We start from the raw sequence: 57,671 nt of genomic DNA, 5'->3' as shown, positions 1-57,671 counted from the left end.
CAGTCTCTTTACCAAAACTGGGAAGAGAAAGGTTACTTCAAGCCACATGGCGACGAGTCTCAAGGCAACTATTGCATCATGATCCCACCGCCAAATGTGACGGGTAGTTTGCACATGGGTCATGCTTTCCAAGATACCATCATGGATACGTTAACGCGTTACCAACGCATGAAGGGCAAAAACACTCTTTGGCAGGTCGGTACTGACCACGCGGGTATTGCCACGCAAATGTTGGTTGAGCGTAAAGTCTTTGCTGAAGAAGGTTTAAACCGTCACGACCTAGGCCGCGAAAACTTTATCGATCGCATCTGGGACTGGAAAAAAGAATCTGGTGGCACCATTACTAAACAGCTACGTCGCCTTGGCGCGTCAGTTGATTGGGAACGTGAGCGTTTCACCATGGACGAAGGCATGTCAGAAGCTGTACAAGAAGTGTTTGTACGCCTATACGAAGATGAGATGATTTATCGCGGTAAGCGTTTAGTTAACTGGGATCCAGAACTTCACACAGCAATTTCTGATTTAGAAGTTGAGAACAAAGAAAAGCAAGGCAGCATGTGGCATTTCCGCTATCCGCTTGCTGAAGGTGCATTAACCAGTGATGGTAAAGATTACTTAGAGATTGCCACCACGCGTCCAGAGACCATGCTAGGTGATAGCGCTGTAGCCGTTCATCCAGACGATGAGCGTTACGCTTCACTTATCGGTAAGTTTATTCATTTGCCAATTGTTAACCGTCTTATCCCAATCGTTGCTGACGATTATGTAGATATGGATTTTGGAACTGGTTGTGTGAAAATCACCCCAGCTCATGACTTTAACGATTATGAAGTCGGTAAACGTCACGAATTGCCTATGTACAACATTTTGACTTTTGATGCGGCTATCCGCTCAATCGCTGAAGTGGTGAATACTGACGGAACAGCAAACAACGAATTAGACGGTACACTGCCAGAGCGTTACGCAGGTCTTGACCGTTTTGAAGCGCGTAAAGCGGTTGTTGCTGAACTTGAAACTCTAGGTCTACTTGGCAAAGTCGATCCTCACGGATTAAAAGTGCCTTATGGCGACCGCTCTGGCGTTGTTATTGAGCCATTACTTACTGACCAATGGTATGTATCTGTTGCACCAATGGCTAAAACAGCCATGGAAGCAGTAGATAACGGCGACATTAAATTTGTGCCACAGCAATACGAGAACATGTACAACTCGTGGATGCGTGATATCAACGACTGGTGTATCTCACGCCAACTTTGGTGGGGACACCGAATCCCAGCTTGGTATGATGAGTCAGGTAAAGTTTATGTAGGTCGTGATGAAGTTGAAGTTCGTGCTAAGCACAAGCTTGCTGATTCAGTGGTACTACGCCAAGACAACGATGTACTCGATACTTGGTTTAGCTCTGCATTATGGACTTTCTCTACTTTGGGCTGGCCAAAAGATACTGCTGAGCTTAAAGCTTTCCATCCTACAGATGTGCTGGTTACTGGTTTTGACATCATCTTCTTCTGGGTTGCCCGCATGATCATGATGACCATGCATTTCATCAAAGATGAAAACGGTAAGCCACAGGTGCCATTTAAGACCGTTTATGTCACAGGCCTTATTCGTGATGAAGTCGGTAACAAGATGTCAAAATCTAAAGGTAACGTATTAGATCCTTTAGACATGATTGACGGTATCGATCTTGAAGCATTAGTTCAAAAACGTACTGGTAACATGATGCAGCCTAAAATGGCCGCTAAAATTGAAAAGAGCACCCGTAAAGAATTCAGTGAAGGTATCGAAGCACATGGTACTGATGCACTGCGCTTTACCTTAGCGTCTATGGCATCAACCGGTCGTGATATTAACTGGGATATGAAGCGTCTTGATGGTTACCGCAGTTTCTGTAACAAAATCTGGAACGCATCACGCTACGTACTGATGAACACAGAAATGCAAACTGAAGATGCGGCTGATGATGCTATCGGTGAAGCATTAGATTGTGGCCAAATCTTGATTGATGGCAAGCCTGGCGCAATGGAGCTATCACTAGCTGATCGCTGGATTATCGGTCTGTTCAATGAAACCGTTAAAACCTTCCACGAGCACATGGATAACTACCGTTTCGACTTAGCGGCTAACACTATTTACGAATTCACCTGGAATCAATTCTGTGATTGGTACTTAGAGCTCACTAAGCCAGTAATGCAAAGTGGCACTGACGCGCAACTGCGTGGCACCCGTCATACTCTAGTGAATGTACTTGAGCAGATGCAGCGCCTAATGCACCCAATGATGCCTTACCTAACAGAGACTATCTGGCAGCGCGTTAAGCCACTAGCCGGTGTTGAAGGTGAGACCTTGATGCTAGCTCAATTCCCTGAATATCAAGCTGATAAAGTTGATGCTCAAGCAATGGAAGACTTAGAGTGGGTTAAGCAAGTGATTACCGCTGTGCGTAACATTCGCGCCGAGCTAAACATTGCCCCATCTAAGCCACTTAATGCCCTACTTCGCGGCGTGAGTGAGCAAGATAAAGCCCGTCTTGAAGCTAACCAAACTTTCTTCAAGACCCTAGCGAAGCTTGAATCAATGACGATTCTAGCTGATGGAGAAACTGCGCCAATGTCGACCACGCAACTTGTGGGTGACATGGAGCTACTTATCCCAATGGCGGGTCTTATCGATGTTGCTAAAGAAGTGGCGCGTATCGACAAGCTACTTGAAAAAGCGGCTGGTGAGTTCAAGCGCATTGAAGGCAAGTTATCTAACCAAGGTTTTGTAGCTAAAGCCCCTGCTGCCGTGATTGAAAAAGAGCGCGCTAAGCAAGCTGAATATCAACGTGATATAGATAAGCTCACTGAACAAAAAGCAGAATTGGCTAAATTAGAAAGCTAATAACCAGTCTTTAAATACTATAAAAAAGGCTATTAACCTCGGTTGATAGCCTTTTTTATTCGAATCTTTTATGAAATAAAGCATATTTATCGTACTACTGCTCTTGAACACTTAATGAGTATTGAAGGGCTTTAAAACCTTGGCTCGACTTCTTATTCGCCACAACTTTTGCACCAATATCGATATACTCCCCCCCAGTTCCTGGGTTATCTAAACCAAGAATCGGAAAGGTTTTATAGGTTTTATTTTTATAGCGAACCTTAAAGTTTTTTAGCTGGATAAGTGGTTCATTACCTAAGCTAGTAAAGTCAATATCAATTGGAGCAGATGTATCAGAAGTTATATAGTAACGTCCTTGAGAATAATCACTATCAAGTAATGTTGAGTTAGTTGAATTACCAATAGCCCCTTTCCAGTTAATCACAACAGTAGTACTTAAACCGCTATTTTGTAAGACTTTCGGAAATTTTATTGGCTGCACTTCCATGATGACTATTTGCGCACCAACAGAAACGCAATAAAGACTCAATACCGTTGTTAAAACTGTGCGATAGCAAAACGACTTAAATAATAAAAGCATAAAATTAAACCATAATATTCAGACACTTAAAACCTATAAAGTCATTTTAATACCTATTACTAATTTAAGGCGCCAAACATCTAAAACCGTAACAATATAAAAATAACCCTATAGACAAAAACACTTAAAAAGCTGCCAATCAGTTACATTAAACAAATTAAACCATACAGCATACAATTGATCACTTCTAGTGAAGTTAATTGATCAAAAAGTTTTAATACACTAAAAAGTAGAAATAAAAATTACCACTTTTTAATAAATAAATCACCTGTAAAATAGCAATAAAAGTTACAAAGAAAAGCGCTACCACGCTAGCTTTTCGCTATCTACGAAAAATTATAGCTTCAGCCGTTCTATAAAAATAATAATGAATAAAATCATAAATTCAATAGTTTACCCACACAAACCACTCCTAATACTTTATAGCTACAATAGCCTTCCTTCTCTAGTAGGAATAACTTATTCCTTTAAGCTACATGAAATCACAAGGAAACAAGTGTGACGATTTTGTTGCAAAATATTTAAATACTGTTATTTTTAGCTCACCCATCGAGTAAGTCATTGTTTAGTACAAACAATTACTCACATAAAAAGTATGGGATTATTAATAATAATAATTAACTACCTTGGAATACAAAATGACTAACAAACTTCTATTATCAACACTTTTAGCTTCTACCTTCCTACTTTCTACTCAAGCAGGTGCTGAAGATGCTACAGGTACAGCAAACTTTGAACTTGTTTACCCAATTTCAGTAAGTGAAACGACAGCAATGCAATTTGGTGATGTTTCTATCGCTGCTGACGGTAACTGTACTGTTGATTATGCAGACACAGTAAGTGGCACTGCATGTGTTGCTGGCGGCGCAACTGCAGCATCTGGTTTATTTACAATTGCTGCAGCTGATGGACCTGTAACCCTCTCCGTTTCACTTCCAGACAGTTCCGTTGCAGGTGTCATTTTTACTCCAACAGTACAAACTAATGGCACAATCGCAAGTAACACGCTAGCTGTACCAGTATCGGGCTCTTTAGATATCACTGCGGCAACTGCGGCAACAGGAACACAATCAATTAACTACACTCTTTCAGTTACTTACTAAAGGGTAACCTTGTTATAAGTAATGCTAAAATCCCGTAATATTTACGGGATTTTATTTCTTCTTTACCTTGATATAATAAATACTGACAAGCTCGAAGTAAGCTAACAATTAAAACAATAATAAAAGCAATTTAATTGCAAAACTGTAGCTGGGCAATACCATGAAAAATATAATAATAATCCTTGTATTGATGCTTATGGGGCATTCAATAGCACAAGCAAACCTACTCGTAACACCAACAAGAGTTGAGCTCGATAACAAGCGCAACAAAAGCGCCGTATTTTCATTAGTCAACAAAAGCACTACGCCTTCTAGGTATGAAATTTATTTAGAAGATAAAGCGCTGCTACCTAATGGTGAATATGAACTACTTGAGTCTTCACCAAATTCAATCACTTCATTCACCCGCTATTCACCGCGAAGACTCAGTTTGAAGCCTGAACAAGGCACTAGGGTGCGGGTCGCTGTTAGACCACCCAAAAATTTAGCCCAAGGCGAATATCGCAGCTACATTGTATTTCACCAAATTCCTCTAGCCCCTAAAATCGATGCTAACCACACTCAGCAACAAGCAGAGTCTTTACAGCTATCAGTAACGGCGTACTTGCGAATAGCGATTCCGGTGATCATGCGTATAGGTGAACTTGAAGCCGAACTCAGTTTGAGTAGCCAACAAGCATCTATGACGGATGGGCAACAACAATTAATCGTGACAATAGAGCGCAAAGGTAAGAGAAGCAGCTTAGGTGATATAGAGATTTTAAATGCTGACAATAATGAACTTGTTGGTAGCCTCAAAAACGCAGCGATATATCCTGAGAACAATAGCCGTACATTCAATATCACCTTAAACAAGCCTGTTAGTTCAGGTACAAAACTCACCATTCGTTACACCGAGAATGACAATTTATACTTGCCAAAGACAATCAATAAAACGATAAATTTATAAAAGTAAATATAGATTAAGTTAACGTCGTTCATCGATGTTTTTAAAATATTTCAATCGATTAGCAAAGTATCTTTTAGCAATATCATTACTGCTGTTGTATATCGAATTGGTCACACCAGGGCTTGAGTCAATCAAACCTTGGGGTAATCCTATGCTTAATAAAGCGCATTCAACTGATGATAAAGCTTCATTTACAGTAAAAGTACCAGCAAAAAAACAGACCTCATATAAAGAGTTTCAACCCGTTCAAACAATGCCAGAAACAAACTCTCCCCATAAAAGAGTTGAGCTAAAAAATACCGCTAAAACACACAATAAAATACAGGTTAAGCGGCAAGGTAAGCCACAAAAAAAGCCTTCAGCTTCTAGCTCGATAAGAGTAGCTATCAAAGATGAGACATCACCAAAGAAGTTGTTACCCGCTAAGTTTATCAATACGGAACAACAAAAAATAAAGGCCGAACAGACCAAGGATAACACCTCAATTACCCTTAAAAATAATGCCACTGAACATCAAATAGCCTCAACAGCGATATCAATAACTGGTAGCAATAAAACAAAATCATTCATAACAGCACTGCCAATTGATAATTCATCAATTTCTGAATTACCAACAGTTGATTTACCAATAGTAGAGCGACCAAAACTTGATCTAGCAGCTACTTGCTCGGCGTCTATAAGCCGTCCATATAAACTAGCATCATCAAATGAAGAACAATTTTTGATTACTTTATTGAATTATGGAAATCAGCGTTTAAGTGATGAAATGTTTGTTTATCAAAACGACGGCCAACTGTATCTTCCTATTCAGTATTTATCCGATAATTTGATGCTACCAATACAAACTGAAATAGATCCTGAAAGTATCTCTGGATGGTTTTTGGATACAGAAAATCTTATTCAAGTAAGCCATGGATTAATGGCGTTTAATAGGCAAAATGACAATTGCAGTAATGATGAAAGCAGAATATTTAGAGATAATTGGGACTTATATTTATCTGAAGAAGTGATATATCAACTCCTTGGTATAGAAATTCATTACGACACTGCGCGCCAGCAAATTAATATTAAAGAGCAACCCCATATCCCATTAAGCCAGCTACTAGAAAGACAACAACGTTACCAGCAATTTACAGCTCAAAAAGATGCAAATGCCGTAACTAATCAACGTCATATTAATACTGATTATGCCAATCTGGGCGATCTTGCTTTACATGCTGATTTAGGCATAACAGAACAAGATAAAAATGGCCAACATAGCCGCTCATTCGATGGTTACCTTCAGGCAAGATCCGACATTCTTGGCCATAGCGCTTACGCAGGCTATTCCTGGTCTGAGTATGGTGAAACTCTAAACGCTTATGTCGAAAGAGAAATGGCTGATACTTGGGTAAATTACTATCGTTTAGGCAGCATTGATTCACATAACCTTGCATTAGTATCAAGTTCAAATTCAGGTACTGGCGTCACAGTAAATGCTGGGGACGCGTTTATTGATGACTTGCGCTATTTAGTCATTGACGGTGAAATTGAACCTAACTGGGATGTTGAGTTGTATAGAAACGGTGCGTTAGTTTCAGTGCAACGTGTCAGTGAAACTGGCCTATATCGTTTCGAGCAAGTTCCTTATTATATTGGCCTAAACCAATACCAATTACGTTTCTTTGGGCCCAATGGAGAATCGAGAACTGAATCCTTTAGTAAGTTACTTGATCCATCTCAAATGCAAGCCAACAGTTTTGGTATGAACTTTGGCCTAATGCAGCGCGAACAAGATGATTTAAAACAAATATATGCCGCAGCTAATTGGGCCGTAACTGATAATTTTACTGCTGGCATTACTATTGTTGAGCAACAAATTAGTGATGATAAATGGTTATTCACTCCGACTGTCACCTTAAATATATTAACAGACAGCAGCGTTTGGCAGATGAATCTAAGTGGTAATAATGAAGGTAGCGCAGCCAATATCATTGCCCAAGGCAGCAGTGATTTAGTGGATTGGCAAGCTGAATGGGCTAAGTATGACAATTTTGAATCTTGGGATAACCAACAAAAACGTCTTAATGAAATTGCCAATGTCAATATAAGCGGTAATTTTGCTGAACCTCACTTAAGTTGGAAGTTTAGTGGTCGCTGGCAAGATCAACATGAAGCCAGTGATAGCCTTTTCATTTCGAATACTATTGCAGGTCAATTCCAACAACTCTCCCTTAGCAATGAGCTAAGCTGGCAAAAAATAGCCAGTAATGATCGCTGGTCAAATAGAGTTGCAGTGTCAGGCCGGCTCTCTGATTGGTATTTAAGAAGTTATGCAGACTTTTCAATCATGCCAAATACTGAGCTGACTCAATTAGTTTCCAATGTCAGCAAATCAGTCAATGAACACAGTAATTATCAATTTGAAATTCGTTATCAACCACTTGCTGAAGCTGAAGTCACTTTTAGAAATTCGCTGTCTTATTTCTTAGATACCAGCACATTAAGGCTCACGGTTGAAAATGATACCGAAGGTGATTGGTTTGCCCAATTCAAATGGAGCAGTTCAGCGCTATTAATTGCACCTGATAATACCTGGTTGTTAGACAGAGTGAGTCATTTGAATACTGGTAGTATAAAGTTAATCGCTTTTCAGGATGATAACGATAACGGTATATTTGACGAAAATGAACTTCCTATGAGCGGGTTAACTTTTTCAGGACATAGCAACTCAGCAAATGAAACTAATGAAGATGGCGAGTTGCTCATTACTCATATTCAAACTTCACGGCCTCATAAACTCACCCTAAATGAACGCTCTTTACCAGACCCTTTCTTATTACCACAAAATAGCGTGCTATTAATTCAAGCCCACTCCGGCAATGTTGCTGAGATTTTCTTTCCAGTACTCTTTACTGCTGAGCTCGATGGTGAAATTTTTTATAATGATGACGTTGCAGCCAAGGGCGTACCCGTTACATTAATTCACCGCCAGAACAACACCCAATATCATGCAAGGGTTGAATATGATGGGGTATTTGTATTCGAACAATTGGTACCGGGTGAGTACCAAGTAGAAATAAATAAAGTCATGATGCCCAGCAATATTGTATTGGCCCCTGGTGAATATGTGACTTTACCCACACAAATTATCACTCGATAACCCTTATTCATCATTTAGGCTGCACAAATATTAACCCACTCCTATAATAACAAGTATTCCATATTGTCCCATGTACACCTGCCATGGTTTTATAACTAACAAGGAGTTATTACTTGTCATTAATTCTCCTTGTTGCTGCTATTGCCCAAGCTAATTTTACTCTAATATCTCCGATGTCTATTCAGCAAACACAAGAGCTCAACCTAGGATTTATCACTAATCAAGTCAGTAATGTATGTCAATTAGATAGCCTGCAGCGTCAAGGTAGTGGCTGTATCGAATCTGATAATCAACTGGGTAAATTTTCGTTATCAGGGGATGAACAAGCGAGTGTCGACGTGATTGTTTATACCAATACAACAACCAATGTTCAATTCACCCCAATCCTCCCAAATGGCAGTCAACAGCAAACATTTACACTAACTTCGACTCCTCTTATTATTGAGGTTGGCGGTAAAGTCGATGTGCTGAGTAATCAGTCTCATGGTGAGCAACAATTAACTTATACCATCGAAGTAAACTATCAATAATCAGAAATCAACAATATTGAATAGCCAATGATAAATGGGTTGTGGCAACTGAAAAATCAAACCAAGCCTACATTAATCGATAAAAAAATAGTCAAAATGGCTCATTTACTGTATAAGCTTCGCCTCTAGATAATTTTAATCAATTTTATGAGGAATCGCGCTCCTGTTTATAATCATTTATAAACCTAGTACGAGCTAAGAGGTATTTACTTTTATACCCTAACGATATCACTCAATATTTAAACGATAGGCAGACACAATTCATGTCAGATAAATTCTTTTTTAAAGGCCGTCAAACGCCAAAACCTGCCTACGGCGAAAGTGGATACAACACTAAACGCCAAGCTAAAGCTGGCACCGAAGCACGACCATTACAATTATCAGTTCAAACTGAAGAGCGTAAGCTTGAAGTTGTAGCTTTAGTGGAAGACAACAAACTCTTTGCAACGATTACAGTTAACAATGAAGTCGCTGAGGATATTTTTGAGCTTAGTGGTATTTTAAACAAACCAACAGCAGTGACTGCAGAAGTCAAAATCAACCGTAATGATCCTTGTACTTGTGGCAGCGGTAAGAAATTTAAAAAGTGCTGCGGCTAACGATTAGCGGCTCTTTATCAAAAGAGCTCTATCAGCAATAGCGTCAGCAACACTTTGTTTACAAGCGAGCTTCTAGCTCGCTTTTTTGTGCAAAAAAACACCCTCCAATCGCAATTTTTATTATTCCCTCTCAGTTACTTTGGTAAATCTCGTTAAATTAGGTAAAGTGTCTGCCGATCTATTGTTAATAATCATAATAATAAAGGGTGATATATGAGTGAAAATTCACACTCAGGCAACGACCTAAGAGAAGTTAAACAGCTGGGCATGTGGGCCTCGATTGCCAGCTTAAGTTATATATTTTGGATAGTCGGAGGCATGGAGCTGGTCGAGCGTATTGCTTACTATGGCGTAAAAGCCAGTGCGGGTTTATATGCTAAAACACCGGTGTCTGAAGGTGGACTTGGCATTAGCCTCAGTGATTACGGTGTAATCATTGCGATATGGGCATTTATGCAAACCTTCATTCCGGTGTTTACTGGAGGCATATCTGACCGTGTAGGTTACAAAGAAACCATTTTTGCCTCGACAATAATTAAGATTATTGGTTATCTCGTCATGGCGATGTTCCCAAGTTTTTATGGCTTCCTTTTCGGCGCAATTTTACTCGCTGCTGGTACAGGGATATTCAAGCCGGGTATTCAAGGCACCTTAGTGCTGTCAACTGGGCGTCAAAATACCTCTATGGCATGGGGTATATTCTATCAAGTGGTTAATATTGGTGGATTCCTAGGTCCTTTAGTGGCCGTACATATGCGTCAGTTATCTTGGGATAATGTCTTTTACGCTTGTGCTGCAATCATCTCGTTTAACTTTCTATTTTTACTGGCCTATAAAGAGCCTGGTAAGGAAGAAAGGCTTGAACGTAACCGTAAAATAAAGTCTGGAGAGATCAAGCAAGAAGCACTCTGGAAAGACGCCTGGCATGAATTAAAGAAACCGATTGTTATCTACTATATGTTGGTATTTGCAGGGTTCTGGTTTTTATTTAATGCATTATTTGATGTCTTACCCATCCATATTGCTGAATGGGTTGATACCAGTGTTATTGTTACCTCATTGTTTGGCCCAGAAGGCACATCTAACGGCTTTTTCCAGTTTTGGTTAGGCCTTGATAACACCGGTACAAAGGTCATGCCTGAAGGCATGCTAAACCTCAATGCCGGTATGATCATGACCAGTTGTTTTTTAGTGGCAGCTTTAACCGCCAAATACCGTATTACTACAGCAATGCTCGCTGGCTGTTTATTAAGTATTCTGGCATTTGTGCTCATTGGCGCTACCAATGCTGCTTGGATGATTGTGTTAGCCATTGTAATGTTCTCTTTTGGCGAAATGATGATCAGTCCAAAAAAGAATGAGTTTATGGGTAACATTGCCCCTGAAGGTAAAAAGGCCATGTATTTGGGCTTTGTGATGTTGCCACAAGGGATAGGCTGGACACTTGAAGGCTATTTCGGTCCAAAACTTTATGAGATGTATGCATCAAAAGAGGTTTTCTCTTTGCAACTTCTCACAGAGCGCGGAATGGATCTGGCCGCCGTGAATGCAATCCCACAAGGCGAAGCATTTTCGACGCTAGTAACCTTTACTGGTGAACCTGCACAGCAGCTAACGACATTATTATATAATACCCATAGTATTGGCAATGCTTGGTATATTATCGCGGCTGTAGGGACAATTTCCGCTGTAGGGATTTACCTTTACGGCAAGTGGTTGTTTAAGTTACAACAAAGCTAAAGTAAATTTAAACCTAAACCTAAACAAAGCTGACAACGATATATTTAAAGTTGTCAGCTTTTTTGTTTCAAAAACTAGAGGTTGCTTAGTTTTATGCAGCTTTTAGCGTCACCGAAACAGAAGCGATTTCAGGCTGAGTCGCAATGAAGCGCGGTTTCCCAACAGGCAAAATAACGCGACCGAACTCAGCATTTAATACCTGAGCCATGGCAAAGTAAATTGCACTCAAACCACAGAATATACCTTCAAAACCCGCTATCGTTCCAATTAGTTCACTGCCAGTAAAGTCACGGGCGGCGAGTAAAAAGAATAAAATAGTCAGCGAACCAAAAACAATTTGTTTAGCTAACGGATAAAGCATTGAACCAATAAACATGAATCCGGTGAACATGCCCCAAAGCGCTAAATACCAGCCCATAAAGTTTGCAGGACTTGCTGCAAGACCCATTTTAGGCATAACCATTAGACCCACCAAGGTTAACCAAAATAAGCCATAAGACGTAAATGCTGTGGTACCGAAAGTGTCGCCACGTTTGAAGCACATAATGCCCACGATAACTTGACCAATGCCGCCATAAAAAATGCCCATCGCTAGGATCATTGAATCAATAGGAAAAAAGCCTGCATTATGGATGTTTAACAAGATGGTAGTCATACCAAATCCCATTAAACCTAGTGGAGCGGGATTTGCCAGTGAATTTGTAACCGATGTAGACATTGAGTAACCCTAAAGAAAGTGTTCAATAGATTAAGTCGCGACGTTGACGTCACACTAGATTAACGATGGTTAATCTTAACGCCGCGGATTCTAGAACAAGCCCTACTGGCAAGCAAATAAACCAACCAACAATACTGCAAAGCTAGAACTACATTTAGAGTTTTAATAATCATATTTATCATAGATTTGAAATGTAAATGTGTTAACAGAGCGATTAAAAACCGAAAAGCATCACTGACCCTTCAAATTTCTCCATAACTCAACAGCCGTCACAATATGAGTGACATTTCACTTTAGCAACCACTGAAATAACCTTGGTTTAAAGCCTAATAATTGCACTAGTTCACAGATTTAAACATTACCAAAAATTATGCACAAATATCTCAGATAGAGCTAAAAAAAGACTCATTCAAATGGTTGTAAAAGTAGGACAAAAAAAAGGAGCCCTAGGGCTCCTTTTGACATTTTTCTGTACCTTGCAGGGACTACAGATAAATGCTTATTTTAAAACTTAATGCTCTTTCCTAGTGGCTAGCACCTGAATGCATTACGTCAATACCGTAAGTTTTGCCTTCAGCATGACAAGTAGAACAAGATTCAACAGGTAGATTAACTACTGAACCAGGCTCATCCTGAACATATGCACCATTACTCTTAAAGTGAGCCAAAGCTGAAGCACTAACATGACAACTACGACAAGCTTCCGCTATTGGAGAGATAAACCCTGCATCGGTTTCGACAGAACGTTTACCTGAAGTCAATCCACCGTCAGCAGCAAATAAGGTGCTATCGTCTTTATGACAAGCTTGACAGTCAGTTTCAACAGCAGAGTAACCATTTAGGTTGCCATCAGCATCACGATAAACTGCTGGCTCTCCATCCCAATTACCATTATGGAAACGGTGAGCTACAGTGACAAGATCACGGTTAGCAAAAGTTAATCCTTCGACTTCCGCCCAAATAGCATTACCTTCAGCATCAACTTCATCTGTCTTATAAGTCACTACCTTGTGGTAACTTGGCACAGCGCCCAAGTTCTCACTATGACAAGCAACACATTGTGTAAACTCTGTGACACCATGTGTTCCCTTTATGTGAGTAAGGTTACCATGACAAGCATTACACTTAGCTTCACTGACTGTTGTGCGATCAGCATCCGCAATGCGCATTTCAACCGCATCAGCATCTGGCGTTAAGTTAAAGTATTTAGTGACTGCCTGGTTAGCTACACCGATTTCAACAATGTCGCCATCATCATTCGTTGTACACTCAACAATCTCACCATCTGCACCACATAATTGAACTTCAGCAGTCGCGTATATTGGGCCAACTAATAACTCGGTAGCATAATCAACTTTATTGACTAAAATACCATCCGCTCCCATAACTCCACCAGTAAAGCCAACTTTAAAGTGACCATCACCGCTATAACCATGTGTAAGTGCACCGGTATCAGCATTTAGAGTACCAATTAAGAAACCACGACTACCACTGGTCATATAATCGGTAATTGAAGCGTAAGTTGTCGCATCAAGTAAAGCACCATTCATGCTTACTTTAGAGGTAACAACCAATGTACTCATGTCAGCAACTGTAGAATCTTCAACTACTGCAGATTGAATATCAATAATGAACTTATCTGCTAACGCGTCTCTTTCACCAAGACCATGTGCTTGTACAGGGCTTAAGCTACCAGCACCATGACAACCAGAACATGCTGCATCACTTTCAGGCACGATACCACGATGGTTTTCGCCAGTTGCTAAATTCACATCGGTATGACAGGAAACACACGCTTCTGCATAAACATTGTCATTCCACTGAGTACCGTTATCATGACATGTTGTACAATCATTAATCTCTCCAGGGAAGCCGATTTCACCAAACATTTCTTTGGCTTCACCTTCAAGATTGTCAATATGATGACCAGCATGAAGCGTATGGATCATCGCATTCCAGTTGGCGTTATAGCCTTTTTCTGGATCGTCTTCACCGCCAGCATAAGCTGGGTTATGACACGCTACACAATTTTCAACTTTTTGATAATTATGATGGGCACCAATGTTTGCGATACGAATATCGGTAACTTCATAACCATCCATTGTGCTATGACACTTGATACAAGCTTCATTTGAAACGGAATCTTTCATTGAAATAGCTAACTCACCTGTTGCTGGAATAAAATCAACAGGGGTAGAAAGAAGCTTGTCAGAAATACCTGTACCAGTACTATCGGTTACATCATAAGTACGCACCATGACGCGATAAAGATTGTTGGTATCGCCATCAGCAAGCACGACTGGTGCATTGCCTTCATGTTCCCAAGTACCAGTGTAAGTTCCTGGATTTGCTTCATCTTCAACTAAAGTACAGGCTTCAACCTCTGCGCCACCACGAGCTGTCGCCATACCCGTTGGAGTACAATACATACTTGAGCCAAACTCATTCGTTAGTGCATGGTTTTCCCATAATAGTGGAGCACCAGTATCAGAAGTGTTTTCCGCTTGGTTCATCACATAAAGCGCAACTTTTTCTAATCCAGTAAATGCGGTATCAACACCTTTCGCATTCTTGCCTGTTGCTGTGAACCTAATGGTAAAATCATCACTTCCTACCACCACGATATCAGCTGGCATTAATGTCAATACAAAATCTGCTGCCGCATCAACTGTATCAACTACATTACCAATTGGTGTACCCGGATCACCCGGAGTACCTGGTTCACCTGGAGCTCCTGGTGCACCATCTTTTCCATCTTCACCATCACTACAACCCGTTAATCCAATAGCAGCGACTAACGCTGCTGCTAGAATCGATTTTTTATATGTTTTCATAATCGGATCCCTTTTTTAGTATCTATATCTGCATAAGCAGTAATATAAATATAAAAGATACCTCTTAAGATGTATTTTTTTTGTGTCATGTTTGTGATTGAAATTTAAAGATTCTTAAACATGAATTTCACAATTCAATTTTGGTAATTTCGGATATCGAAATCGGCCTATAAAAAGTAGGGATATAGTAAAAAACCGTTAATCATAAAATTAATCTGTAAAGTTTATGAATTAAGGCTTTTTCGTTTTTAGCAGTTGAGTTATTACTAGAAATTGAGATCTGGCGAGAAATTACGATTTAACGAAAAAGTGAGGTTTTGTGAGGAGTTGAGGTTTAGTGAAAAGCCATTATGCCATTAACTCTAAGACCTCTATTGAGGCCAATTTGAATATTAAGCAGTGATAACGCCAACGACGGTATCTAAGATTAACTTGCGACTATCTTGACAGTAAGGTCGATACGTAGCTGTTCTTTCAATTAAATGGTATTGAGGATTCATGCCACCTCCAGCTAATTTTTCTCTTTCAACAGCAGATAAAGTCTCCACACGTAATGCAGAAAAGTTCTTTGCCATTTTAGCTTCTGATGGGGTCATAAAGCTGAAACTGCGCATAGTGAGTAAATGACAAAACCACTCCTCTGAAGATCTCACTCTACTCACACTAGATGGCTCAATACCTGCTTGGCGGCAATATACTTGAAAAGGATCTAACTTATCGTTGTATCCGGCCCCTTCTAAAATCAAAAATGGGTGTTCAGCAATATCATCTAAGCAAATGTTACCACTTTTCCAAAGATCATGATTTCTTCTGGCCACTATCGAAGTTGATTTAGCCACGCCAAGGCTTTCTGATACCAGATCGGTTACGCTTGCAGGGGAAAAATTGATTCCTATATCAATATCACCCTGATGAATTAAATCTTCCGAATGCTCATTCCAAATATGTATTCGTACTTTACCCAGTTTATCCATAATGCTTTCGCTGCCGAGCTCCATCGCTAAAGAGGTGATGATTCCGGGAGTCACTGCAATATTTAGCACCGATGAAGAATTGGTGCTATTACCTTCTTGGATGATTCTTTCGATTTGAGATGCTGATTCGCAGAAATTACAGATAGGTTGATACAAGTGCTCGGCAAGGGCTGTAGCTCTTAAGCCTTGTTGGCGACGATAAAACAATTCATCTTCAAAAATTAACCTTAATGATGTCAGACAACGGCTAATTTTAGGCGCTGAAACATTGAGTTCTCTTGCTGCAAGATTGGCAAAACCCGTTTCGTAAATAATTTTAAAAACCAATAGGCTAAACACATCTAACTCACTGATTTTTTTAAGCGCTTTGAAATCCATTATTTGACCTAATAATCACCTTATTGTTTCAAACATAGCATGGTGAATATTAGAATAAATTGATCTACTTCCGCTATTTAAGCTTAAGTTAAGCTTCCCTTAAGTTTGGGTTAAGTTAATTTCTGAATCTGTGAGATGACGAAAGTGACCTGGCACTAAGGCTTTATCGAGCACTAAATTACCAATAGACTCCCGATGCAGAGCGACTACAGGATTTCTAAAACGGCCAAACATACGCTTTATTTGATGATACTTACCTTCTTGTAACGTCACCCTCGCTTGGAAATCAGACACAATAATAAGTTGAGCAGGTAAGGTTGTTGAGTCCTCATAGTCAAAATACATTCCTTCATTAAAAGCACTTATATAACTTTCATCGATGGGATTTTCTAACGTAACCAAATACTGTTTACTGACTTTAGTCTCTGGCGCCATTAACGCTTGCGACCATTTACTGTCATTGGTTATAAGCAATAAACCGGTAGAATTTAAATCGAGTCGTCCTGCAATATGCATTAAATCGAGATCAACACCTCTTAACAAAGACAGAGCCGTCTGATGAATATCATCTATCGTCGCGCTCACGACACCTACAGGTTTGTGCAACATGTAGTACTGCTTGCGATTATTTTGCAAAGTTTTCTCATCAAAACAGATATGGGTAAATTCATCAATTTGACGATCCATGTCTTTGCAGATAACCCCATCAAGCTGTACACGACCAGCGAGTAAAATCAATCTGATAGCCTTCTTTGGCTGTTGTAGCCTTTTTGCCAAAAACTGGTCTAAACGGCTTCTTTTACTCTGCATTTTTAATTTATTCTCATTTCAATATTTAAAAGAATTAACTTATTACGAATGATTTTACTGGATAGTTTGAGTTGGTAAACTAAATCGCATACCCTAAAAGGGAGTATATCAACAAGGAGTTATATGTCTTCTCAACCAGTTTATCCGATTTTACAGCCAGAAATGAGCATTGCGGAACTAAAACAGGCCATTACTGATTTTGATATCTGGTTAGAAACACAAGTCACCTGTAGCTCTATAGGTGAGATCCTCACCCTTCGCGCTAAATACTTCGATAAATTACTCAGCCACCTTTGGCACTGTTTTACATTCGATACTAATGAGATCTCTCTCAACGCAGTTGGCGGTTACGGTAGACAAACTCTGCATCCCTTTTCTGATATCGATATTTGTATTATCCACAATGATACCTTGTCCTCTGCTGACGCCGCTAAAATTAGCGATTTCCTTACCCAACTTTGGGACTTAGGTTTAGATTTAGGTCATGCAGTTAGACGCTTAGATGACACATTTGTGGCTTGTAGAGAAGATGTCACCATCGCGACTACCCTGCTTGAAATTCGTCATATTTGTGGACATGAAAATCATCAACACCAGGTTATCAGTAAACTTTACGGTGAAAGTGTTTGGAGTAGTGCAGACTTCTTTAATGCAAAATTTGAAGAACAACAAATAAGACATAATAAAGCCCAAGGCACAGCATTTAATATTGAACCAAACTTAAAGAATAGTCCCGGTGGCATGAGGGATATCCAAACCATTACCTGGATAGCCCGCAAGCATTTTTCAATTGATGATCTAAAAGACCTTAAAACCCTTAAGTTTCTGACTGATGATGAGTATGCCGAATTAATGGAGTGTCAAAACTTTATCTGGCGGACACGATTTGCACTACATCGAGCATCCAGTCGACCAGAGAATCGGTTATTACTGCAACATCAAGCCGAAGTTGCTCAATTGCAGGGGTTTGGTGACAGTGGCAACATCACTATTGAAAAAATGATGCGCCAATTGTTCCGAGCAATGAAACGTACACGCGAATTAAACTTGATGCTTATGGCCTATTTTCAACGCGAAATTGCGCCACAAGAGCAAAACAACATCATTCCTATCAATGATAATTTTGAGATTTGGAACGGTCAGATTAACGCGCGTAACCAAGATGTATTCATTGACCGCACCCAAATTATGTCGATGTTTTATTTCATTGCTGAATATAATTGCAAAATTAAAGGCATTACCCCTGAAACACTGCGCTTATTAAGACAGGTACGACGTCGCTTAATGGGCGATTTGCAAGATTACCAAGTCTGCAGAGAGTTATTTGTAAAACTATTCAAACACCCACAAGGCATGGGCCTAGCCATTACCTTAATGCATCAGCATGGTATTTTAGCTTCTTATTTCCCCCAATGGCGTGAAGTCGTAGGGCAAATGCAGTTTGATTTATTTCATGCTTACACGGTTGATGAACACACCCATAAATTATTAAAAAACCTCTATTCTTTAACTCAAGATGGCATCAAACCAGATCAAAAACTCGCTGCAGATATTTTCGGTCGTTTTCAAGCTAAAGAGTCAATTTTATTCGCAGCATTGTTCCATGATCTTGCTAAAGGTCGAGGTGGTGATCACAGTAAATTAGGGGCTGTAGATGCCAAGCTATTTGCCAGCTTTCATGGATTAAAAAACTCACAACAACAGTTAATCAGTTGGCTGGTCGAGCAACACCTACTTATGTCTATTACCTCCCAACGAATGGACATTCACGATCCGGAAGTCATTAAAACCTTCGCTAAAACAGTCGGTAGCATCACCAAACTTGATGCACTTTATTGTTTAACCGTTGCAGATATACAAGCCACCAACGATGACCTTTGGAATGATTGGAAAGCCAGTTTATTAACAGACCTCTATTTTGCGACACGTAAAGCATTACGCAACGGACTTGAGAATGTATTACAGCTCAGAACGGTGGTCAGAGAACATAAGCAAGAAGCGTTAAGTATTATTAGTGAAGAAGCTGAAATTACCACTGAGCTAAATGACAATATTCAGCGACTTTGGAAAAGACTGCCATTATCATTTTTCAGTAATGCTGAACCCTGTGAAATAGCGAAATATTCTTTAGGGATACTTTCCCACCAACTGGAGCATGAAATAGGCTCAGAAAGTGATACTTCCTCTTTAATTTTAGTTGATGACAGTAACGTAAACGGCTGTAGTGACGTTTTTGTTTATACCAAAGACAGACCTGGATTATTTATTTCACTATTTAACACCTTATCGACCTTAAAAATTTCAGTGAAACAAGCCCAGATATCTCAGACAAAAGATGGCTATGTGGTTGAAGCATTCAAAGTACTCGATTTTGATGGCAAATCTATTTTTAGTGCCCAGCGCCGCAAACAAGTCACCTTAAAGTTACGTCAGGTCATTGATAACAATGTAACGCCACCGACCAAACGTCCATCAAGACATACGAAAAACTTCGATAATAAGCCAACCATTGAGTTCATTCACTCTAAGAAAGCTGACCGAACATTAGTGCATGTACTTGCTTTAGAAACGCACGAATTCATGGGGCAAATAGCCAGCGCTTTCAGGTCATTAGACTTAACCATTCATTCAGCAGCGATCAGTACCGTAGGAGAAAGAGCTGATAATGTGTTTGCATTATCAAATCAATATGGCTCACAACTCTCTGAAGAAGAGCAGATAGAATTGCAGGAAAAATTAGTTAAATCGATCACTTCAACCTTATAATTACCCCAATTAAGATTGTAACGAGCGATGTATGTCAGGCAGTAAAGTAAAAACAACACCTTATAGTTATTCGATTGAATATATTTTAGATCGGTCTCACTTTGAAGAAACCTTCGATGAGTCCGTCGAGATAAATACCAGCCCTAAACGTTACTTAAAAGCCTTAGCATTTGTTGTTGCGGGCTTTATGTTAACTGCAACTGATGTTAATCCCTATATTGCCTACTTTGCCATTGGTCTTGGTATCGTTGAAGGCTTACAAGTTCGATTTAATCGCGCATGGTGGTTGATGAGGCAGCTTATGAGTAAATCAGCGAGTAACCCTGTCAATCTTACTATCGATGAGCAAGGTATACACACCAAATCAGCCTATATCGATCATCAGTTACTCTGGAATGAAGTTTATCGCGTGTCAGAGACCGAGCAAGGCTTTCTTATCGCAACTAAAACCGCTAAACATTATATTTCCAAACGTTGTTTAGATACTGCTTCGATTGATTTTATCCGCCGCAAATGAACTAATTGATATTTATGTACACTAATCTATGCAATTGAAGATTAGCGATAGCTATTTTACTTCATGATAAAATCAGTATTAAAATAATGTTCAGAGGCTAAAAGTCATTTCCTCATTGGTTAGCCTCTAAAAATTAGCCATAAAATAATAGTTCTCATAAAGGAACATACTATGAAAAAAGCACTGCTTATTATCAGTTTGCTTACCACAAGCGGGTTCAGTAGCTTGGTAAGTGCTAACAACTTGACTCCACCGATTGATACCATCAATTCACTTACTGATGCATGCCAGAAGATCGCAATAGAAGATCAAGTAGATATCATTGAAAAACAACAATTCATAGTAGATTGCATAAATGCGCAGCTAATAGAAATGGGTTACCAACGTCTTAGCACTGAAGAAAAAATCATCAATGATGATTCCTCAAAAAACAGCAATAACGAAAAAAAAATACCTCGGTAACAAAATAAAAAACAAGTCAAAAGCAAAGTCACATCAGTATCAGTTTGTATCAATTGAGAGAAAGCAATTTAGCCAAATAACAATCAATGATAAAGTTACATTAATTCGAAATGTATTTTTAGCTTAGGTTATTTTTCTGATGTATCGATTGTTGCTCTTATTTGTCACTTTATACTCATTTTTCATGCCAGCTATGGCTGATGAACCGTGTCAAAATGAAGATGACTGTATTGTTGTCGGCGAGTGGGATATCAGCATAGCCTTGGGTTGGGGAAATAAAACAAATCCTGTAAATAACTATGACGATATCCCTATTTACGTCATACCTTCTATCGCCTATTACGGTGAAAACTGGTTCTTCGATAACTTCAATATTGGCTACACACTTACAGAGCAAGAAAGTTTCACCATCAATTTAGCAACGAGCTATAGTGATGAACGTGCTTTTTTCTATCGCTGGGATCCATCCAATATATTCACGACACAAACTTCCAGTGCTAATGCCACTGACATCCTCCCTTCTCGTAATGTTCACGTAGAAGAAGTGGAGCAACCAAATATTATTGATGAACTTGAAAATAGAAACTTCACAGTATACGGCGGAGCTGAACTGTTTTGGTATGGCAAATTAGGTATATTAAAGATTTTTGCTGCTCATGATCTATTAGATGTCCATAATGGTCAGGAAGCAGGGATTAGCTGGTCATACTCTTTAGCCATAGATAAATTCAGCTTTGATTTATCATTAGACGCCGACTGGAAAAGTTCAGAAGTTATTTCATATTACTATGGTATTAGGGAAAGTGAAAATGCATACTGGAGTCAAGAATATCAACCTAGCTCAGGCTGGAATAAAGCGATCGAATTAACAACCCGTTATAGCTTTTCACCGCGTTGGGATTTACTTATCGCCGCGCGCTATATCCAGTTAGCAGATGAAATAATTGACAGCCCTATAATTAATGAAGATTACTCAAGCTCCTATTTCGTTGGAGCTGCATACAGGTTCTAATCTTGTCATCTAGGCAAGAACAAAGGGTCTATCACTTTTTCGGTATATTAATACTGATATTTAGTGCTTTCTGTGTCAAAGCTGATACGCTTGAGACGCAAGCACAGCTTTCGGCTACGCCTCATTTATGCCTAAAAGACTCCCATGATATACATTGTGAGATGTCTATTGAGCTTAGTTGGCTGCTAAACACCGAACAACTCGTCTGCATAGTTTCAAACTATCAATCGATGAAGCGGTGGTGTAGTGATTCAGTTAATGAACATTCATTGCAAATTTCAGTTAAAACAAACCAAGACATTCATTTTGTCCTGGTAAATAAAAATAATAATAATGAATTGGCGGACGTAACCCTAAAAATCACTACAACGTCGGAACCCAAAGTTCGCAGACGTTACCGTAACCCTTGGAGTCTATTTTAATGGCAACCCCGCAATCAACTCATAGAGTTCTGTTGGTCGAAGATGATATTCGTCTTGCCAATCTAATTGTCGACTATTTAAAGTCACACGATATGCACGTTGAAGTTGAACGACGTGGCGATACCGTTTTAACACGATTAATTAGTTATAAGCCTGATATTATTTTACTCGATATCATGCTACCTGGACTTGATGGATTAAGCCTTTGTGAAAAACTACCAGACTACTTTGCTGGGCCAATATTGTTAATGAGTGCGTTAGGTTCACCAGAAGACCAAATCAAAGGCCTTGAATTAGGCGCTGATGATTATGTCGTTAAACCGGTGGAACCAAGTTTATTAGTCGCCCGTATAAACAATTTACTGCGTCGACAGGCTCAGCCTGCTAAACCAGAATCACATTGTTTAAGCTTTGGTAAGTTAAGTATTGACCCACATACTCAAGCTATTCGCTTAGGTAACACTGAAGTAGACTTAACCAGCCATGAGTTTGAACTATTGTGGTTACTTGCTTCACAAGCGGGACAAGTATTAAGTAGACAATATATTTATCAATATTTACTCAATATTGATTTTGATGGTAAAGATAGAAAAATTGACGTGCGAATTTCACGCTTGCGTAAAAAGCTCGGAGACAGTATTGAAACACCATTTAGAATCAAAACCGTTTGGGGACAAGGTTACTTATTCGCGCCAGAAGCGTGGAATAACTAAACCATAGAAGAATTTGAAAAGACTCTTCATTAGCCTATACCTATTACTTAGTTTAAGTATTTTAGGTATAGGCTGGACTTTAGATAGCCTCTGGCAGCAACAACTCGATGAACACGAGAATATAGACTCGCCTCTTATTGCCTTTGCTTTATTATTAGCGCAACAACCTAAAGATGTTCGACATCAGCAACTTTCGGTCATACAAGCCCAGCACCCCTACCCTTTAGCATTATTTGAAAAACACGAAATTGCACTCAGTGGTAGTGTCGAGTTTTCTGCTAACCAAATTGTGACAACGACGACTGATAAAAGCCATGAATTACAATTTATAGCTGTTGACGATCAAGTCCTTATGGTTGGTCCGATGGATATTGACCCTCGAGAAAAATTACGCGGTTTGTTTACTATTTTCTTTTATTTATCATTAGCTTTTGTTGCATTAATTTGGGTTTGGCCATTATCTAAAGATCTCAAAACCCTTAAGAGAGCCACTCAAAATTTTGGTGAAGCAAAATGGAATACGCGTATAGAGCTCAATGCGAGATCACAAGTAGCGCCACTGGCTAACACTTTTAATGATATGGCTCAGCATATCAGTGATTTGATTGAGAACCAGAAGCATCTTTCAAATGCGGTATCTCACGAAATCAGAACACCATTGGCAAGACTCAAATTTGCTCTCGCCTTACTACCTCAATATTGCTTACCAAATAGTGATGAAACTCGGAGACTAGAATTTCTTGATGAAATGCAAATGGATATCAAAGAAATGGAAGCCTTACTGCAAGAGCTATTAACTTACGCCAGTTTAGAAGTGCAGCAAGAACCCAGTTTTGAACAATGTGAATTAGTCTCAACCACTGAGGAACTGGTTAATCGTCTAGTGCCATTAAGCGATAAAAAAATACACTTTACTCACAAGATAAACGAACTTTGTATCATGGCAGAATTACCCTTAGTCGAACGGGCAATTCAAAATTTGATTACTAATTCCCAACGATATGCAGATATCGAAATTAACGTATTCTTAAGTTACAACGACACTCATGTATTACTGACGGTATCTAATGATGGAGATGCGATTCCAGAAGAAGATCAGGAAAAGTTATTCGAACCTTTTTATCGCAGTAAGTCACAACATCAGGGCAATAAAGGACACGGCTTAGGGTTAGCCATTATCAAGCGTATTATGCAGCGTCATAAGGGCTCTGTGTCACTAAAAAGCGATAATAAAATAACAGCCTTCACCTTAACTTGGCCTCGAATAAAGCGCTAAATTGGCCATAACGAAGCAAAACTGAAAAGTAATATCTACTCCTATCTTCATCCGGTAAGGTCTAAATCAAAGCTTAATCTAACGAAAAATCATTCAAATCAATTTTTTCTTCAGTAAGATCGCCTTCAACTGGCTCAACGTCAAAATTAAACTGAGGATTAACCAAAGCATGCTCTTCTTTAACCGCAATTTGATGCGCTTTAAATTTAGCATATTGCCTACGACGTTTCCGCTGTAAGCACAGCCTAATAATATTATGCTTTTGAGCATCAGAAAAGTGCAGCCAATTGAAGCGTTCATCCCTATTCCTTAAGCAGCCATTACAATAGCCCCGAGCGTCTGTTTGGCAGACACCGATGCAAGGACTGGGCACAGAGAGAAAGCTAAGTTGTTCCATATATTATTGTTAAGCCGATAAATTGATAAATGATTGAACGATTATTATTCTAACTTAGCACTTATTAACCAAAATGCCATATTCATGCATTTATATTCATCAAATAAATCATAGCGTAAGATTGGTTAACTCTGTTACTTTGGCTTAAACTAGTTATGATATTTACGTATTAATTAGCATCAAAACACCTTATTTATTATCAATCTGGAGTCACTTATGGTTTCCCGTTTACTGCTCTCATTTATTCTTATATTGGGGTTAAGTGCCTGCCAAAGCACTACAGGTAAGTCTGATTACGATACAAAATATGACTTTAATCAATTAACAACCTTTCACTTTATTGAAATACCAGAGCAAGGTGATCAATTAAGCGCTGAAAGGATTAGAGCCAGCATCCGAAACAACTTGTTAGCAAAGAACTTCACTGAACAACAAGAAAGTGACTTTGTTGTAAGCTATGCCTTCTTAACAAAAGAAAAGCCAAAAAGCTCAGGCCTTTCTATTGGGCTAGGCACTGGCACAAGTGGTAGTAATGGAAGCATTGGAGTTGGTACCAGTATGGGGATTCCAATAGGCAGTAACAGTGCGCAAATTCAAGTGATTCAAATCGATATAATTGATGCTAAAGAAAACAGGTTGATTTGGCGTGGTACCGACGAATATGACTTTGAATCCGGTGGCGATGAGAAAGTGGCTGAAACAACTAAAACTATCGATACTATTCTTGCTCAGTTTCCACCTCAGCCTTCAGTTAAATAAATAGCAGTAAATTACAGAAATAAAAAAGTCCGCAATTGCGGACTTTTTTGTATCTATATAATGTTAAAGATCTCTAATGAGCTTCAGCAAACAAATAGTTTAACCAGCCTTGCATTCTCAATAATACTTTACGAATAATCGAAACATGCGTGAAGTGCTCTGTATATATAGCAGCCTGACCCGCTACACCTGCAGGTAAACTAGTACGCAGAGTGTCATCATCTAACTCAATTAATACTAATGCTCTACCGCGGGTAAACAGATCATTTGAAGAACGTAATGAACCACCAAACTGGATTTCACCTTCAGCCATTGCTGGTAATACCTTAATGACTTTACCTTTGTGAACCACACCGGGCATAGAATCTAAGATAATTTCAGCATCATCACCAGCCTTTAATCGCAGCAGTGAGTTTTGCCAAAAAGCACCAGCGAAATAGCGGTCTTCATCAGGAATAAACGTCATTGCTGGACGCAGTGGAATTGGCACAGCCATTACACCAGCACGAAGTGCCATTTGAGTGACCATACCATCGACAGGCGCTTTAACTTCCGTTTGTTCTAAATTAAATACTGCAACATCAAGTTCAGCTTGCATCACTGCCACATCAGTATTAACACCGTCAATATTAGACTCAAATGCCAATCGATAACCGATTTCGTCAGCTAAAGCAGATTTATAAGATGCCTCTGCAGCCAAATATAATTGACGCTTATTATCTAATTCGATTTCAGAAAATGGAGAGTTCTTGCCACCTTTACGACGACCTTCATCATAACGCTCATAAGCTGACTTGGTTCGGTCTCTATTGGCTTCTGCTTGTGTTGAACGTGCAATTGAACTTTCCCATGCAGCTTCTAGCTGAGGCACAGCTTGCTTAGCATCTTCAAGTGCTGCTTGCTTTTCCTTCACGACAGCGGCAAAAGGAGTCGGATCAATTTTAAATAAGATATCCCCTTTTTTAACTGGGACATTCGGCTTCACATTAACTTCAACAACTAAACCTCTAACCGCAGGGTTAATAGGAATTGAAACGAAGTATTCTCGAGCGAATTTGGTATATGGATGGTTATAGTTCATCAAGACTAATAATGTACCAATGAGTGCTATACCACCTAAAACAGCTGTTGGAACTGTCCACTTGGTCAATGGGATCTTAAAAATCTTGAATATCGCAACACAAAAAGCGGTATAGGTTAAAATGAGTAGAAGATCCATATTACGCTCCTTGATCTTGCTTAGGTTCAGACTCTGGGCTTACAGGTGCTTTTTTCGAAGGCGTTTCTAAAGCCGCTAAACGCTGGCTCAAGTCACTTACCGTATCCATCAGCACTTTTACTTCACCTTCAAGAATAAGTTCACGTTTCTTCTCGTCACTAAATCCCCAACCTCTATCTTCTCGGTATAAAGTCGCCCAAATCCAAAGAAAAGGCCAAATAGCATGTAAGGTAAATAAACTGACCCAACCAGCAATATGTAAAGCATCCTGCTGTGGGTGGTTACGCTTTTTTGCTATTTCATATGGGATATCATGAATTGCGATAACGCCGTAGAAAATAACCAATGCTACAAAGAACAAAAGTCCTAGAGCAAAATAATCCAGAAACATATAACACTCCTATCATTAACCACGACCAAAAGTTAAATTAAGCAAACAAAACAACAACCTTAAGGTAACACAGCGCGATCAATAAAATAACCAATTAAATGGCTTTATTCGCTATATAAAAAGGAGTTTTCACGTGATCCTTTACACATTTATAGCTTTTGCTAATCAATCAAATATGAATAGAAGGTACACTTCCGTTGCTATTTTTTCCCCCTACAAGGTTAAATAATGAATAACAAAGTCCCTTTCATCTTTGGTACTGCTAAAACCGATGGTGCAGTTAAAGCAATGCTTCTAGGTTGTGGCGAGCTAGGTAAAGAAGTCGCTATCGAGTTACAACGTTTTGGTATTGAAGTTATTGGTGTCGATCGCTACCCCAATGCCCCAGCCATGCAAGTTGCACATCGCTACCATGTGGTAAACATGCTTGATGAAAAGGCATTACGTGACGTTATTGAACTAGAGCAACCGCATTTAGTTATTCCTGAAATCGAAGCCATTGCCACGCAAACTTTAGTTGCCCTAGAGCAAACAGGTATCAACATAATACCTACCGCGAAAGCAACTCAATTGACCATGGACCGTGAAGGTATTCGCCGTTTGGCTGCTGAAACCCTTGGCATTCCAACCTCACCATATTTCTTTTGCGACACGTTAACTGAATTCACCACAGCTATTAGCAAAATAGGTTTACCTTGTGTAGTTAAACCTGTGATGAGTTCGTCAGGTAAAGGTCAAAGCGTTATAAAATCGACCGACCAAATTGCTCAAGCATGGCAATATGCACAAGAAGGCGGTCGTGCTGGCGGTGGTCGCGTCATTGTTGAAGGTTTTGTTGATTTTGATTATGAAATTACTTTGCTTACCATCAGTGCAGTTAATGGCATTCATTATTGTGACGCTATCGGTCACAGACAAGAAGATGGCGACTATCGTGAATCTTGGCAGCCGCAGGCGATGTCTGAAATAGCATTAACTAGAGCACAACAAATCGGCGAGCAAGTAGTCACAGCACTTGGCGGTTATGGACTATTTGGTGTTGAGTTGTTTATCAAAGGCGATGAAGTGTACTTCTCTGAAGTGTCTCCAAGACCACATGATACCGGCTTGGTGACATTAATCAGCCAAGACTTATCCGAGTTTGCATTACATGTGAGAGCGATTCTTGGTTTACCTATCACTAAAATTAGACAACATGGTGCAAGTGCTTCAGCAGTTATTTTGGCTGAAGGGAAATCTGAAAATATTCGCTACCAAGGCGTCGCTGAAGCATTAGAGCAAGCTGACACTCAAATAAAATTATTTGGTAAACCTGATATTAATGGTCGAAGAAGATTAGGTGTTGCTTTGGCAAGAGACACTGATGTTGCCAACGCCATTGAAAAAGCTAAATCAGCCGCAGCTAAAATCCAAGTGATTTTTTAACTCACTGCGTGTTAATAACAATATTAGTGACAAAAAAAGCCTAACTTCAAGAATGAAATTAGGCTTTGTTGTTTGGGTTTAGGTTTAGGTTTGCAATTGGGTATGAGTTTAATAAGCTTTCTACATGACATTCTAATTTCATAACACGCTAAACTGGACCCCAAAGGTTAATTTACTTTGTTGCAGTTTTTACCTTGTAAAAACTGTCCCACATTATTGACTGCAATATCGAGTAGGTTTGACCGTGCTTCTAATGTCGCCCAAGCAATATGTGGGGTGATGACAATATTTTTTGCTGACAACAATGGGTTATCTACAGCTGGCGGCTCACTTGATAACACGTCAACAGCAGCAAAGAGTTTATTGGCATTGAGTGCTGTTGCAAGTGCTAACTCATCCACTAATCCCCCTCTTGCGGTGTTAATTAATAAAGCTTTAGCTTTGAATAACGTAAGGCTCTGATTATTGATCAGATTATCGGTAGCTTGATTAAGCGGACAATGTAGCGACACAATATCTGATTGCACTAATAGATCGCCTAACGGTTGCCACTCTATACCGTCGGGTAAGTCACTCTTTCGAGCTGAAGTATTGATGATAACGTTCATATTGAAAGCGAGTGCTAACTTGGCAACTTGTTGTCCTATGTCACCGTAACCGACAATACCGATGGTTTTATTTTTAAGTGATGTTAATGGTGCTAGGGTAAAACAAAAGTCTCTTGATTGACTCCACAGCCCCTGATTAACCGCTTTATGGTGCAAGTCTACCTGTTGCGTATGTTGTAGAATCAATGCAAACACCATTTGCGCAACTGCATCTGGTCCATAAGCAGGAACATTAGTCACAACAATATTCCGAGATGCTGCTGCGTTAATATCAACAACATTAGTCCCTGTCGCTGTGACACCAATATAATTGAGTTTGGGACAATGGTGGATGACATCTGCACCAATAACGGCTTTATTGGTTAAAACGACCTCTGCATCTTGGCAGCGAATAATAATGTCTGCAGCGTCAGTGTGATCATATACCGTCAAATCACCCAGTTTAGCTAAGGATGACCAACTTAAGTCACCTGGATTTAGGGTGAAGCCATCAAGCACCACTATTTTCATGTTCGGTCACCTAATTAAAATTTGAACTCTAGACCGACATTGGCCTGTCCTTGCCACATAACATCAGCAGAGATATGCCATAAACATTCATTAGGACCACAAAAGAAAGTGTTATCTGAATTAACAAAAGTGGCATAACCGCGAACATCGGCAAATAAGGCGACTTGAGGTGTTATTTCATAAGCAACACCACCACCGAAGCCCATTGAAAATTTTGTTTCGGTCGAAAAGTCATTTCCTGGACGCATATGAGTAACGCCAGCGCTCACAGTGACATACGGTTTGAAATTACCGTTGGGGAAAAATAAACTCCCACCGACATGGAAGTAGTCAACGTCGAGATCAGTGAACACATCAGAAGTAAATGAACTACTTCTTAAGTCAGTTTGTTGAGAGCTGTAAAGAAAATATATGTTACCTGGATCATTAGTGGTCACACCGACCATGACCCCATAATGTTCCGATTCTGAAATTTTCAGGCCCCCTGTTGATTCTGGAATACTAACATCACCAATATCGAATTCGCTGCTGCCAAAACTATATCCACCAAATGGGGAAACAAAGACTTCAGCATCTGCAGAAGTCGATAACAAAGCCAAACTAACTAAACTTACCGTTGCGATTAATTTCATGTGCCACTCCCTGTAAAACATTATGCCTAATTTTTAGTTATTATCTTAAGCTGATTCCATTGGTATTCATTTCATTCCTCGAGACGTTTTTACGGTCTCGTATGCGGATTGAATATCCTGTGCTTTAGTTTTCGCAAGCTCCATCATCTCTTGAGGTAAACCTTTTGCGACCAACTTATCTGGATGATGCTCATTCATTAACTTTCGGTAAGCACGTTTAATTTCTTGATCGCTTGAAGACTCTTCTTTTCCTAACAACGAATAAGCGTCACCCAACTGCATGGCATTGCCGTTAGCCGATTGATGGTGGTGAAATTCTGCTTGCCATCGATTAAGAAGCGCATCTAAGTGTTCTTGCCCTAAGCCTAGCTCCCTAGCAATCGTCGATAAAATTTGTTTTTCTTTACTGTGTAATTCACCATCAGAAAGCGCAGTTTGAATTTGAATCTCAAGGAACATTTGTAAAATTTCACGTCGACCTTGAGTCATTGCACGGAATTCACGTAATGTAGTCACTAAATCAAAATTGGCGTCACGACCATTTTTAAATGCCACTTGCGCATCACGTCTAGCATCACCGGTTAGCTTCATTTGATCCATCAGCATGCTAGCAATACGAATATCGATATCGGTTACATGACCTGAGGCTTTGGCTACGTGGCCCATAACAGTAAAGGTGGTATTAAAAAATTGCGCTTGACGCTCATGTCCTTTACGCATCATATCGGCAAAGCCTTTGCGTTTATCAAACATATGTCCTAACCACAAGCCCAGCAATGCGCCGAAACCTTTGCCGAACATATAACCGATACAAAAACCGAAGAACTTACCCCAAATACGCATTTATTTTCCTGCTAATTCTTTATAACAAAGTTAAAGCTTTATGCTTCACTTAATGATCTTGTTGATACGTCGCTTACACAAATGATAATCAATATCTAGCGTGTAATATGCTGTGTTAATTGCTCTAACCGTTCAATGGTACCGACATCACACCAATAACTCTTGCTGTGTGCACCTATTATTTGACCTTGTTCCATCTTTTCACGTAACAACGGGCCTAATGCTTGCTTGCCTTCTGGCAGAGATTTAAACATTTTAGGGTGATAAATACCCATTCCTGAATAGGTCAGCTTGGTTATTCCGTCTTGCGCTAACTGGTTATCAATTATAGCAAAGTCGCCATTAGGATTATGCAGAGGATTATCGACTAACCATAAAAAAGCATCTAACGCTGAATTAGTATTTAATAATGCTATAGCCTGCTTAATATCTGGTAATTCCTCGATAAATATATCGCCATTGATAAGCATAAATGGATCGTCACCTAACAAGCTTAAAGCCTGCTTAATACCGCCAGCAGTTTCTAAGGCAACTTCTTCAGCGCTGTATTCAATTTTGATATTCCATTTACTGCCATCTCCAAGCTCTTCAACCAACTTGTGTCCTAGCCAAGCATGATTAATCACCACAGTATTAACCCCAATGCGACTCAGTTTCTCTAGGTGATAAACAATTAACGGTTTACCTGCCGCTGATATAAGTGGCTTTGGCAAAGTATCAGTCAGAGGTCTTAACCGCTCTCCTCGACCCGCCGCCAAAATCATTGCTTTCATGTGTGTAATCCCCAAATCTTACCAATCCAATCTCAACCCTATACCAACAACGTTTTCAGCACCGCTTTTATAAGAAAGTATTTATTAAATAGTGCTAATTAAAGAACTGGTGAATCTAATTTAAGTGCAACTGCACTCACTACTTTATTCTGAATCAGATGACTAAAATCTTTCAGTTCTGGGTATAAAGCGGCAATATCAACAATATAAGTAAGCGTTAATGGAATATCTTTTAAGTAGCCAGGTTTACCGTCACGAAGATTCAGCCTCGCAAAGATACCCGCTGCTTTTATATGTCGTTGCAAACCCATTAAATCAAACCATCGCTGATATTGCTCAAAGTTGACAGTTTTAGGGAATAACTGGTTGTCGATACACAATGTGTAATGCATATGCTTGAGCGTATCAATAACTTCATCAGGCCAACGAACATAGCAATCTCTTAACAGCGATACTGCATCGTAAGTTACAGGCCCCACGACAGCATCTTGAAAGTCAATCAAGGCCAAGCTATTTTTATTTATCAGAATATTTCGGCTGTGGAAATCACGATGCATACCAACTTTAGGTTGCTCAACAGCACTATTAATTAAGACTTGAAAAGCATTATTAATAACGTCTTCTTCTACCTCGCTAATTGATAACTGCAAGTATTCATTCAGTAACCACTCAGTAAATATCCCTAACTCCCGTTCAACAAAAATATTGTCATACGAGGGTAAATTACTTTTTTCAGTCGCGGTAACTTGCGCAACCTTTGGCAATAACCTCAATGCTTTTTGATAATAATCTGCAACCGTTTGCTCTGTTAAATAGGATAATAGCTGATCATCACCCAAATCAGACTGCAAAACAAAGCCGTTAATGTCATCTTTAGCAATTATTTCTGGCACGATTAACCCAGCTTTGGCATAAGCTTTAGCAACGTCAATAAAAGGTTCTATAGGAACAAGCTCAATAGGTGAGTCTGAGACTATATAAGTGTTTGCTAAATGTTGAACGCGGAAATAACGTCGAAAACTAGCATCACCGCAAATCAGCTCAAGTGACACATCTGTCTTAAAATATTGACTTAACCACTTACTCAGTAAAATAAATCTTGTATCAGATAAACTCATCTCAATGGCTCTTATTGGAAAATTGCTTTATTATAGCCAACATAACATTTGGAAACAGCTAAAGATAAAATGATAGCTGTGGCTTCTTTCGATTCATTTTTCTAGACTAAGAATTCATAATCATTAATTAAAATGCATATCCGCTACCTTCTGGCATTAAGCCTGTTACCAAACCTCGTTTTAGCACAAGAGGCCACTGAAAAATCAGCGGCTCAACTTCAATGTGCAATTAACCCACCCGTCTCAAGTTCAGTTAATGATAGAGAAAAACTGCCTAATATCTCTGAAGAAGATATTGTTATTTTCTCGGATCGTTCAGAAGCTGCAATGGGAGATAAAGCGCATTTTTCAGGTAATGTCAGTTTTAGTCAGGGTTCACGTCATATTAGTGCTGATGAAGCGATATTAGACCAAAAGAATGAGCAATTAGATGCGAAAGGTAATCTACTGTTTAGTGATGAGTTGTTTACCGTTACTGCTGACTCACTCAATGCGCAAATGCAAACCAGCAGTGCAACTCTTGATGGTGCTAAATATTGGCTACATGGGCAACAAATCCATGGTGATGCTCAACAGTTAAAGATTACTGAACAAAATAACTTAGAGTTACGCGAAACCAATTTTACCACTTGTCCACCTGGGGATACTTCCTGGTTGCTTGAAGCGAAAGAAATTCGTATTGATAGCAGTGAAGAGTGGGGAGAAATATGGGAAGCCAAGCTACGAATAGGCGATGTGCCTGTGATGTACATCCCTTATATGACAGTACCCATTTCAGATAAAAGAAAGTCAGGTTTACTGTTTCCAAGTTTTAGCACAAGTACCACTAATGGTGTTGAAGCCAGTGTGCCTTACTATTGGAATATTGCTCCAGAATATGACTTAACCTTCACCCCGACTTATATGTCATCTCGCGGTTTTTATACTAAGACCGAATTTCGCTATTTAGCCGGTGAAAACCAAGATGGACAGCTCAATTTCGAATACTTGGGTAATGATGACAAACTTGATAATAGCCCTGACCGATACCTATATCATTGGCGTCACCAAGGCGCTATCAACGAAAATTGGCGCGTACAAGCTAACTTTACTGACGTTTCAGATAATAACTACTTTAATGATTTGAATTCTGACGTTAATCGTTCAACCGATAATCAACTCTCACGCATTGGTGAAATCAGTTATTTTGAACGGGACTGGGATTTCAATATGCGCGTGCAGGATATAAAAGTCCTCGGCGAAGATGAAGTACCATACCAAGTCATGCCACAGCTTAATTTTAATTACCAAACAAATGACTTTTGGAATCAATTAGATTTTAAATTCAATTCAGAATTAACCAACTTCCAGCATAAAGAAAACGAATACTCTACTGCGACTCGTTTTCATATGGAGCCGAGTATCAGTTGGCCTATACAAGGACCTGCAGGCTCTTTGACTAGTGAAGTTAAATTGTTGCAAACCCAGTATTGGCAAGAAGATAATGAAAGCGATTTAGACCTCGATGATACTGTCAGCCGGACCATCCCACAGGTTCGTATTCAAGGCCTGATTAATTTCGAACGACAAATGGAAATGTTTAGCACTAGCTATAAGCAAACATTAGAACCGCAATTTCAGTATTTATATGTTGGTTATGAAGATCAATCAAACATTGGAATTTATGATACAGCCCAATTACAAGAAGATTATTTTGGTTTGTTCAGGGACCGCAGGTTTTCAGGTTTAGATAGAATTGCAGATGCTAACCAAATGACCTTAGGTGTCACCACTCGCTTATTTGATGAAGCGAATGTAGAGCAACTTAAATTCAGCATCGGGCAAATAATTTTCTTCGATGACAGTAAAATTAATAATATTGGTGATTTTGAAGCAGCTCCCTCAGCCTCTGTACTAGCAACAGAAATTGATGCAAATATCTATCAAGATTGGTTCATTAGTGGTGCAGTTCAGTTTGACACTGAACGAGGCGAGAATAAGAAAAGTGAAGTGACATTAGATTTTCGCCCCAATAATGATAAATTACTACAGTTCAGCTACCGCTATGTACCCGATTTACTTAACACTAACACCAACGATAGAGTTAATATTTCTCAAATAGGCATGCGAACATCTTGGCCTTTAAGTGATGACTTATATTTCGTCGGTAATTTTTATTATGATCTTAATGAATCGAGAAATATTGAAACCTATACCGGTTTTCAGTATGAATCTTGTTGCTGGGCATTACGCTTAAGTTATCATTACCGTATCAAAACCAATTACGACGATGATTTAAACCCAAGTCTTGATGCAAGAGAAGAATTTGAAAGTGGTGTATATCTGAACTTCATCATCAAAGGTTTAGGTGGTTCAGGGCCTTTAGGTGTCGAAGACATGCTAAATGAAGGCTTATTTAACTACCGTAAACCACTTTACTTGAGGAATTAGACATCATTTGTGATAGATTGCTGAACCTAGTGGAAAACAAATAGTCCTATTAAAAGACAACAACACTGTAATGGCTTAAATACCACTGCAATTAAAAATTAAAAGTGCCAAGGATTTCGTGGATGAAACACTGTAAGAAAATGATTTTTGCTTTATTTACTATGGCTATAAGCCAAGTAACCTTAGCGGTACCAGTCCAACTGGATAGCGTAGCGGTACAAATTAATGAAGGTATTATTCTAGACAGCGAAATCACTCACATGGTGGCGTCAGTAAAAGCAAATGCTGAAAAGGCTGGTCAAGGTCTTCCTTCAGATAATGCTCTTCGCACCCAAGTTATTGAACGTCTAATCCTAACGCATTTACAAATGCAAATGGCTGAACGTATTGGCTTATCAATTGGTGATTTACAGCTTGATCAAACCATAGAAAATATCGCTAAAGAGCAAAAGCTTTCTGTGTCACAAATGCAACAACAAATTGAAAGCGAAGGAATGAGCTTTGGTCAGTATAGAGAACAGTTGCGTGAAGAGATTACCTTAGGTGAAATACAACGTATTCAAGTTCAACGTCGTATTCAGGTCTCGCCACAAGAAATCAGTAACCTGGTAAAAATGATCCAGGAACAAGGTTTAAAAGATGTCGAGTTTCAAATCGGTCACATCTTAATCGAAGTACCCAACAACCCCACAAGTGAGCAACTTGAAGCTTCGAGTAAACGAGCTAATATCGTCCTAGGGCGTTTAAATGAAGGCGAAGATTTCCGTAGAACGGCTATTGCTTCATCTTCAGGACCAAAAGCACTTGAAGGTGGTATCTGGGATTACATGAGCGTTAATGAAATGCCTACCCTATTTGCAGAAGTTGTCACTGATGCAAAAACAGGGGATGTAATCGGACCGATTAAAAGTGGTTCAGGCTTTCATATCGTTAAGATAATGGATGCTCGTGGACTACAAACAAAAGAAATTAATGAAGTAAGATCACGTCATATACTATTGAAACCTTCACCAATTTTGTCAGAAGAAAGAGCCAAAGCTATGCTGGAAAGCTTCCTGACACAGATCCGGGCTGGTGAAGCTGACTTTGCAGCACTTGCGCGCCAGTACTCTGAAGATCCTGGTTCAGGAGCAAAAGGTGGTGAGTTAGGTTGGGCAGAACCTACAGTATATGTTCCTGAGTTCTCTCAGATGTTAGCAAGTATTGAAGTTGATGAAATCAGTGAGCCATTCCGAACAACACACGGATGGCATATTGTGCAACTTGAAGAAAAACGAAAAACTGATGCTACAGATCAGTTCAACAGCAATCGTGCTCACCAGTTAATTTATCGTCGTAAGTTCAACGAAGAACTTCAAAACTGGTTAGATGAGATGCGTACAGAAGCTTATATTGAAGTTTTTGAACAAGAGAGTACACGAGGTTAACTTAACTGAATGACAATGCGCATTGCGATTACGCCGGGTGAACCGGCAAGTATCGGCCCAGATCTTGTTATAAAACTCGCTCAACAGGCATGGCCTGTTGAGTTAGTTGTTTGTGCCGATCCTGATTTATTAACAAGCCGCGCTAAAATGCTCGGTTTACCACTTAATTTAAAGCCTTATCAGCCGACATTGCCTGCCAAGCCTCAAGAAGCTGGCACGTTAACGATTGCCCCTTTTACATTGGTTGCTGATGTTGAGTGCGGAAAATTAAACGAACTAAATAGTGAGTATGTGGTCGACACCTTGCGCTACGCAGGTGAAAAGAACATGACAAATGAGTTTGCAGCTGTAGTAACGGGCCCTGTACACAAAGGGATTATTAATCAAGCTGGTATTCCATTTAGCGGTCATACAGAATTCTTTGCATTACAAGCTAACTGTCAAGATGTGGTGATGATGCTGGCTGCGCCTGGATTACAAGTCGCGCTGATGACCACCCACATTCCTTTAGCTTATGTTGCAAAAGCGATTACGCGAGAACGTTTACATCATATCATTCAAATTTTGCACAGTGATTTAGTGCAGAAATTTGGTATTACTTCACCCAAAATATACGTATGTGGTCTTAATCCACATGCTGGTGAAGATGGACACTTAGGCCGAGAAGAAATAGATATCATGATCCCAGCTCTAAACGAGTTAAGAGAACAAGGTATTGATATTGTGGGTCCATTACCTGCGGATACATTATTCCAGCCTAAATACTTACAAGAAGCAGATGTGGTTCTTGCTATGTATCACGACCAAGGACTTCCAGTGCTTAAATCTCTAGGCTTTGGGAAATCGGTTAACATAACCTTAGGTCTTCCGTATATCAGAACTTCAGTCGATCATGGCACAGCTTTAGAGCTAGCTGGAACGGGTGAAGCAGATTGCGGTAGTTTTACCTGTGCATTAAATAAAGCCATTGAATTGGCCTCAAAAGTAAGTAGTTAAATTTCAATGAGCAATAAAGTACATTTAGGCCATACGGCCAGAAAGCGTTTCGGGCAAAACTTTTTAACTGATGAAAGTGTTATCAGTAGAATCGTCGGTGCTATCTCTCCAGACAATGACCATGTCATGGTTGAAATTGGTCCTGGTTTGGGCGCACTAACTGAGCCTGTGGCAGAGTCAGTAGACAGCTTAACCGTAGTTGAGTTAGATAGAGATCTTGTAGAGCGTTTAGAGAACCACCCAGTGTTGAAGCATAAGCTTAATATCAACCAAGGTGACGCACTTAACTTCGACTTTAGCCAACTTCAGCAAGACGGTAAGAAGATGAAAGTGTTTGGTAACTTACCTTACAACATCTCAACTCCATTGATGTTTCATTTATTTGAGTTTGCTGAAATCATTGAAACAATGCACTTTATGCTGCAAAAAGAAGTGGTATTACGTCTTTCAGCAAGCCCTGGCACCAAAGCTTATGGCCGCTTGACGGTTATGGCGCAATATTACTGTAAAGTTGTTCCAGTACTTGAAGTACCACCTGAAAGCTTTACGCCAGCGCCTAAAGTTGATTCAGCTGTAGTACGTTTATTACCTTTCGATGTTAAACCGTTTCCATGTAAAGACGTCACGGTGTTAAGACACCTGTGTACAACCGCCTTTAACATGCGCCGTAAGACATTACGTAATAACTTAAAGCACATGATAACGGATGAAGAGTTCAGCGCTCTTAAAGTAGATTCAACGCTACGACCGGAGCAAATCAGTGTCGAGCAATATGTTGCACTAGCAAATTTAGTTTGCGACAAAAAATAGTTAACCCCAAGGGCACTTTCCATTAAAGTGCCCTTTTGCTTTTAGGAAAAAAATGACCTCTATCGCCTCGAATATCAAAATAAAAGTTGATACTAAATACCTAGAACAGCAATCCTCAGCTGAAGAACAAAAATTCCTTTTCAGCTATACCATTACGATAATCAATCTCAGTGAAACTCCAGTCACACTAAAAGATCGCCATTGGATAATTACTGATTCAAATGGTGAGAAAAGTGAAGTTCAAGGTCCTGGTGTAGTCGGTGAAACCCCCACAATTGAACCCAATACGGCATATCAATACTCAAGTGGAACAGTAATGGAAACGCCTGTAGGCTTTATGGAAGGCTCATACGGAATGGTCACTAAAGAAGGAGAGCTTTTTAAAGCGACGATTCCCACTTTTAGATTAGCTATTCCAGGTATTCTTCAATAATCTTATGGCACATTATTTTGTTGGTGATATACAAGGCTGTTTTGAAGAATTGCAACTCATCCTCGCTAAAGTCGACTTCAACCCATCCAAAGACGAATTGTGGGCAGTAGGTGATTTGGTTGCACGAGGTAATGGATCATTACAGACTCTGCGTTACTTAAAATCTTTAGATGCCAGTGCCAAAATCACATTGGGTAATCACGATTTACACCTTTTAGCCCTCAACGGCAAAGTAAAAAGACCTAACCCTAAAGATCACCTTGATGAGCTTCTGAAAGCTGATGACTTGCCTCAGTTAATCGATTGGATCCGCAAACAACCACTAGTTCAAACGCTACCTTCCCATAATGTGATTATGACTCATGCCGGTGTTCCACCCCAATGGGATCTAGAAACACTATTAACTGAATCAAAAGCAGTCAGTGAAGCATTACAAGAAGATGATTATATAAAATCACTTATCGCTAAAATGTACACTGATGAAGCTGATTTATGGGATAGTAAATCAACGGGTTTGGTTAGATTACGTTACTGTATAAATGCCTTAACTCGGATGCGCTATTTGAATACCGATGGCAGTTTAGATTTTCTATGCAAGACACCGATTACAGAGAAGTCTTCAGAACTGACACCATGGTTTGAATTTGACTCTGAATTAAAGCGAAGCCACACTCTCGTTTTTGGTCACTGGGCAGCATTAATGGGTGTTGTTAATCAACCTAATATGCAAGCACTAGACACTGGTTGCTGTTGGGGTGAACATTTAACCCTATGGCACTTAGAAACTAATGAAAAAATTGAACAAAATAAAATATATAATTAAGAAAACATTAAACTTTCCATTAACAAAGCCGATACAGTTTACAGATCTCAACTGATCATATTACCCTGAGTGATCAAAGAGATAAATTCGGGATAAAATAATAACAGCCGGAGTATGCTATGAAATTTAACGTTGCCACCAGAGTAATTGGCGGTTTTACTGTTGTTACTCTTCTTTTAATCGTATTAGGTGGCGTATCTTTGCTTACCAACAATACAATTAAAGACAGTACAACCACCTTACAAAAAATCAGTTTACCTGCACTTATTACTACCGGTGAATTGACTGAAAATTTAAGTGGTCAACAAATTCAAATCCTTTTTGGCTATTACACCGATCAAGCTTCTAAAATCCCTGCTGTAAAAATAAATATCAAAAACCAGTCTGCGGAATTTGGAAACAAGTTAAACAAATTATCGAGTTTAGTCTCTGACAAACAAGAGTTTTCAGCTAACCTTTCTCAACTTAAACGTAGTTATGCCAGCTATGAAAAAAATAGTGCTTTGATGCTGCAAGAGCATGAAAGTGCACTAATCAAACATGAAAAGTTAGTCACTCTGCGTGATGACTTAGAAAACAGTGCAGATGATGCTTCTTCAATTTTGCTCGACCTCATAGATTTAGAAATGAGCGATGACGTAACAGAGCAAAGCATTGCAGCATCAGCCGGTGTGGTCGATAGTAATTTTATTAATATTATTACTACAATCTATGATCTCGTCGCGGCAACAGATAACAGCAAATACAATGTCATTGTTAAAGAACTTGAGTATATGCTCAGTGATACACGAGCAAAAATAGACCATATTAATTTACAAGGTCGTGGCATTATTAGTGATGGAACTCTTGATGATTTAAACGCTGAAAGTTCAGCGGTATTTGCATTAGTCAATGGTAACAATTCAATTGTGGCTCTTAAAGGTCAACAACTAAAGCATGATCAAGCAGCGGTTAAAATGCTGGCAGCTACCGATAAAGATCGCTTAGACCTTAACGCTAAGATGCACAACCTAACCAATAATATCGAAAATTTTACGACTGACATTAGTAATAGCGCCATTGACAATATCGACTCTGCGAGTTTAAAAACGATGTTTGTGGTTATTCTAGCCATTTTCGTCTCTATCGTGGTTAGCATTGCCGTTGTTAAGCCATTAACCCGCTCTCTTGAACGTGTTAACCGTGCATTAAATATCTTAGCTTCAGGTGATTTAACCTACAAACTTGATGATACTGGCCATGACGAATTTGCTCAATTAGCTAAAAATTGTAACAGCCTAGTCGATAGCTTAAGTAATCTAATTGTCGGTATTTTGGACCGTTCAAATCAATTGGCAGCGGCAGCTGAAGAAACATCAGCAATTACCACTCAAACAACCTCAAGCATTCAAGAGCAAAAAAGTCAGGTTGACCAAGTGGCTACAGCAACGACTCAACTTAGCTCAAGTGCTCAACAAGTTTCAATGAGTGCAGACCAAGCCCTAGAGCAAATAAAGCAAGCTGACCAAGAAACTCAGCATATGCGTAAGCTTGCTGAAGAGAATAAAGTTACGATTCTTGCCCTTGCTGAAGAAGTGGGTAAAGCTGCGACAGTCATTAATAAAGTTCATACAGATAGTGCTTCTATCGGCTCGATTCTTGATGTGATCCGCGCTATAGCCGACCAAACTAACTTATTAGCACTCAATGCTGCAATTGAAGCTGCCCGAGCGGGTGAACAAGGTCGCGGTTTCGCCGTTGTCGCTGACGAAGTCAGAAATCTTGCTTCTAGAACACAGAAATCGACTAGCGAAATTCAACAAATGATTGAAGTACTGCAGCAAGGTGCTCAACAGGCGGTTTCTGTAATGGAGCTTGGACAAACACAAGCAACTAGCTGTGTCGATAAGACTGAACAAGCTAATCTAGCTTTAGAGACGATTAGTCAATCAGTGCATAAAGCTTATGACTCTGGAAACCATATTGCTCATGCAGCCCAAGAACAAAACCTTGTGAGCCAGCAAGTATCCGAAATGTTAGAGCACATTGCTGCAATTTCAGAGGAAACTGCGACAGGTGCAGATCAAACCGCCCAATCTAGTCATCAGGTTGCAATGCTCTCTGAAGAGCTACAAAGCTCTGTGAGAGAATTTAAAGTTTAACGAACACACGCCAAGTAAAACACAAAAAAGGCTCTTAGGAGCCTTTTTTAATGGGTTAAATCCAAGTATATAGTTTGTTTACAAGCTGAATTTTTAAAATAAAAAATTGCGATGAGTTTGCCATAAGTAGCATGAGACTTTATTAGGACAGTAAGCGTATTCTGCTACCAAACTCAACAACATAAGCTGATTTTATAAATAGAGGGCTAAAATATATCATTACCGCGGCGATGATTATCTGGAGCTTGTTCATAAACAAAAAAACCGCCATAGGCGGTTTTTTATTTAGCGGTATAAAACTGAAACAGTGGACAACTCATACGAGCTATTCACCGCCATTGATACGGTTTTGTACTGCAGCAGTAATAGCACTACCGCTATGACCATTGGCATTAGCCCAATCAAGAATACTTTGACCGTCAGCTTCTGCTTGGCTTAAATCACCAGCAGGAAGACGTTTAGCAATGTACTCACCAACTTCAAAAGAATTTGAGTTGTAAGCTGTTCTTAATAAGCTACTACCATCACAAGAAATACCAGAATAAATATTGCGTAACTTTACACGGCTTTCTTTTAATTTTTTACGTAGGCGGTTTTTGTCATTAGATTTAACGTAATCACAAATGTTAGCTACGAGTTGATCAGTATTAGCAACGGCAGGGATTGACACAGAAGATGCTGCAATTAGGACGGCTACGGCCACAGGCATTAGACGCATCTGACACTCCTTTAAAGGTATTATTATTTTCAACTTACCATCGAGGGTAAGTATCTATTCAGGGTAAAACAGCCAACAATTTAACATTATTTAACCATGGTGTTAAAGCTATATTGCAATTGTGCTGCATTTATTTCTGTAACCTTATCTTGCAACTTCCAGCTTCCATCATCCCATTCAGGAAAAAAGGTATCGCCATCAACAGTTAGCTCAATGAAGGTTAGATACAATATATCGGCCAATGGTAAAATTTCTTGATAGAGTTGACCGCCGCCAATAACAACTAATTCTTCACAATCACCAGCAATTTGCTTTGCTGCAGCAAAAGAGTTTACACATGATACCCCTTCAATCTGATAATCAGCCTGACGGGTAATCACAATATTGTGTCTTCCAGGAAGAGGTCTTCCAATTGATTCGTAGGTTTTGCGCCCCATAACTACCGGTTTGCCCAGCGTCATAGCTTTGAAATGTTTTAAATCTTCTGGCAAGTGCCATGGCATTTTATTGTCTTTGCCGATTACGCGGTTATTGGCCATAGCGGCAATCATTGCGATGCGCATGTAAAATCCTTATAAATGCTAAAAAATTTTAAATAATAGGTCTGGTTCGATAATAAACAAGTGATGGCATTGCTAGTCCAACAGCTAAAGCACCAAGTATAAACACGGTTTTCAAGCCGTTTGCGATAACTATTGATGTTAAATCACTGCTAACTTGTTCTTGCACATTTAATTGCACTATCGCGATTAAAGTATTATATGCATATGTTCCTGGAACCATGGGGATGATAGCCGCTACTGCGTACATTAACGGGGGGGCAAGGTGACGTTTAGCAAATTGTATTGTAACAATGCCGACTAAAGCTGCTGCCGTGAAAGTTGCCCATTCAATCGGCATGTCAATATGCATTAGCAAAGTTCTAGCACTATGACCGATTGCGCCAGCGATAGCGCAATAAGGTAAAAATCGCTTTGGTACATTAAATACCATGGCAAAACCTACCGCAGGGATTGCTGAAAATAACGCATCATGCAGTAGTTCTAAAATGAGGTTCATGGAAGCAGGCTCCCTCCGAGTGACATAGCAAGAGTAATGCCTATGACGGTAGAGAGCGTTAACAGTGTTGCCAAGCCCCAGCGAGAAATCCCGACATTCATATGGCCTTTAACCATATCAGAAATCGCATTTATCATCGGAAAACCTGGCACTAACATCAGTACACTTGCTGCCATAGGGATTTTAGGGGTGCCGGTCAAATCGACCACGTAACCTACTTGAGCAATTAACGTCGTAATAAAAGCCGTAATAGCAAATATTATCAATAAATTAAAATGCTTACTCACTAAGAACAAACGCACAGACATACCAACAGCAGAGGCAAAAAAAGTAATCACACTTGCTGCTAAATCGCCGCCAAAAAGATGACAAAAACTGGCGCATGATAAGCCAATCATTAAGATGACGTATTTTGCTGGATAGCTTTTAGGTTCAATTCGATTTAAACGTCTTTTAACTTGTTTGGTTGTATAAACACCACGTTCTGCAAGCAAGCAAATTCGCTGCACTTCACAAACTACCATCATATTGATGCCATGCGCGCGGATACGTCTTGTGGTGGTGATGCATCGCCCATGGGCTAAGCTGGTTAACACGAGAGAATTGGAAGAGATTGAGAGTTCAACACTAGCGAGACCTAGTGCTTTACCTAAGCGCTGACTGATCTCTTCAACAAGATCAGATTCAGCACCATAGGCTAAGAGTAATTGTGCACTTCGTACAACGAGACGAGTGATATCATTTTGAGTTTCTGCGTACACTTGTCTCTCTTAAATACTCAAAGTTAACGTTGGTAGATAATTTCTACATCGTAATCATCATCATCGAAGTCATCATCAAGGTCATCGTCACCTTTGAAGTCTTCATTAACTGATTCAACACTAGTCTCATGGTAGTTATCCCACTTAAACTCAACTTCGTCATCAGGGCTAGTACCTTCATCTTCGGGAGGCAACGAAGTAATGAAGTCTAATAACTTTAAGCTGATTTCTTTGGTATTGATTCGGTTAAATGCAGACATGGTGTAAATGTCGCCTTGCCAATCCATTTCTTTAACAATACGATCCATTTTTTCAGCAAGCTCATCTTCTTGCAATAAATCGATTTTATTAAAGACTAACCAACGCGGCTTAGCAGCAAGCTTCGGAGAGTACTTCTCAAGCTCTGCAACAATTGAACGCGCAGATTCGACTGGATCGCTACCATCGATTGGATCGATATCGATAATGTGCAATAACACTCGACAACGCTCTAAATGTTTCAAGAATCGAATACCAAGTCCTGCACCATCAGATGCACCTTCGATCAATCCAGGAATATCGGCAATAACAAAGTTTTGACCAGGTCGAGGACTGACAACGCCCAAATTTGGCACTAATGTGGTGAACGGGTAATCAGCGACTTTTGGTGTTGCACGAGATACTGAACGAATAAACGTTGATTTACCTGCATTAGGTAAACCTAACAGCCCAACATCAGCAAGTAATAATAGCTCAAGCTTCAAGAAGCGAACTTCGCCTTCTGTACCTAATGTTTTTTGTCTTGGGGCACGGTTAGTACTCGTTTTAAATCGAGTATTACCTAGTCCGTGGAAACCACCTTTAGCAACAAGTAACTTTTGTCCGTGAGTGGTTAAATCACCCAATTGTTCTTCAGTATCAAAATCTGCTGCACGAGTACCGACTGGTACTTTTAAAAACAGATCTTTACCGCCATGGCCAGTTGCATCACGACCACGTCCATTTTTACCACGCTCAGCAATATGAGAGCTAACAAAACGGAAATCGATAAGCGTGTTCATGTTTTCATCTGCGACTAAAAATACATTGCCACCATCACCGCCGTCACCACCATCTGGGCCGCCGTCTGGGACATATTTCTCACGTCTGAAGCTAACGCAGCCACTGCCACCGTCACCCGCTTCAACTCTGATTTTAGCCTCATCAATAAACTTCATACAAACTCCTGACACCACTTAATGTGTCAATTATAACCTCAAAAATGAGGTTTGCAGGGAAGCGTAGAAGATACAATCACCACAAATCGCTTACTGCATAATAAATAATTATCAGTGTTAACACTGATAGACTTCACCGTTACTGTAGCAAACAAAAAATCATGAATATATTCACGGGTTTAAAGTTTAGCTAAAGAAGTCAACAATGAAGTAAATAAACACAAAAGCCCCACCAGAAGGCAGGGCTTTCAAAGACTGATTAGAGTCTAGATTAAGCTTCGATGCTAATAAACTTACGGTTATTAGGACCTTTTACTTGAAACTTAACTTTGCCGTCTGTTAATGCAAACAAAGTATGGTCACGACCAATACCTACGTTTACACCAGCGTGGAATTTAGTACCACGTTGACGAACGATGATGTTACCAGCTACAACTGATTCACCACCAAAACGCTTAACACCAAGACGTTTACTTTCCGAATCGCGGCCGTTACGAGTAGAACCGCCAGCTTTTTTATGTGCCATGAGTTAGACTCCTAAATTATGCGCTAATCGCAGTGATTTTAACTTCGGTGAACCATTGACGATGGCCCATTTTCTTTTCGTGATGCTTACGACGATTGAACTTTTGAATAGTTACTTTCTCACCGCGACCGTGGCTAACCACTTCAGCAACAACTTTACCACCTGCAACTAGAGGAGCACCAACGTGAACGTTCTCACCATCAGCAACCAATAATACTTGGTCAAACTCAATAGTTTCACCGGTAGCAACTTCAATTTTTTCTAGACGAACTGTATGACCTTCAGCAACACGATGTTGCTTTCCGCCACTTTGAAAAACAGCGTACATAGCTATTTCACTCCAAATGGGCTAACACTCCGATTCAATTATTATAGATATCGGGTGCTAAAAACTTTTAATGACAATGGGCGCGGATTCTACGGCAAGAATTGTATTCTGGCAAGCGTTAAATTTGAATCAATAAAAAAAGCTCGGCTCAACTCCCACTATCTAAGAACAAAAGCTGTCTAAGGCATGAAAATTAGTTAAAATTTGTTAATATACAACCTGAACCTTATATAGTGGGCAAGAATATATTGTCCGATAGCCTAATAACTAGAGACCATTATGGATTTGAACGCCATTCGTCAACTAGCTGATAACGACATGCAAGCCGTCAATCAGTTAATTTACAAACAACTTGAGTCTGATGTTGCATTAATAAACCAACTCGGTTTTTACATTATTAATGGCGGTGGAAAACGACTTCGCCCATTACTTTCAGTACTAGCTGCCCGTGCTATCGACTACAAAGGTGAAGAGCATCTTAAGTTAGCAGCCATTATAGAATTTATTCACACCGCATCTTTACTACACGATGATGTCGTTGATGAATCGACCTTAAGACGTGGCCGTAAAACCGCCAATGCTCTATTCGGTAATAGTGCTAGCGTTTTAGTCGGTGACTTTTTGTATACTCGCTCATTTCAAATGATGACTGAGTTAGATAGCATGAAAGTACTACGTGTTCTTGCTGACACCACCAATATTCTTGCAGAAGGTGAAGTTTTACAATTAATGAATTGTAATGACCCTGAAACCACTGAAGAGAATTATATGCGAGTAATTTACTGCAAAACAGCTAAATTATTTGAGGCTGCGACCTTACTCACAGGTGTCATTGCTGAAGTGAGTCAAGAGCAGCAAACTGCATTAGGCGAATACGGTAAGTTTTTGGGTACTGCATTCCAGTTAACTGATGATCTTTTAGATTACACAGCTGATAGTGATGAGCTAGGTAAGAATATTGGTGATGACCTTGCAGAAGGTAAGCCGACCTTACCTCTTATCTACGCAATGGCACATGGCAATGACAACGCTAAAGCACTTATCAAAGAAGCCATTGAGAAAGGTGATGGCACTAAAGCGATTGATGAAATAGTTGCGGCATTGCAGGAATCAGGCGCATTAGAGTACACCAAACAAAAAGCTAATGAAGAAGCTGACAAGGCTATTGCCGCATTAGCCCCCATTGCTGACAGTGATTATAAGACTGCACTAATTTCGCTGGCTAAAATTTCAGTTCAACGTAATAACTAATAAGTTGCCATTGATTTTCAATGTCATTGAGGCTTATTAACTACCCGTTCGAAATTAAAATGCACTTGATTTTTATCAAGTGCATTTTTTCTGCGTATATGAAAAGAAAAGCTAAACTTGCCAATTAATCGGCGTATGTTTCTTTGCCACTAATAATTCATTAATCGTAGAAAAGTGTTTGCAGCCGAAAAAACCACGATAAGCCGACAAAGGGGATGGGTGAGGCCCTGATAGAATATGATGTTGTGGCGCGGTAATCCAACGCCCTTTCTTTATTGCATGAGCTCCCCAAAACACAAATATAATGGCTTTATCCCTTTCATTAAGACACTGCATTACTTTATCAGTAAAAAGCTCCCAGCCGGCTTTTGAGTGCGAATGAGCTTTACTTTCCTCAACTGTTAACACTGTATTAAGCAATAAAATCCCTTGGTCGGCCCAAGACGTTAGATTTCCGTGGGTGGGCACTTCAAATCCATCGATGTCTTGTTTGAGCTCTTTGTATATATTAACCAGTGAAGGCGGTATTTTAACGCCTCCTTTTACAGAGAAACATAAACCATGAGCCTGCCCGGCACCATGGTAGGGATCTTGCCCAAGTATAACCACTTTAACTTTATCTAACGCCGTTAAATCGAAGGCGGTAAACATATCTTCTTTTGGTGGGTATATAACTTTACCTTGAGCATATTCAGATTCTAAAAAATGCGACAGAGCAAGGTAGTAATCTTGCTGTAGTTGTTCATCAAATAATTGTTGCCAATCTAAATATTTCATTCCATACCTACCCAAAAATGCCAAGCTAAATTATAATTAAACGATAAAAATAAAAAAGAATCTTATATGAAACCAAAAACACCCAAAGCCCATCAGACTGGTTTTACATTAATTGAACTTGTCGTTGTCATCATTATTCTAGCCGTTTTAGCCGTTGTTGCCCTGCCTAAGTTTATCAATCTTCAACAAGATGCGCATGTAGCAAGCGTAAAAGGAACAGGTGGCAGTTTTTCATCTGGTATTAGCCTTGCGCATATAAAATGGGCTTCTTTAGGCTATTCTGGTCCTGCTGACAATCTCGCTATTTTTGAAAATGCAGGTACTGATGGCCAATTAGATATTAATGAGTGGGGTTATCCGGCGCAAAACTGGCCTCCTTTCGAGTCCTCTCCGCGTTTAAACAACACTGATGATTGTATTTCTGTGTGGGAAACCGTTTTGCAAGATGCACCTAGTGTTTCAACTGATGCGGATCCTGAAATTTCTGATTATCAAGCCACTTACATTAATCCAGATCAATGTCGTTATATTTACAATCAACTCACCAATTTATCGATCTACTATGACTCACGTAATGGACAGGTCATTACTGATGCAGACCCCGGAAGTTAAAATTTATAAGTAAAAGTTGGATCTATTCCGCAAACTGAATGGTTTTTTACCTGAATTTAGATTATAAAATGGGTAAACTACCAACAATTCAACTAGTACTAAATTAAAGTGGAAAATATGTCAGAAGAAAAAACTGAAACAACCATGTACCAGATTGCGGATCAATTTATCGCGCTAGCAAACCAACTTGGCCAACAAGAAAATGATATTGGCAAAGTCGGTACAGCACTTCGTTTTGCTGCAGCTCGTTATAATGCATTTGAAGCTTCAGTCAAATCATCAGACCTAGAAGCTGAGAAAGAGAATGCGTTAAATTGGTTCACTGATGAGTTCAAAGGTATGTTGAACGAGAACCTAAATGACCATATTAAAAACCCTCCAGGCAGCCAACAACCTGCAGAAGAAAAAGCTGTAGAGAAAGATGATTCAGTTCAAGTTTTTAAGAACTAAAAATCCTATTTTTTCAATAAAAAAGCCATCTAATGATGGCTTTTTTCATTTCAAGTAAACGAATTTAAAATATATCTATTAAGACTCTAATCGCCAGTAAAATAAGCACCACTCCAGACAATTTATCAATCAAAGCAGCCTTACTTTTTAAACGATTTAATATCGGTCCATGGGATAGTACAACGGCAATGATTGTGTACCAAAGCCCATCAACAACCAAAGGTGTTAATACAATCAATGTTTGGCCTGTAACTGTTTCAGCAGCGAGTACAAATTGACTAAATAATGCTAAAAAGAATAATAATATTTTAGGGTTAAATAAAGAAATAGCTAAGCCATCTCTTGCTGCCTCAAGTAATGAAGCTGACTCACCTGCTTGTAACTTCTGCTCCATTCCTCCTTTTGATGACAAAGCCTGAAATCCCATCCAAGCCAAATACAGAGCGCCAATAATCGCGATTCCGTTAAATACTAGCGGTGACTTTTCTAATACAACTGCCAACCCTAACAATGTCACTAAGGCATAAACCCCAATACCTATGGAATGAGCCCAAGCACAAACTACTCCATGTAACCTGCCGCCCGAAAGCGTATGTTTCAGCACCATTGCTAAACTTGGGCCAGGCGACATGGCACCTAAACAACAAATCGCCAGCAAACCCAACCACGTACTTAATTCCATCTCATTTCCCGAATTATTATTTTTTAAATTTGTATCGATACCGGTAAACAATGTAACTAAAAAACCGTATTAAGGCTTTAATATCAGTATCTAGAAAGCGCAACGTTATCACGAATAAATAATCACAACATCGTTTTAACCTCAAATTAAGTAAAACTTGATATAGTCATTAGCCTATTAAAGAACACCTATAAACGAGAGAGCGAAATGAGCTTATTACTGCCAATATTACTTGGGTTACTGCTAACCGGTATCACCTTATTGATTATCTTGAAAATCAAAGGAAAAAATATCCCAACAGCAATAATCGTGTTATTGAGTTTTATGACATTATGTTTTGGTGGCGTTTACTCTTTTTTACAACAAGATGAAGATTATAATGCTTATAAGCGCCTAGAGTGGCAAAGGCTAGATCCAAGTCAAATAGAGCCATTAGTCGCACAGGGTTACACCGTATTTGTCGATGTATACGCTGATTGGTGTCTTCCATGTAGAACCAACCAAGCCAATGTGACTCATAGAGAAAAAGTCGTGAATGCATTAGATGCAGATAATATCATTCTTATGCAAGGTAATTGGACTGAACCCGATGCACTCATCGAAACTTATGTGGTAAATGAAGGCGGTATGGGAACACCATTTAATAAAGTTTACGGACCCAAGCATCCAAAAGGCATTCTATTACCGGTAGTGCTGAGTATTGAGTCTCTATTTTACACTTTAGATGTTGTAAAATAAAAAACCACTTTCGTTCTCGAAATTAATTAAACAAAAAAATAAGTGATATAAATAAAAAAAGACTGCATTTGCAGTCTTTTTTATTCAATTTAAATAATTAAAAGCTGTAGCTTAACTTACCGTAATAAAAACCACCGTTATAATCGAATGGACCACTTTCATAATAAATTGCGCCTAACTCACCTAATGTACCGTCTTTGAGTTTTTGAGCCTCTTGATCGAAGATGTTATTCGCTCCAATTGAAACAGTAAGCGACTCAAGCATGGTGTAACTTACTTCTAAATCAACTGTGATTGCTGAATCTGCCGTTTCAGAACCCCACTCAGACGTATCATCCGCATGAGTTGCATAGTATTCACCGAAGTAATTACCACGAAGTGAAACATTCAATTGGTCCCAACTTTGGTTCCAAGTCAATGTTGCACGATGAGCCGGAATACCATCTTCTAAACGACGAACCTTCCCTTCATCAGTAGTATCCGGATCAAATTTATCAACATTAGTATCAGTCCAACCATAAGCAAGACTAAACATTGAATCGCCAGACATCAGCTCAGTTTCATACGAACCAACAATGTCAACACCTTGAGTTGTAGTATCAAAATCATTGGTATAATAAGTCACTGCAGAAATTAGCTCTGGAAACTCAACTCCTACTGCTCTTAAATCATCATAATCATCTTCTTCAACGGAGATTTGGCTTGACTGAGCAATTCGCCCTGTTACTTCAATATTGTAATAATCTACGGTTAAGAAGAAATCTTCATATTCAAATACAGTACCTAGCGCAAAACTGATAGATTCTTCAGGTTCTAGTACTTCACCACCGTAATATGCAGCTAGTGGATCAGTTGGAGGAGCAATGAATGTTTGAATCAAATCACCATTTACAATTGATGTTTGGGTGTTAACAACATTCTCTTGACCTACTGTTGGCGCTCTGAAACCTGTGCTATGCGACCCACGAATAGAGAAATAATCATTAACAGAGTACTGAGTTGAAATTTTATAATTTAATGTATCACCAAAGGTAGAAAAATCTTCATAACGTAATGCAGCACCTAATAACCAATCATCAGTTAAATATGCTTCAGCATCGGCATAGATACCATAATTACTGCGTGAGTTTTTCCCAGCCGATTCAGGACCAAAACCCTTAAAACCATGAGAACCGATATTGAAACCTTGATCCGCATAAGGTCCAGCTAACCAAGAAGCTTCTTCACCTTGAGTGATTTCGAATGACTCTTCGCGCCATTCAACCCCTGTTGCAAAACTAATATCTTCAATTGATCCAAGAGTGAAATAACGAGAAAAATCTAAGTTAACGGTCGTTTCAACTTGCTCGTATGCACCAGTTTCGAAATCTGTTTGAGTATCTTCTGGATTTGCAGCTAAGCCTAAAGAAGGATTCAGTGAATTTCTTAAACTAAAACTAGCTTTGTTTGCACCAGTACCCGCACTGGCATCATAAGCCCACTCTCCTAGTTCACCTTTAATTCCGGCAAAGAAAGACATATCTTCAATAGTGCCAGCAAATTGTGGTGTGTAACCGCCAGGGCGCACTTGGTTCATAGAGAAACAGTTAGGATCTGCGACCATTGCAGCATATTCTGGGGTATCAAGGACATTTGGAACATTAGCAGGCACAACAGCACAAGTAGATTGATCGCCATTAACGGCACCAACTAGCAAGGTTTCACCACCGTCTACCGAGTAAACATTGCCACGATTATGAGGGTTACGATAGTAGAAACCACCGATGGCATCTTTTGACGATACATTACCAAAAGCATAAAGACTGTGTTTGTCGTTTAAATCAAAACCGGCATTAACAAACACACTATAATCGTCTTCAATCTCAGGGTTCCCCCAGACTTGAGCAGGATCATTAACAAAGGTATTGCCTCCTTCTATTAAGCCTGCTGCATCAGGACGCTGTACACTTCGGCTCGTAGCATCTGCCGTTTTATACTGGCCACTAATATTAACAAAGCCAGCATCAGTTAGCGGTAAACCAATATTGCCATCAATCGTTGTTGAAGCACCATCGCCTTCATAATATTCACCATGAGTGACAGATAATGAGCCACCTTCAGCGCTATCTTTTAGTTGGAAGTTCATTACACCAGCAATAGCATCTGAGCCATATTGTGCTGCAGCACCATCACGTAACACTTCAACTTGTTTTAAAGCAGCACTAGGAATAACAGAAATATCAGGCCCTTGAGCACCATCGTTAATACCGCCGCCTTGGAATGCTATTACAGATGCACGATGACGTCGCTTACCATTAACAAGAATCAAAGTACTATCAGAAGGTAAGCCACGTAAATTGACAGGACGAACAAGAGTGGCAGCATCACTAATAGGTTGAGCACGAGAATTAAATGATGGAACTGTCGTCACCAACATGTCAATCATGTCAGTAGAGCCATTCTTTCTTAAATCTTCGGCACTAATAATATCGATGGGTACTGGTGAATCACCAATTGATCGAGGCGCAGCACGGCTACCTACCACGGCAATTTTTTCGACATTCTCAGCAGCTTCTTCATCCGCTGCAGCAGCTTGAGTCGTGATAACAGAGCTGGTCAAGGCTACTGTTATGGCGAGGCTTAATGAGCTAAAGCCAAACTTCTTTGTTTTCTTTAGATTGGTCATTATATGATCTCTATATTTATTATATTTTTGCTTGTGACTAATTAATTATTCATAAACATATGTTTAAAAAATTGTCTCTCCCAAAATGAAATGCATCATCTCAGTTACATTTCTATAACAAATAAACCCTAATTGCTAACAATTTCTATTCCCCTTCAAAATAATCTACGTATTTTGAGTAGATTTCAGTACAAAAAACTAATTTAACAAGTAAAAATGAACAAAAGCAGTTTAAAGCACCTATAAATAACTAAAGCCTAATATTAAAGGCCAATTTTTCACAAACAAGCAGTTCAAATAACCAGCAACTACATCTTGTGGCATCTTAGAACTGACTTATTAATAGAGTTAAAACTCTATTAATATTAACAATATAAGCCAAATAATGAACGAATAATGTTGACCTTATAGACTAAACCACTCTAATCTAAACGCTCGTTTAAAAGACCTACGAAAAATAACAACAAGGGTGATAGACATGGCATACGATGCAGAAACAGAACTCAATCTAAATCAGTACAGTTCATTGGTTGATCTGATTGAACAAACTTGTCGTCGATACGGTGAGAATGTGGCTTATGCTTGTTTGGGTAAGCAAACAACGTTTAATGAAATTGAAATCGCTTCACGACATTTTGCCGCTTACATGCAAAACCACTCCGAATTGCAACCGGGTGATCGTATTGCAATTCAGCTACCCAATATCACCCAATTTGTTATTGCTGCCTACGGTGCTATTCGTGCCGGGCTTATTATCGTCAACACCAACCCGTTATATACTGAGCGAGAGTTAACTCATCAGTTTAATGATTCAGGTGCAAAAGCATTGGTGGTGCTATCTGACTTACTACCCACACTCAATAATGTGGTAGCTAATACAGGTATTGATTTAATCATCAGCACCCATGCGCTAGATTTGATTAATCCTCAACCTCAAGTTGATACGCCTTTTGCTAAAGTCGAATTTAATCACATGCTCGAACAAGGCTCACAAGTTAGCTTTAGTCCATATAAGCCAAGCCAAGAAGATCTTGCTGCACTACAATACACTGGCGGCACCACGGGGTTATCAAAAGGTGCAATGCTAAGCCATCGCAATATGCTAGCTAACTCAGCTCAAGTTAAATCTCGTATAGCCAGCACCATGACCCCAGGTCATGACATTTTTGTTGCACCTCTACCTATCTATCATATCTATGCCTTTATGGTGAATTTAGTACTCTATTTTGAATCAGGCAGTTGTTCGGTTCTGATCCCTAACCCACGTGACATTGCTGGCCTTATTAAGACGATGGCCAGTTACCCATTTACCGGATTCGCGGGTCTAAATACCTTGTTTGTGGGTCTTTGCCACCAGCCAGAGTTTCAAGCATTGGACTTCAGTAAGTTAACCATCACTATCTCTGGCGGTACAGCCCTTACTAGCGCAGCAGCAAATATTTGGCAGAAAACCACCGGTTGTATGATTTCTGAAGGTTACGGCTTATCGGAAACGGCACCTGTAGTCAGTTTAAACGCTCCAGGCTATCAGCAATTAGGCACTATTGGTAAACCCGTATTAGCCACCAAGGTAAAAATTCTGGATATAAATGATGAAGAAGTTGCTCTAGGTGAAGCTGGTGAACTCGCCGTTAAAGGCCCACAAGTTATGCAAGGTTATTGGCAAAAGCCAGAAGAAACAGCCAAAGTCATGACCTGTGATGGCTATTTCAAAACGGGAGATATTGCCATTGCGACTGAAGATGGACTGCACAAAATTGTTGACCGCAAAAAAGACATGATTATCGTTTCTGGCTTTAATGTTTACCCTAATGAAGTTGAAGATATATTATCCCAAAATGAATTAGTGCTGGAATGTGCTGTAGTGGGTGTTACAGATGAAAAGTCTGGCGAAGCAGTCAAAGCAGTGATTGTGCTAAAAGAAGCTTCAGTAGATGAGGCGCAGACGAAACAGCAGATCTCTGATTATTGTCGAAGCCAATTAACGGCATACAAGATCCCACGCATTATTGAATTTACAGACCAGTTACCTAAAAGCACAGTCGGTAAAATATTAAGGCGTGAATTAAGAAAGTAGTTATTCACAACTAAAGAGTTTCAACCTATAAGCTCAAACTAAAAAGCCTTCAATATTGAAGGCTCTTTTATCGTTACAGAGCTAATAATTACATGTCTGAATCGATATCTGTCAGTAACTGCAAACTGGCAAATTGATTGTATATATCGCTGCTCTGCATAAGCTCTTTATGGGTGCCAATAGCAACCACTTGCCCTTTTTCAAGTACCACTATTCGATCTGCATTAATCACGGTTGCCAATCTATGGGCAATAATCAATGTTGTTCTCCCCTGCATAAGGTTATCTAAACCTTGTTTTACGTAGACTTCACTCACCGCATCTAATGCACTGGTTGCTTCATCTAACAATAAAATAGGTCTGTCTGCGAGTATGGCTCTAGCAATAGCAATACGTTGTTTTTGACCGCCAGAGAGTTTTACCCCACGCTCACCTAAATAGGTGTTGTAGCCTTCAGGTAATTCATTGATAAACTCATCCGCTTTAGCGGTTTTACAGGCGTTAATGACTTCTTCTTCAGTGGCATCAACACGGCCATAACGGACATTTTCAAGTACGTTAGTGGCGAAAATAACTGAGTCCTGTGGCACTAATGCATACTGTTCGCGTAATTGGTTTAAGCTCAACTGAGAGATATCAAATCCATCTAACTTAACAGCGCCTGATCGAGGTTGATAAAAACGTAGCAGCAATTCAAATAAGGTACTCTTACCTGCGCCGCTTTCTCCTACCAACGCTACTCTTTCACCTGCATTAATTTGTAAATCGATGCCTTTAATCACATCATCTTTCACACCCGGATAAGCAAAGCATAACTGATCTAGACTCAGTTGGCCTTTAACCTCATCAGGTAGCATCTGAGGCGTTGTAACTTGTGGTAAATCAATTGGTGTATTCACTAACTCAACTAATCGCTCAGCAGCACCTGAGGCGCGTTGGATCTCGCTAAACACTTCGCTTATTGTAGCAACTGAACCTGCCGCCATTACCGCATAAAACATAAAGGCAGATAATTCACCTGCAGTAATATTTTGCGCCATAACATCTTGCGCCCCGACCCACAGCACCACCGCGATAGCCGCTATGCTTAAAAACATCACTGAAGAAATTAAAATAGAGCGATAAAGGATGCGACTTTTCGCCGCGGTCATAACGGCTTCGACTTGGGAGTTAAAAACTTGGCGATCTTTGCTTTCATGTCCGTAAGCTTGCACGGTATGGATCTCATGCAATGTTTCATCGATATATGCACCTAAATCGCCGACTTTGTCCTGACTTACCCGAGAATACTGGCGGATTTTTTTTCCGAGAAAAATAACCGGAATAAATACCATGGGCACCGCCAGCATAACCAGTCCGGTTAACTTAATGCTGGTGATGGCCATCATCGCCATCGCCCCCATCACAGTTACCGTTGAGCGAAATGCCATAGATAAACTGCTGCCAACCACACTTTGTAATAAGGTACTGTCGGCAGTAAAACGGGAAATGACTTCACCAGTACGTTGCTCTGCAAAAAATGCCGGTGATAACGACAACAAATGGTTATAAACCTTCAAGCGGATATCAGCGATAACTCGTTCACCAAGCCAGGTCATTAAATAGAATCGACAAAATACAGCTGTACCACTAACTGCGGTGATGAATAAAATAAACAGTACAATTTCATTAAGCCGCTCAGCATTGTCG

Annotated in this window: 52 protein-coding genes (2 of these 52 running past the window's edge); 28 read left to right on the top strand and 24 right to left on the bottom strand. The window is 39.6% G+C overall.

The genetic code is table 11. The features are described from left to right. On the top strand, positions 1-2,883 hold the 3' portion of the coding sequence (locus FPK91_RS18960) for a valine--tRNA ligase (RefSeq protein ID WP_144213358.1). It extends 33 nt beyond the left edge of the window; 2,883 of the gene's 2,916 nt are visible here — the last part of the coding sequence; the start codon falls outside the window, past its left edge; its stop codon occupies positions 2,881-2,883. A gap of 94 nt (positions 2,884-2,977) precedes the next feature. Here FPK91_RS18960 and FPK91_RS18955 read toward each other — a convergent pair whose 3' ends face one another. Further along, positions 2,978-3,463, bottom strand: a complete 486-nt coding sequence (locus tag FPK91_RS18955) for a hypothetical protein (protein WP_144213356.1) — start codon at positions 3,461-3,463, stop codon at positions 2,978-2,980. A 638-nt stretch (positions 3,464-4,101) separates the two neighbouring features. On the opposite strand from FPK91_RS18955, the gene FPK91_RS18950 reads away from it, so the two are divergent. The 6 genes from FPK91_RS18950 (at position 4,102) to FPK91_RS18925 (ending at position 11,526) form a co-directional block, all read left to right on the top strand. Further along, a complete protein-coding gene (locus tag FPK91_RS18950) occupies positions 4,102-4,566 on the top strand; it encodes a hypothetical protein (RefSeq protein ID WP_144213354.1) in 465 nt (154 codons plus the stop codon). A gap of 160 nt (positions 4,567-4,726) precedes the next feature. Further along, positions 4,727-5,515 carry a fimbrial biogenesis chaperone gene (locus FPK91_RS18945; RefSeq protein ID WP_144213352.1) on the top strand — a complete coding sequence of 263 codons (789 nt, stop codon included), beginning with the start codon at positions 4,727-4,729 and terminating at the stop codon, positions 5,513-5,515. A 34-nt stretch (positions 5,516-5,549) separates the two neighbouring features. Next, entirely contained in the window at positions 5,550-8,657 is a 3,108-nt protein-coding gene (locus FPK91_RS18940) for a carboxypeptidase-like regulatory domain-containing protein (RefSeq protein ID WP_144213350.1), read from the top strand. A gap of 113 nt (positions 8,658-8,770) precedes the next feature. After that, positions 8,771-9,187, top strand: a complete 417-nt coding sequence (locus FPK91_RS18935; protein ID WP_144213348.1) for a hypothetical protein — start codon at positions 8,771-8,773, stop codon at positions 9,185-9,187. 263 nt (positions 9,188-9,450) lie between these two features. Further along, entirely contained in the window at positions 9,451-9,786 is a 336-nt protein-coding gene (locus FPK91_RS18930) for a PBPRA1643 family SWIM/SEC-C metal-binding motif protein (RefSeq protein ID WP_144213346.1), read from the top strand. A 213-nt stretch (positions 9,787-9,999) separates the two neighbouring features. Beyond that, a complete protein-coding gene (locus tag FPK91_RS18925; protein WP_144213344.1) occupies positions 10,000-11,526 on the top strand; it encodes an MFS transporter in 1,527 nt (508 codons plus the stop codon). Between the two features lie 91 nt (positions 11,527-11,617). On the opposite strand, the gene FPK91_RS18920 is transcribed toward FPK91_RS18925, so the two are convergent. The 4 genes from FPK91_RS18920 to FPK91_RS18905 form a co-directional block, all read right to left on the bottom strand. After that, positions 11,618-12,244: an acetate uptake transporter gene (locus FPK91_RS18920; RefSeq protein ID WP_144213342.1), complete on the bottom strand. Its 627-nt coding sequence runs from the start codon at positions 12,242-12,244 to the stop codon at positions 11,618-11,620. Positions 12,245-12,768: 524 nt separating this feature from the next. Next, entirely contained in the window at positions 12,769-15,078 is a 2,310-nt protein-coding gene (locus tag FPK91_RS18915; protein ID WP_144213340.1) for an OmcA/MtrC family decaheme c-type cytochrome, read from the bottom strand. 392 nt (positions 15,079-15,470) lie between these two features. After that, positions 15,471-16,430 carry a LysR family transcriptional regulator gene (locus tag FPK91_RS18910; RefSeq protein ID WP_144213338.1) on the bottom strand — a complete coding sequence of 320 codons (960 nt, stop codon included), beginning with the start codon at positions 16,428-16,430 and terminating at the stop codon, positions 15,471-15,473. 99 nt (positions 16,431-16,529) lie between these two features. Further along, complete coding sequence (locus FPK91_RS18905) at positions 16,530-17,240, bottom strand: 16S rRNA pseudouridine(516) synthase (protein WP_144213336.1); 711 nt, start codon at positions 17,238-17,240, stop codon at positions 16,530-16,532. A 123-nt stretch (positions 17,241-17,363) separates the two neighbouring features. On the opposite strand from FPK91_RS18905, the gene glnD reads away from it, so the two are divergent. From glnD to FPK91_RS18870, 7 genes are all read left to right on the top strand, one after another. Next, complete coding sequence (gene glnD, locus FPK91_RS18900) at positions 17,364-20,006, top strand: [protein-PII] uridylyltransferase (RefSeq protein ID WP_144213334.1); 2,643 nt, start codon at positions 17,364-17,366, stop codon at positions 20,004-20,006. Between the two features lie 31 nt (positions 20,007-20,037). Next, a complete protein-coding gene (locus FPK91_RS18895) occupies positions 20,038-20,523 on the top strand; it encodes a YcxB family protein (RefSeq protein ID WP_144213332.1) in 486 nt (161 codons plus the stop codon). Between the two features lie 171 nt (positions 20,524-20,694). Beyond that, positions 20,695-20,985 (top strand): hypothetical protein, encoded by a 291-nt coding sequence (locus FPK91_RS18890; RefSeq protein ID WP_144213330.1) that lies wholly within the window; start codon positions 20,695-20,697, stop codon positions 20,983-20,985. Positions 20,986-21,124: 139 nt separating this feature from the next. Then, complete coding sequence (locus FPK91_RS18885; protein WP_144213328.1) at positions 21,125-21,997, top strand: MipA/OmpV family protein; 873 nt, start codon at positions 21,125-21,127, stop codon at positions 21,995-21,997. Between the two features lie 2 nt (positions 21,998-21,999). Further along, entirely contained in the window at positions 22,000-22,419 is a 420-nt protein-coding gene (locus tag FPK91_RS21280) for a DUF3019 domain-containing protein (protein ID WP_158638099.1), read from the top strand. Then, complete coding sequence (locus tag FPK91_RS18875) at positions 22,419-23,132, top strand: winged helix-turn-helix domain-containing protein (RefSeq protein ID WP_144213326.1); 714 nt, start codon at positions 22,419-22,421, stop codon at positions 23,130-23,132. The genes FPK91_RS21280 and FPK91_RS18875 overlap by 1 nt, the downstream gene beginning before the upstream one ends. 13 nt (positions 23,133-23,145) lie before the next feature. Further along, positions 23,146-24,408 (top strand): ATP-binding protein, encoded by a 1,263-nt coding sequence (locus FPK91_RS18870; RefSeq protein ID WP_144213324.1) that lies wholly within the window; start codon positions 23,146-23,148, stop codon positions 24,406-24,408. 73 nt (positions 24,409-24,481) lie between these two features. Here FPK91_RS18870 and FPK91_RS18865 read toward each other — a convergent pair whose 3' ends face one another. Next, positions 24,482-24,805 carry a DUF1289 domain-containing protein gene (locus FPK91_RS18865; protein WP_144213322.1) on the bottom strand — a complete coding sequence of 108 codons (324 nt, stop codon included), beginning with the start codon at positions 24,803-24,805 and terminating at the stop codon, positions 24,482-24,484. A 216-nt stretch (positions 24,806-25,021) separates the two neighbouring features. On the opposite strand from FPK91_RS18865, the gene FPK91_RS18860 reads away from it, so the two are divergent. Continuing rightward, positions 25,022-25,564, top strand: a complete 543-nt coding sequence (locus tag FPK91_RS18860; protein WP_144213320.1) for a DUF4136 domain-containing protein — start codon at positions 25,022-25,024, stop codon at positions 25,562-25,564. A 73-nt stretch (positions 25,565-25,637) separates the two neighbouring features. Here FPK91_RS18860 and FPK91_RS18855 read toward each other — a convergent pair whose 3' ends face one another. Beyond that, positions 25,638-26,783: an HlyD family secretion protein gene (locus FPK91_RS18855; protein WP_144213299.1), complete on the bottom strand. Its 1,146-nt coding sequence runs from the start codon at positions 26,781-26,783 to the stop codon at positions 25,638-25,640. 1 nt (position 26,784) lies between these two features. Next, entirely contained in the window at positions 26,785-27,174 is a 390-nt protein-coding gene (locus tag FPK91_RS18850; protein ID WP_144213297.1) for a DUF3302 domain-containing protein, read from the bottom strand. Positions 27,175-27,423: 249 nt separating this feature from the next. Between FPK91_RS18850 and purT the strand changes: the two genes are divergently transcribed. Beyond that, on the top strand, positions 27,424-28,599 hold the full coding sequence (purT, locus tag FPK91_RS18845; RefSeq protein WP_144214589.1) for a formate-dependent phosphoribosylglycinamide formyltransferase: 1,176 nt from the start codon (positions 27,424-27,426) through the stop codon (positions 28,597-28,599). A 167-nt stretch (positions 28,600-28,766) separates the two neighbouring features. Here the strand turns inward: purT and FPK91_RS18840 are convergent, their stop codons facing one another. The 5 genes from FPK91_RS18840 to FPK91_RS18820 all read right to left on the bottom strand — a co-directional run bounded on the left by FPK91_RS18840 (position 28,767) and on the right by FPK91_RS18820 (position 33,083). Next, positions 28,767-29,717, bottom strand: a complete 951-nt coding sequence (locus FPK91_RS18840; RefSeq protein WP_144213295.1) for a D-2-hydroxyacid dehydrogenase — start codon at positions 29,715-29,717, stop codon at positions 28,767-28,769. Between the two features lie 14 nt (positions 29,718-29,731). Then, on the bottom strand, positions 29,732-30,349 hold the full coding sequence (locus FPK91_RS18835) for an outer membrane beta-barrel protein (RefSeq protein WP_144213293.1): 618 nt from the start codon (positions 30,347-30,349) through the stop codon (positions 29,732-29,734). 66 nt (positions 30,350-30,415) lie between these two features. Further along, positions 30,416-31,192 carry a co-chaperone DjlA gene (djlA, locus tag FPK91_RS18830; RefSeq protein ID WP_144213291.1) on the bottom strand — a complete coding sequence of 259 codons (777 nt, stop codon included), beginning with the start codon at positions 31,190-31,192 and terminating at the stop codon, positions 30,416-30,418. A 95-nt stretch (positions 31,193-31,287) separates the two neighbouring features. Next, entirely contained in the window at positions 31,288-31,965 is a 678-nt protein-coding gene (gene murU / locus FPK91_RS18825; RefSeq protein WP_144213289.1) for an N-acetylmuramate alpha-1-phosphate uridylyltransferase MurU, read from the bottom strand. A 98-nt stretch (positions 31,966-32,063) separates the two neighbouring features. Beyond that, positions 32,064-33,083, bottom strand: a complete 1,020-nt coding sequence (locus FPK91_RS18820) for an aminoglycoside phosphotransferase family protein (protein ID WP_144213287.1) — start codon at positions 33,081-33,083, stop codon at positions 32,064-32,066. A gap of 132 nt (positions 33,084-33,215) precedes the next feature. Between FPK91_RS18820 and lptD the strand changes: the two genes are divergently transcribed. The 7 genes from lptD (at position 33,216) to FPK91_RS18785 (ending at position 42,143) form a co-directional block, all read left to right on the top strand. Beyond that, positions 33,216-35,513 carry an LPS assembly protein LptD gene (lptD, locus tag FPK91_RS18815; protein WP_144213284.1) on the top strand — a complete coding sequence of 766 codons (2,298 nt, stop codon included), beginning with the start codon at positions 33,216-33,218 and terminating at the stop codon, positions 35,511-35,513. A gap of 122 nt (positions 35,514-35,635) precedes the next feature. After that, complete coding sequence (surA, locus tag FPK91_RS18810; protein WP_144213282.1) at positions 35,636-36,940, top strand: peptidylprolyl isomerase SurA; 1,305 nt, start codon at positions 35,636-35,638, stop codon at positions 36,938-36,940. 9 nt (positions 36,941-36,949) lie between these two features. Then, positions 36,950-37,936, top strand: coding sequence for a 4-hydroxythreonine-4-phosphate dehydrogenase PdxA (gene pdxA / locus FPK91_RS18805; RefSeq protein ID WP_144213280.1), 987 nt, complete (start codon positions 36,950-36,952; stop codon positions 37,934-37,936). A 6-nt stretch (positions 37,937-37,942) separates the two neighbouring features. Then, positions 37,943-38,746, top strand: coding sequence for a 16S rRNA (adenine(1518)-N(6)/adenine(1519)-N(6))-dimethyltransferase RsmA (gene rsmA, locus FPK91_RS18800; protein ID WP_144213278.1), 804 nt, complete (start codon positions 37,943-37,945; stop codon positions 38,744-38,746). A gap of 52 nt (positions 38,747-38,798) precedes the next feature. After that, a complete protein-coding gene (apaG, locus tag FPK91_RS18795; protein ID WP_144213276.1) occupies positions 38,799-39,179 on the top strand; it encodes a Co2+/Mg2+ efflux protein ApaG in 381 nt (126 codons plus the stop codon). Positions 39,180-39,183: 4 nt separating this feature from the next. After that, the gene (locus FPK91_RS18790; protein ID WP_144213274.1) at positions 39,184-40,002 is read left to right on the top strand and encodes a symmetrical bis(5'-nucleosyl)-tetraphosphatase; all 819 of its coding nucleotides are present in this window, start codon (positions 39,184-39,186) and stop codon (positions 40,000-40,002) included. Between the two features lie 119 nt (positions 40,003-40,121). Beyond that, the gene (locus FPK91_RS18785) at positions 40,122-42,143 is read left to right on the top strand and encodes a HAMP domain-containing methyl-accepting chemotaxis protein (protein WP_144213272.1); all 2,022 of its coding nucleotides are present in this window, start codon (positions 40,122-40,124) and stop codon (positions 42,141-42,143) included. 325 nt (positions 42,144-42,468) lie between these two features. On the opposite strand, the gene FPK91_RS18780 is transcribed toward FPK91_RS18785, so the two are convergent. From FPK91_RS18780 to rplU, 7 genes are all read right to left on the bottom strand, one after another. Then, positions 42,469-42,861 carry a DUF3718 domain-containing protein gene (locus FPK91_RS18780; protein WP_144213270.1) on the bottom strand — a complete coding sequence of 131 codons (393 nt, stop codon included), beginning with the start codon at positions 42,859-42,861 and terminating at the stop codon, positions 42,469-42,471. A gap of 86 nt (positions 42,862-42,947) precedes the next feature. Continuing rightward, complete coding sequence (gene folA, locus FPK91_RS18775) at positions 42,948-43,424, bottom strand: type 3 dihydrofolate reductase (RefSeq protein ID WP_144213268.1); 477 nt, start codon at positions 43,422-43,424, stop codon at positions 42,948-42,950. A 28-nt stretch (positions 43,425-43,452) separates the two neighbouring features. Further along, entirely contained in the window at positions 43,453-43,920 is a 468-nt protein-coding gene (locus FPK91_RS18770; RefSeq protein ID WP_144213266.1) for a threonine/serine exporter family protein, read from the bottom strand. Then, positions 43,917-44,681 (bottom strand): threonine/serine exporter family protein, encoded by a 765-nt coding sequence (locus FPK91_RS18765; protein ID WP_144213264.1) that lies wholly within the window; start codon positions 44,679-44,681, stop codon positions 43,917-43,919. Before FPK91_RS18765 ends, FPK91_RS18770 begins: the two co-directional genes overlap by 4 nt. A gap of 23 nt (positions 44,682-44,704) precedes the next feature. Further along, positions 44,705-45,877 (bottom strand): Obg family GTPase CgtA, encoded by a 1,173-nt coding sequence (gene cgtA, locus FPK91_RS18760; protein ID WP_144213262.1) that lies wholly within the window; start codon positions 45,875-45,877, stop codon positions 44,705-44,707. A 271-nt stretch (positions 45,878-46,148) separates the two neighbouring features. Next, positions 46,149-46,403 (bottom strand): 50S ribosomal protein L27, encoded by a 255-nt coding sequence (gene rpmA / locus FPK91_RS18755; protein ID WP_055024328.1) that lies wholly within the window; start codon positions 46,401-46,403, stop codon positions 46,149-46,151. 16 nt (positions 46,404-46,419) lie between these two features. Next, on the bottom strand, positions 46,420-46,731 hold the full coding sequence (gene rplU / locus FPK91_RS18750) for a 50S ribosomal protein L21 (protein ID WP_055024329.1): 312 nt from the start codon (positions 46,729-46,731) through the stop codon (positions 46,420-46,422). A 279-nt stretch (positions 46,732-47,010) separates the two neighbouring features. On the opposite strand from rplU, the gene ispB reads away from it, so the two are divergent. Then, a complete protein-coding gene (ispB, locus tag FPK91_RS18745; protein WP_144213261.1) occupies positions 47,011-47,982 on the top strand; it encodes an octaprenyl diphosphate synthase in 972 nt (323 codons plus the stop codon). Between the two features lie 111 nt (positions 47,983-48,093). Here ispB and ung read toward each other — a convergent pair whose 3' ends face one another. Continuing rightward, positions 48,094-48,759, bottom strand: a complete 666-nt coding sequence (ung, locus tag FPK91_RS18740; RefSeq protein ID WP_144213259.1) for a uracil-DNA glycosylase — start codon at positions 48,757-48,759, stop codon at positions 48,094-48,096. 66 nt (positions 48,760-48,825) lie between these two features. On the opposite strand from ung, the gene FPK91_RS18735 reads away from it, so the two are divergent. Together FPK91_RS18735 and FPK91_RS18730 are read left to right on the top strand one after the other, a co-directional pair. Continuing rightward, complete coding sequence (locus tag FPK91_RS18735; RefSeq protein ID WP_144213257.1) at positions 48,826-49,371, top strand: type II secretion system protein; 546 nt, start codon at positions 48,826-48,828, stop codon at positions 49,369-49,371. Positions 49,372-49,488: 117 nt separating this feature from the next. Next, a complete protein-coding gene (locus tag FPK91_RS18730; protein WP_144213255.1) occupies positions 49,489-49,821 on the top strand; it encodes a DUF3144 domain-containing protein in 333 nt (110 codons plus the stop codon). Between the two features lie 64 nt (positions 49,822-49,885). On the opposite strand, the gene FPK91_RS18725 is transcribed toward FPK91_RS18730, so the two are convergent. Then, the gene (locus FPK91_RS18725; protein ID WP_144214587.1) at positions 49,886-50,503 is read right to left on the bottom strand and encodes a LysE family translocator; all 618 of its coding nucleotides are present in this window, start codon (positions 50,501-50,503) and stop codon (positions 49,886-49,888) included. Between the two features lie 207 nt (positions 50,504-50,710). On the opposite strand from FPK91_RS18725, the gene FPK91_RS18720 reads away from it, so the two are divergent. Continuing rightward, on the top strand, positions 50,711-51,241 hold the full coding sequence (locus FPK91_RS18720; protein WP_144213253.1) for a thioredoxin family protein: 531 nt from the start codon (positions 50,711-50,713) through the stop codon (positions 51,239-51,241). A 97-nt stretch (positions 51,242-51,338) separates the two neighbouring features. Here the strand turns inward: FPK91_RS18720 and FPK91_RS18715 are convergent, their stop codons facing one another. Next, positions 51,339-53,906 (bottom strand): TonB-dependent receptor plug domain-containing protein, encoded by a 2,568-nt coding sequence (locus FPK91_RS18715; RefSeq protein ID WP_405127320.1) that lies wholly within the window; start codon positions 53,904-53,906, stop codon positions 51,339-51,341. A gap of 478 nt (positions 53,907-54,384) precedes the next feature. Here FPK91_RS18715 and FPK91_RS18710 point away from each other — a divergent pair, with 478 nt between their 5' ends. Then, entirely contained in the window at positions 54,385-55,983 is a 1,599-nt protein-coding gene (locus tag FPK91_RS18710) for an AMP-binding protein (protein WP_144213249.1), read from the top strand. Positions 55,984-56,071: 88 nt separating this feature from the next. Here the strand turns inward: FPK91_RS18710 and FPK91_RS18705 are convergent, their stop codons facing one another. After that, a protein-coding gene (locus FPK91_RS18705) for an ABC transporter transmembrane domain-containing protein (RefSeq protein ID WP_264371797.1) crosses the window boundary here: on the bottom strand, positions 56,072-57,671 show its 3' portion. Its footprint extends 125 nt past the window's final position; the window shows 1,600 of its 1,725 coding nt (coding positions 126-1,725); the start codon falls outside the window, past its right edge; it ends in the stop codon at positions 56,072-56,074.

It is taken from the genome of Shewanella donghaensis, assembly GCF_007567505.1.
In the GTDB taxonomy this organism is placed as follows: Bacteria; Pseudomonadota; Gammaproteobacteria; order Enterobacterales; family Shewanellaceae; genus Shewanella; species Shewanella donghaensis.
The sequence above is the reverse complement of the archived record's forward strand: the minus strand, read 5'-3'. Positions and strand labels throughout refer to the sequence as shown.

Coding starts and splice junctions, on each gene's coding strand:
- FPK91_RS18955 (WP_144213356.1), bottom strand. CDS start 3,463: ATGCTTTTATTATTTAAGTCGTTTTGCTATCGCACAGTTTTAACAACG.
- FPK91_RS18950 (WP_144213354.1), top strand. CDS start 4,102: ATGACTAACAAACTTCTATTATCAACACTTTTAGCTTCTACCTTCCTA.
- FPK91_RS18945 (WP_144213352.1), top strand. CDS start 4,727: ATGAAAAATATAATAATAATCCTTGTATTGATGCTTATGGGGCATTCA.
- FPK91_RS18940 (WP_144213350.1), top strand. CDS start 5,550: ATGTTTTTAAAATATTTCAATCGATTAGCAAAGTATCTTTTAGCAATA.
- FPK91_RS18930 (WP_144213346.1), top strand. CDS start 9,451: ATGTCAGATAAATTCTTTTTTAAAGGCCGTCAAACGCCAAAACCTGCC.
- FPK91_RS18925 (WP_144213344.1), top strand. CDS start 10,000: ATGAGTGAAAATTCACACTCAGGCAACGACCTAAGAGAAGTTAAACAG.
- FPK91_RS18920 (WP_144213342.1), bottom strand. CDS start 12,244: ATGTCTACATCGGTTACAAATTCACTGGCAAATCCCGCTCCACTAGGT.
- FPK91_RS18915 (WP_144213340.1), bottom strand. CDS start 15,078: ATGAAAACATATAAAAAATCGATTCTAGCAGCAGCGTTAGTCGCTGCT.
- FPK91_RS18910 (WP_144213338.1), bottom strand. CDS start 16,430: ATGGATTTCAAAGCGCTTAAAAAAATCAGTGAGTTAGATGTGTTTAGC.
- FPK91_RS18905 (WP_144213336.1), bottom strand. CDS start 17,240: ATGCAGAGTAAAAGAAGCCGTTTAGACCAGTTTTTGGCAAAAAGGCTA.
- glnD (WP_144213334.1), top strand. CDS start 17,364: ATGTCTTCTCAACCAGTTTATCCGATTTTACAGCCAGAAATGAGCATT.
- FPK91_RS18895 (WP_144213332.1), top strand. CDS start 20,038: ATGTCAGGCAGTAAAGTAAAAACAACACCTTATAGTTATTCGATTGAA.
- FPK91_RS18890 (WP_144213330.1), top strand. CDS start 20,695: ATGAAAAAAGCACTGCTTATTATCAGTTTGCTTACCACAAGCGGGTTC.
- FPK91_RS18885 (WP_144213328.1), top strand. CDS start 21,125: ATGTATCGATTGTTGCTCTTATTTGTCACTTTATACTCATTTTTCATG.
- FPK91_RS18875 (WP_144213326.1), top strand. CDS start 22,419: ATGGCAACCCCGCAATCAACTCATAGAGTTCTGTTGGTCGAAGATGAT.
- FPK91_RS18865 (WP_144213322.1), bottom strand. CDS start 24,805: ATGGAACAACTTAGCTTTCTCTCTGTGCCCAGTCCTTGCATCGGTGTC.
- FPK91_RS18860 (WP_144213320.1), top strand. CDS start 25,022: ATGGTTTCCCGTTTACTGCTCTCATTTATTCTTATATTGGGGTTAAGT.
- FPK91_RS18855 (WP_144213299.1), bottom strand. CDS start 26,783: ATGGATCTTCTACTCATTTTAACCTATACCGCTTTTTGTGTTGCGATA.
- FPK91_RS18850 (WP_144213297.1), bottom strand. CDS start 27,174: ATGTTTCTGGATTATTTTGCTCTAGGACTTTTGTTCTTTGTAGCATTG.
- FPK91_RS18840 (WP_144213295.1), bottom strand. CDS start 29,717: ATGAAAATAGTGGTGCTTGATGGCTTCACCCTAAATCCAGGTGACTTA.
- FPK91_RS18835 (WP_144213293.1), bottom strand. CDS start 30,349: ATGAAATTAATCGCAACGGTAAGTTTAGTTAGTTTGGCTTTGTTATCG.
- djlA (WP_144213291.1), bottom strand. CDS start 31,192: ATGCGTATTTGGGGTAAGTTCTTCGGTTTTTGTATCGGTTATATGTTC.
- murU (WP_144213289.1), bottom strand. CDS start 31,965: ATGAAAGCAATGATTTTGGCGGCGGGTCGAGGAGAGCGGTTAAGACCT.
- FPK91_RS18820 (WP_144213287.1), bottom strand. CDS start 33,083: ATGAGTTTATCTGATACAAGATTTATTTTACTGAGTAAGTGGTTAAGT.
- lptD (WP_144213284.1), top strand. CDS start 33,216: ATGCATATCCGCTACCTTCTGGCATTAAGCCTGTTACCAAACCTCGTT.
- surA (WP_144213282.1), top strand. CDS start 35,636: ATGAAACACTGTAAGAAAATGATTTTTGCTTTATTTACTATGGCTATA.
- pdxA (WP_144213280.1), top strand. CDS start 36,950: ATGACAATGCGCATTGCGATTACGCCGGGTGAACCGGCAAGTATCGGC.
- rsmA (WP_144213278.1), top strand. CDS start 37,943: ATGAGCAATAAAGTACATTTAGGCCATACGGCCAGAAAGCGTTTCGGG.
- apaG (WP_144213276.1), top strand. CDS start 38,799: ATGACCTCTATCGCCTCGAATATCAAAATAAAAGTTGATACTAAATAC.
- FPK91_RS18790 (WP_144213274.1), top strand. CDS start 39,184: ATGGCACATTATTTTGTTGGTGATATACAAGGCTGTTTTGAAGAATTG.
- FPK91_RS18785 (WP_144213272.1), top strand. CDS start 40,122: ATGAAATTTAACGTTGCCACCAGAGTAATTGGCGGTTTTACTGTTGTT.
- FPK91_RS18780 (WP_144213270.1), bottom strand. CDS start 42,861: ATGCGTCTAATGCCTGTGGCCGTAGCCGTCCTAATTGCAGCATCTTCT.
- folA (WP_144213268.1), bottom strand. CDS start 43,424: ATGCGCATCGCAATGATTGCCGCTATGGCCAATAACCGCGTAATCGGC.
- FPK91_RS18770 (WP_144213266.1), bottom strand. CDS start 43,920: ATGAACCTCATTTTAGAACTACTGCATGATGCGTTATTTTCAGCAATC.
- cgtA (WP_144213262.1), bottom strand. CDS start 45,877: ATGAAGTTTATTGATGAGGCTAAAATCAGAGTTGAAGCGGGTGACGGT.
- rpmA (WP_055024328.1), bottom strand. CDS start 46,403: ATGGCACATAAAAAAGCTGGCGGTTCTACTCGTAACGGCCGCGATTCG.
- rplU (WP_055024329.1), bottom strand. CDS start 46,731: ATGTACGCTGTTTTTCAAAGTGGCGGAAAGCAACATCGTGTTGCTGAA.
- ispB (WP_144213261.1), top strand. CDS start 47,011: ATGGATTTGAACGCCATTCGTCAACTAGCTGATAACGACATGCAAGCC.
- ung (WP_144213259.1), bottom strand. CDS start 48,759: ATGAAATATTTAGATTGGCAACAATTATTTGATGAACAACTACAGCAA.
- FPK91_RS18735 (WP_144213257.1), top strand. CDS start 48,826: ATGAAACCAAAAACACCCAAAGCCCATCAGACTGGTTTTACATTAATT.
- FPK91_RS18730 (WP_144213255.1), top strand. CDS start 49,489: ATGTCAGAAGAAAAAACTGAAACAACCATGTACCAGATTGCGGATCAA.
- FPK91_RS18725 (WP_144214587.1), bottom strand. CDS start 50,503: ATGGAATTAAGTACGTGGTTGGGTTTGCTGGCGATTTGTTGTTTAGGT.
- FPK91_RS18720 (WP_144213253.1), top strand. CDS start 50,711: ATGAGCTTATTACTGCCAATATTACTTGGGTTACTGCTAACCGGTATC.
- FPK91_RS18715 (WP_405127320.1), bottom strand. CDS start 53,906: ATGACCAATCTAAAGAAAACAAAGAAGTTTGGCTTTAGCTCATTAAGC.
- FPK91_RS18710 (WP_144213249.1), top strand. CDS start 54,385: ATGGCATACGATGCAGAAACAGAACTCAATCTAAATCAGTACAGTTCA.